General features: G+C 55.4%; 49 protein-coding genes (1 of these 49 running past the window's edge). 23 read left to right on the top strand and 26 right to left on the bottom strand.

The window, feature by feature from the left end:
- Window positions 1-1362, bottom strand: the 5' portion of a protein-coding gene (gene acs, locus SYN8016DRAFT_RS03160; RefSeq protein ID WP_006852806.1) for an acetate--CoA ligase. The gene continues 609 nt to the left of window position 1, outside the view; the window shows 1362 of its 1971 coding nt (coding positions 1-1362); the start codon lies at window positions 1360-1362; the stop codon falls past the left edge of the window.
- 100 nt (window positions 1363-1462) lie between these two features.
- On the opposite strand from acs, the gene SYN8016DRAFT_RS03155 reads away from it, so the two are divergent.
- Complete coding sequence (locus SYN8016DRAFT_RS03155; protein WP_006852805.1) at window positions 1463-2167, top strand: HAD family phosphatase; 705 nt, start codon at window positions 1463-1465, stop codon at window positions 2165-2167.
- Here SYN8016DRAFT_RS03155 and sds read toward each other — a convergent pair.
- Genes sds through SYN8016DRAFT_RS03130 form a run of 5 tightly spaced genes read right to left on the bottom strand, consistent with a single transcriptional unit; the run spans window position 2151 to window position 6657 of the window.
- Window positions 2151-3122, bottom strand: a complete 972-nt coding sequence (gene sds, locus SYN8016DRAFT_RS03150) for a solanesyl diphosphate synthase (protein WP_006852804.1) — start codon at window positions 3120-3122, stop codon at window positions 2151-2153. The two genes, SYN8016DRAFT_RS03155 and sds, sit on opposite strands and share 17 nt — an antisense overlap.
- Window positions 3123-3159: 37 nt before the next feature.
- Window positions 3160-3951 (bottom strand): glutamate racemase, encoded by a 792-nt coding sequence (gene murI, locus SYN8016DRAFT_RS03145; RefSeq protein ID WP_006852803.1) that lies wholly within the window; start codon window positions 3949-3951, stop codon window positions 3160-3162.
- Window positions 3948-5042 (bottom strand): N-acetylmuramoyl-L-alanine amidase, encoded by a 1095-nt coding sequence (locus SYN8016DRAFT_RS03140; RefSeq protein ID WP_006852802.1) that lies wholly within the window; start codon window positions 5040-5042, stop codon window positions 3948-3950. The genes murI and SYN8016DRAFT_RS03140 overlap by 4 nt, the downstream gene beginning before the upstream one ends.
- Before the next feature lie 5 nt (window positions 5043-5047).
- On the bottom strand, window positions 5048-5869 hold the full coding sequence (locus tag SYN8016DRAFT_RS03135; protein WP_006852801.1) for a carbon-nitrogen hydrolase family protein: 822 nt from the start codon (window positions 5867-5869) through the stop codon (window positions 5048-5050).
- Between the two features lie 47 nt (window positions 5870-5916).
- A complete protein-coding gene (locus tag SYN8016DRAFT_RS03130) occupies window positions 5917-6657 on the bottom strand; it encodes a 2-phosphosulfolactate phosphatase family protein (protein WP_006852800.1) in 741 nt (246 codons plus the stop codon).
- 65 nt (window positions 6658-6722) lie between these two features.
- Between SYN8016DRAFT_RS03130 and SYN8016DRAFT_RS03125 the strand changes: the two genes are divergently transcribed.
- Window positions 6723-8282 (top strand): UbiD family decarboxylase, encoded by a 1560-nt coding sequence (locus SYN8016DRAFT_RS03125; RefSeq protein WP_006852799.1) that lies wholly within the window; start codon window positions 6723-6725, stop codon window positions 8280-8282.
- Here the strand turns inward: SYN8016DRAFT_RS03125 and SYN8016DRAFT_RS03120 are convergent.
- On the bottom strand, window positions 8257-9261 hold the full coding sequence (locus SYN8016DRAFT_RS03120; protein WP_006852798.1) for an extracellular solute-binding protein: 1005 nt from the start codon (window positions 9259-9261) through the stop codon (window positions 8257-8259). The genes SYN8016DRAFT_RS03125 and SYN8016DRAFT_RS03120 overlap by 26 nt on opposite strands.
- A 106-nt stretch (window positions 9262-9367) precedes the next feature.
- On the opposite strand from SYN8016DRAFT_RS03120, the gene SYN8016DRAFT_RS03115 reads away from it, so the two are divergent.
- Both SYN8016DRAFT_RS03115 and SYN8016DRAFT_RS03110 read left to right on the top strand, forming a co-directional pair.
- Complete coding sequence (locus SYN8016DRAFT_RS03115) at window positions 9368-10030, top strand: Fe2+-dependent dioxygenase (protein ID WP_006852797.1); 663 nt, start codon at window positions 9368-9370, stop codon at window positions 10028-10030.
- Between the two features lie 65 nt (window positions 10031-10095).
- On the top strand, window positions 10096-10335 hold the full coding sequence (locus tag SYN8016DRAFT_RS03110; RefSeq protein WP_006852796.1) for a hypothetical protein: 240 nt from the start codon (window positions 10096-10098) through the stop codon (window positions 10333-10335).
- Between the two features lie 118 nt (window positions 10336-10453).
- Here SYN8016DRAFT_RS03110 and SYN8016DRAFT_RS03105 read toward each other — a convergent pair whose 3' ends face one another.
- Window positions 10454-12094 carry an iron uptake porin gene (locus SYN8016DRAFT_RS03105; RefSeq protein WP_038013720.1) on the bottom strand — a complete coding sequence of 547 codons (1641 nt, stop codon included), beginning with the start codon at window positions 12092-12094 and terminating at the stop codon, window positions 10454-10456.
- A gap of 428 nt (window positions 12095-12522) precedes the next feature.
- Here SYN8016DRAFT_RS03105 and SYN8016DRAFT_RS03100 point away from each other — a divergent pair, with 428 nt between their 5' ends.
- A complete protein-coding gene (locus SYN8016DRAFT_RS03100) occupies window positions 12523-13116 on the top strand; it encodes a Crp/Fnr family transcriptional regulator (protein WP_006852794.1) in 594 nt (197 codons plus the stop codon).
- Between the two features lie 266 nt (window positions 13117-13382).
- Here SYN8016DRAFT_RS03100 and SYN8016DRAFT_RS03090 read toward each other — a convergent pair whose 3' ends face one another.
- Together SYN8016DRAFT_RS03090 and SYN8016DRAFT_RS03085 are read right to left on the bottom strand one after the other, a co-directional pair.
- Window positions 13383-13916 carry a ferritin gene (locus SYN8016DRAFT_RS03090; RefSeq protein ID WP_006852792.1) on the bottom strand — a complete coding sequence of 178 codons (534 nt, stop codon included), beginning with the start codon at window positions 13914-13916 and terminating at the stop codon, window positions 13383-13385.
- Between the two features lie 324 nt (window positions 13917-14240).
- Window positions 14241-14795: a helix-turn-helix domain-containing protein gene (locus SYN8016DRAFT_RS03085; RefSeq protein WP_141561326.1), complete on the bottom strand. Its 555-nt coding sequence runs from the start codon at window positions 14793-14795 to the stop codon at window positions 14241-14243.
- A gap of 455 nt (window positions 14796-15250) precedes the next feature.
- Here SYN8016DRAFT_RS03085 and aroA point away from each other — a divergent pair, with 455 nt between their 5' ends.
- The 3 genes from aroA (at window position 15251) to SYN8016DRAFT_RS03070 (ending at window position 17888) form a co-directional block, all read left to right on the top strand.
- Window positions 15251-16570, top strand: a complete 1320-nt coding sequence (aroA, locus tag SYN8016DRAFT_RS03080; RefSeq protein WP_006852790.1) for a 3-phosphoshikimate 1-carboxyvinyltransferase — start codon at window positions 15251-15253, stop codon at window positions 16568-16570.
- Window positions 16571-16577: 7 nt separating this feature from the next.
- A complete protein-coding gene (locus SYN8016DRAFT_RS03075; protein ID WP_006852789.1) occupies window positions 16578-17486 on the top strand; it encodes a tRNA (5-methylaminomethyl-2-thiouridine)(34)-methyltransferase MnmD in 909 nt (302 codons plus the stop codon).
- A gap of 90 nt (window positions 17487-17576) precedes the next feature.
- Window positions 17577-17888 carry a hypothetical protein gene (locus SYN8016DRAFT_RS03070; RefSeq protein WP_253909772.1) on the top strand — a complete coding sequence of 104 codons (312 nt, stop codon included), beginning with the start codon at window positions 17577-17579 and terminating at the stop codon, window positions 17886-17888.
- A gap of 60 nt (window positions 17889-17948) precedes the next feature.
- Here SYN8016DRAFT_RS03070 and SYN8016DRAFT_RS03065 read toward each other — a convergent pair whose 3' ends face one another.
- The gene (locus tag SYN8016DRAFT_RS03065; protein WP_006852787.1) at window positions 17949-18989 is read right to left on the bottom strand and encodes a hypothetical protein; all 1041 of its coding nucleotides are present in this window, start codon (window positions 18987-18989) and stop codon (window positions 17949-17951) included.
- 355 nt (window positions 18990-19344) lie between these two features.
- On the opposite strand from SYN8016DRAFT_RS03065, the gene glmU reads away from it, so the two are divergent.
- Both glmU and SYN8016DRAFT_RS03055 read left to right on the top strand, forming a co-directional pair.
- Window positions 19345-20688 carry a bifunctional UDP-N-acetylglucosamine diphosphorylase/glucosamine-1-phosphate N-acetyltransferase GlmU gene (gene glmU / locus SYN8016DRAFT_RS03060; protein WP_006852786.1) on the top strand — a complete coding sequence of 448 codons (1344 nt, stop codon included), beginning with the start codon at window positions 19345-19347 and terminating at the stop codon, window positions 20686-20688.
- 127 nt (window positions 20689-20815) lie between these two features.
- Complete coding sequence (locus SYN8016DRAFT_RS03055) at window positions 20816-21010, top strand: hypothetical protein (RefSeq protein ID WP_038013221.1); 195 nt, start codon at window positions 20816-20818, stop codon at window positions 21008-21010.
- A gap of 1 nt (window position 21011) precedes the next feature.
- Here the strand turns inward: SYN8016DRAFT_RS03055 and murF are convergent, their stop codons facing one another.
- The 6 genes from murF to menD are packed head-to-tail and all read right to left on the bottom strand — an operon-like array spanning window position 21012 to window position 28278.
- The gene (murF, locus tag SYN8016DRAFT_RS03050) at window positions 21012-22382 is read right to left on the bottom strand and encodes a UDP-N-acetylmuramoyl-tripeptide--D-alanyl-D-alanine ligase (RefSeq protein ID WP_006852784.1); all 1371 of its coding nucleotides are present in this window, start codon (window positions 22380-22382) and stop codon (window positions 21012-21014) included.
- Between the two features lie 2 nt (window positions 22383-22384).
- Window positions 22385-23260, bottom strand: coding sequence for a hypothetical protein (locus SYN8016DRAFT_RS03045; protein WP_006852783.1), 876 nt, complete (start codon window positions 23258-23260; stop codon window positions 22385-22387).
- 18 nt (window positions 23261-23278) lie between these two features.
- Window positions 23279-24835, bottom strand: coding sequence for a glycogen synthase GlgA (gene glgA, locus SYN8016DRAFT_RS03040; protein ID WP_006852782.1), 1557 nt, complete (start codon window positions 24833-24835; stop codon window positions 23279-23281).
- A 58-nt stretch (window positions 24836-24893) separates the two neighbouring features.
- On the bottom strand, window positions 24894-25610 hold the full coding sequence (locus SYN8016DRAFT_RS03035) for a L,D-transpeptidase (RefSeq protein WP_038013717.1): 717 nt from the start codon (window positions 25608-25610) through the stop codon (window positions 24894-24896).
- A gap of 44 nt (window positions 25611-25654) precedes the next feature.
- Window positions 25655-26530 (bottom strand): 1,4-dihydroxy-2-naphthoyl-CoA synthase, encoded by an 876-nt coding sequence (menB, locus tag SYN8016DRAFT_RS03030; RefSeq protein ID WP_006852780.1) that lies wholly within the window; start codon window positions 26528-26530, stop codon window positions 25655-25657.
- A 5-nt stretch (window positions 26531-26535) separates the two neighbouring features.
- Complete coding sequence (menD, locus tag SYN8016DRAFT_RS03025; RefSeq protein WP_006852779.1) at window positions 26536-28278, bottom strand: 2-succinyl-5-enolpyruvyl-6-hydroxy-3-cyclohexene-1-carboxylic-acid synthase; 1743 nt, start codon at window positions 28276-28278, stop codon at window positions 26536-26538.
- Between the two features lie 86 nt (window positions 28279-28364).
- On the opposite strand from menD, the gene lepB reads away from it, so the two are divergent.
- Complete coding sequence (gene lepB, locus SYN8016DRAFT_RS03020) at window positions 28365-28979, top strand: signal peptidase I (protein WP_006852778.1); 615 nt, start codon at window positions 28365-28367, stop codon at window positions 28977-28979.
- Window positions 28980-28994: 15 nt separating this feature from the next.
- Window positions 28995-29348, top strand: coding sequence for a DUF760 domain-containing protein (locus SYN8016DRAFT_RS03015; RefSeq protein ID WP_006852777.1), 354 nt, complete (start codon window positions 28995-28997; stop codon window positions 29346-29348).
- An 83-nt stretch (window positions 29349-29431) separates the two neighbouring features.
- On the opposite strand, the gene SYN8016DRAFT_RS03010 is transcribed toward SYN8016DRAFT_RS03015, so the two are convergent.
- Entirely contained in the window at window positions 29432-30628 is a 1197-nt protein-coding gene (locus SYN8016DRAFT_RS03010; protein ID WP_006852776.1) for a DUF4336 domain-containing protein, read from the bottom strand.
- 114 nt (window positions 30629-30742) lie between these two features.
- Here SYN8016DRAFT_RS03010 and SYN8016DRAFT_RS03005 point away from each other — a divergent pair, with 114 nt between their 5' ends.
- The 6 genes from SYN8016DRAFT_RS03005 to SYN8016DRAFT_RS02980 all read left to right on the top strand — a co-directional run bounded on the left by SYN8016DRAFT_RS03005 (window position 30743) and on the right by SYN8016DRAFT_RS02980 (window position 41407).
- Window positions 30743-31966, top strand: coding sequence for a hypothetical protein (locus tag SYN8016DRAFT_RS03005; RefSeq protein WP_006852775.1), 1224 nt, complete (start codon window positions 30743-30745; stop codon window positions 31964-31966).
- A 134-nt stretch (window positions 31967-32100) separates the two neighbouring features.
- Window positions 32101-35574 (top strand): TM0106 family RecB-like putative nuclease, encoded by a 3474-nt coding sequence (locus SYN8016DRAFT_RS03000; RefSeq protein ID WP_006852774.1) that lies wholly within the window; start codon window positions 32101-32103, stop codon window positions 35572-35574.
- A 96-nt stretch (window positions 35575-35670) separates the two neighbouring features.
- Window positions 35671-37620, top strand: coding sequence for a hypothetical protein (locus tag SYN8016DRAFT_RS02995; protein WP_006852773.1), 1950 nt, complete (start codon window positions 35671-35673; stop codon window positions 37618-37620).
- 3 nt (window positions 37621-37623) lie between these two features.
- Complete coding sequence (locus tag SYN8016DRAFT_RS02990; protein ID WP_006852772.1) at window positions 37624-38652, top strand: hypothetical protein; 1029 nt, start codon at window positions 37624-37626, stop codon at window positions 38650-38652.
- Between the two features lie 29 nt (window positions 38653-38681).
- Window positions 38682-39365: a DUF6339 family protein gene (locus tag SYN8016DRAFT_RS02985; RefSeq protein WP_253909771.1), complete on the top strand. Its 684-nt coding sequence runs from the start codon at window positions 38682-38684 to the stop codon at window positions 39363-39365.
- Window positions 39365-41407 (top strand): DNA cytosine methyltransferase, encoded by a 2043-nt coding sequence (locus SYN8016DRAFT_RS02980; protein ID WP_006852770.1) that lies wholly within the window; start codon window positions 39365-39367, stop codon window positions 41405-41407. Before SYN8016DRAFT_RS02985 ends, SYN8016DRAFT_RS02980 begins: the two co-directional genes overlap by 1 nt.
- Here SYN8016DRAFT_RS02980 and SYN8016DRAFT_RS02975 read toward each other — a convergent pair.
- The 7 genes from SYN8016DRAFT_RS02975 to SYN8016DRAFT_RS15245 form a co-directional block, all read right to left on the bottom strand.
- Window positions 41404-41862 (bottom strand): very short patch repair endonuclease, encoded by a 459-nt coding sequence (locus tag SYN8016DRAFT_RS02975; protein ID WP_006852769.1) that lies wholly within the window; start codon window positions 41860-41862, stop codon window positions 41404-41406. The genes SYN8016DRAFT_RS02980 and SYN8016DRAFT_RS02975 overlap by 4 nt on opposite strands.
- Window positions 41855-42766: a hypothetical protein gene (locus SYN8016DRAFT_RS02970; protein ID WP_006852768.1), complete on the bottom strand. Its 912-nt coding sequence runs from the start codon at window positions 42764-42766 to the stop codon at window positions 41855-41857. Before SYN8016DRAFT_RS02970 ends, SYN8016DRAFT_RS02975 begins: the two co-directional genes overlap by 8 nt.
- Window positions 42763-43683: a hypothetical protein gene (locus tag SYN8016DRAFT_RS02965; protein WP_006852767.1), complete on the bottom strand. Its 921-nt coding sequence runs from the start codon at window positions 43681-43683 to the stop codon at window positions 42763-42765. The genes SYN8016DRAFT_RS02970 and SYN8016DRAFT_RS02965 overlap by 4 nt, the downstream gene beginning before the upstream one ends.
- Window positions 43680-45590, bottom strand: a complete 1911-nt coding sequence (locus SYN8016DRAFT_RS02960) for a hypothetical protein (RefSeq protein ID WP_006852766.1) — start codon at window positions 45588-45590, stop codon at window positions 43680-43682. The genes SYN8016DRAFT_RS02965 and SYN8016DRAFT_RS02960 overlap by 4 nt, the downstream gene beginning before the upstream one ends.
- Window positions 45587-46600 carry a PD-(D/E)XK motif protein gene (locus SYN8016DRAFT_RS02955; RefSeq protein WP_006852765.1) on the bottom strand — a complete coding sequence of 338 codons (1014 nt, stop codon included), beginning with the start codon at window positions 46598-46600 and terminating at the stop codon, window positions 45587-45589. The genes SYN8016DRAFT_RS02960 and SYN8016DRAFT_RS02955 overlap by 4 nt, the downstream gene beginning before the upstream one ends.
- Window positions 46600-49350, bottom strand: a complete 2751-nt coding sequence (locus SYN8016DRAFT_RS02950; RefSeq protein ID WP_006852764.1) for a Z1 domain-containing protein — start codon at window positions 49348-49350, stop codon at window positions 46600-46602. Before SYN8016DRAFT_RS02950 ends, SYN8016DRAFT_RS02955 begins: the two co-directional genes overlap by 1 nt.
- 281 nt (window positions 49351-49631) lie before the next feature.
- Complete coding sequence (locus SYN8016DRAFT_RS15245) at window positions 49632-49844, bottom strand: hypothetical protein (protein ID WP_006852763.1); 213 nt, start codon at window positions 49842-49844, stop codon at window positions 49632-49634.
- A gap of 265 nt (window positions 49845-50109) precedes the next feature.
- On the opposite strand from SYN8016DRAFT_RS15245, the gene SYN8016DRAFT_RS02940 reads away from it, so the two are divergent.
- The 3 genes from SYN8016DRAFT_RS02940 to SYN8016DRAFT_RS02930 are packed head-to-tail and all read left to right on the top strand — an operon-like array spanning window position 50110 to window position 51687.
- Window positions 50110-50418 carry an Arc family DNA-binding protein gene (locus tag SYN8016DRAFT_RS02940; protein ID WP_006852762.1) on the top strand — a complete coding sequence of 103 codons (309 nt, stop codon included), beginning with the start codon at window positions 50110-50112 and terminating at the stop codon, window positions 50416-50418.
- Window positions 50415-50849: a type II toxin-antitoxin system VapC family toxin gene (locus tag SYN8016DRAFT_RS02935; protein ID WP_006852761.1), complete on the top strand. Its 435-nt coding sequence runs from the start codon at window positions 50415-50417 to the stop codon at window positions 50847-50849. The genes SYN8016DRAFT_RS02940 and SYN8016DRAFT_RS02935 overlap by 4 nt, the downstream gene beginning before the upstream one ends.
- Entirely contained in the window at window positions 50833-51687 is an 855-nt protein-coding gene (locus SYN8016DRAFT_RS02930) for a DUF429 domain-containing protein (protein ID WP_006852760.1), read from the top strand. The genes SYN8016DRAFT_RS02935 and SYN8016DRAFT_RS02930 overlap by 17 nt, the downstream gene beginning before the upstream one ends.
- 314 nt (window positions 51688-52001) lie before the next feature.
- Here SYN8016DRAFT_RS02930 and SYN8016DRAFT_RS02920 read toward each other — a convergent pair whose 3' ends face one another.
- Complete coding sequence (locus tag SYN8016DRAFT_RS02920) at window positions 52002-52511, bottom strand: hypothetical protein (protein WP_006852758.1); 510 nt, start codon at window positions 52509-52511, stop codon at window positions 52002-52004.
- A 479-nt stretch (window positions 52512-52990) separates the two neighbouring features.
- Here SYN8016DRAFT_RS02920 and SYN8016DRAFT_RS02910 point away from each other — a divergent pair, with 479 nt between their 5' ends.
- Together SYN8016DRAFT_RS02910 and SYN8016DRAFT_RS02905 are read left to right on the top strand one after the other, a co-directional pair.
- Window positions 52991-55381: a DUF3854 domain-containing protein gene (locus SYN8016DRAFT_RS02910; RefSeq protein ID WP_038013213.1), complete on the top strand. Its 2391-nt coding sequence runs from the start codon at window positions 52991-52993 to the stop codon at window positions 55379-55381.
- Window positions 55382-57361: 1980 nt separating this feature from the next.
- On the top strand, window positions 57362-57568 hold the full coding sequence (locus SYN8016DRAFT_RS02905) for a Nif11-like leader peptide family RiPP precursor (RefSeq protein ID WP_006852755.1): 207 nt from the start codon (window positions 57362-57364) through the stop codon (window positions 57566-57568).
- The last annotated feature ends 103 nt before the right edge of the window (window positions 57569-57671 follow it).

Below are 57671 nucleotides of genomic sequence, written 5' to 3'. Positions count from 1 at the left end.
TTGAATCCCAGGCAAGGGCAAGGTGGCAGAGCCTGGCTTGGTGGGGGTTGCTCCCGGAAGGGGGCTGATCATCACGCCACCGGTTTCGGTTTGCCACCAGGTGTCGACGATGGGGCAGCGCTCACCGCCCACCACATCGCGATACCACATCCAGGCTTCAGGATTGATCGGCTCCCCGACGGTGCCAAGCAGGCGCAGGCTGCTCATGTCGTATTGATCTGGCACCGCACGGCCACTCCTCATAAAGGCACGAATGGCCGTTGGAGCGGTGTAGAAAATGCTGACGCGATGTTTCTGGATCAGCTCCCAGAATGCCCCTGGCTTGGAGGGTCGAGGAGCACCCTCGTACATCACGGTGGTGGCGCCGTTCGACAGAGGCCCGTAGACGATATAGCTGTGTCCGGTGATCCAGCCCACATCGGCTGTGCACCAAAACACATCGTCGTCACGGATGTCGAAGATCCATTGAAACGTCAAATGGGCCCAGAGGTTGTAACCCGCGGTGGTATGGACCACCCCTTTGGGTTTTCCTGTTGAGCCAGAGGTGTAGAGCACAAACAACCTGTCTTCGCTCGCCATCGGCTCAGCGATGCAGGCTTCGGATTGATTGGCGACGATTTCGTGCCACCACTGATCTCGCCCAGGCACCATCTCCACCGGTTGGTCGGTGCGTTTCACGACGAGCACTGACTTCACCGTTGGGCAAGCACCATCGGCAAGCGCTGCATTCACCGCAGGCTTCAGCGACACGGGCTTGTCCTTACGGAAACCGCCATCAGCGGTGATCACCGCTTTCACTTCACCATCGATCAGGCGATCACGCAGGGCTTCCGCTGAGAAGCCACCAAACACCACGGAGTGAGGAGCACCAATGCGCGCACAGGCCAGCATCGCGATGGCGGCCTCCGGCACCATGGGCATGTACAGAGCGACAAGGTCGCCTTTGCCAATTCCCATGGCCTTGAGGGCGTTGGCCGCACGGCACACCTCAGCATGCAGCTCCTGGTAGGTGAAGGTGCGCACATCTCCTGGCTCGCCTTCCCAGATCAGGGCTGTCTTATTGGCCTTGGGTCCATTGAGATGTCGGTCAAGACAGTTGTAGGAAAGATTGGTCGTTCCCCCCTCAAACCAGCGCGCAAAGGGAGGGTTGTCCCAGTCGAGAACGGTGTGAAACGGTTCAAACCAGTGCAGTTCACGCCGTGCCGCGTCTCCCCAGAACGTGTCTGGATCAGATTTGGCCGCTTCAGCTAGAGCGCGATAGGACTCCATCCCAGAAATTCGCGCATCCCTGGCGAGATCCGCTGGTGGCTCAAAGACCCGTTGTTCTTGAAGCACGCTCTCAATGGTGGAACCCTCACTCATCGCCTGCTGCTCAAATGCACTGACAGCACAACACTATCGACGCTTTCTGCATCCGCACCAGTCGCGTTGTCAGAATCCACAGAACAGTGATCAGGCAACGATGCCAAAGGCTGGATCTTTGTCAGCGCCAAAAGCATGCCTGTTTGATCTTGATGGTCTCCTGCTGGATACCGAACCGTTGCAGGCAGAGGCTTGGAAAGCAGCGGCAGCGTGCTTCAACGGATCCCTCTCGACGCAGCAACTTCAACAGCTCAAGGGACGTCGCCGAGATGATAATGCCAACTTGGTTTGCTCATGGTTGCAGCAGTCGGTTTCAGCGGAGCAACTCCTGAAAGCGCGGGAGCCCATTGCCAAGCGTTTAGTCGCTGAGGCTCCAGCGGTTCCGGGCGCTGAGCAACTGATCCGGTTTTGCAGTTCCCAGCATTTGCCCATGGTGCTGGTCACCAGCAGCAAGGAGGCATCCCTTCTCTACAAAATCTCTGGCCACCCTTGGTTGGATTTAATTCAAAGCCGTGTGTTGGGCGATGACATGGACCTGCGTGCAGGAAAACCAGCTCCTGATCCCTATCTGCTGGCAACCCAAAGGCTGGGGTTGTCTCCCCGTGAATGCTGGGTCTTTGAGGATTCACCCGCGGGCTGTCAGTCTGCCTTAGCGGCGGGCTGTTGGGTCTGGCAGTTGGTCGAAACGCTCAGTGAAACCGCTGTCATCCAACCCCCTGCGATGCAACATCCTCGTTTAACGCTCATCACCAGCTTGGGGCAGGGAGAGGAGCAACTCCGGCACAGCCTCAGTACAGACGGCTAAGAACGAAATCTGGTAACTCCAGCAAGGCCGCCCGTGATGGGGATTCGGGCATCCAATCCAGGGCTTCGCGTGCTTCGCGTGCAAACGTTTTGGCGAGTTCACGGGTGCGAGGAATGGCTTCCGACTCACGAACCAACGCCAAAGCGGTTTCAAGATCACCCTCTCCGCTGAATTCGCGTTCAATCAAACCCGATAAAGCAGGACGTTCCTCAAGGGCGTAAAGAGCGGGAGCTGTGAGATAACCGCTGGATAAATCACTGGCTGCTGGTTTGCCGAGCTGTTGATCACTGCCGGTGAAATCAAGGATGTCATCCACAACCTGGAAGGCCAGACCCAGCTGCCGGCCGTAGTGGTACAGAGACTCGAGCTGAGGCTCCGACAAGTCGCTTAAAACACCAGCCGCTTTGGCGCTATTGGCAATGAGTGAAGCGGTTTTGCAGTAGCTCTTCTCGAAATAGGTTTCGAATGACTGGCCGGTATCGAAGCGAAACAAGCCCTGTTTCACCTCTCCATCGGCGAGATCCATAATCACGCGACTGAGCAACTTCACGACATCGAGATTGTCGAGATTGGCCAGGTGCCAACTCGCCTGGGCAAACAGGAAGTCACCGGCGAGAACGGCCACTCTGTAATTAAATCGGCTGTGGACGGTCTCAACGCCCCGCCGTGTTGAGGCTTCATCCACAACATCGTCGTGAACGAGCGAGGCGGTGTGGATCATCTCCGTGATCTCTGCCAGACGTCGATGGCGTGAGCTCAACTCTCCGTCTGCGGACAGTGCCCTCGAAATCAGCAACACGATTCCAGGTCTGAGGCGCTTCCCTCCAGCGCTGAAAAGATGTTCAGCAGCTGCCTGGAGAATCGGATGACCGGCTCCTATCAAGCTGCGGAGGTCGCTTAGCAGGATCTCAAGATCCGCCTCGACCGGCTGCAGCAACTCGGTGACGGTGGCCATGAATCCCCTCGGTGCAGAGATCCTAGGAAATGCAGACCTATGGCTGCAGATTCACCAGATCAACGCAAGGCCTTTGCCCCAGCCAAGCCGTGGCTCTCTCGGCAAACCCTGCGGCGTCTTTTGTGACGCACATATGCGTTGCGGCCAGTGATACCGGCTGATTTTGACTTCCAGGCAAGGGTTGGCCAAGAAAGGCATCGAGTTGGGTGGCGACGGCGACAGCTGGGTCGATCAGACGCATGTGAGGGGGCAATAAGTTCGCGAGCAGCGGCACTAGCAGGGGGTAATGGGTGCAACCAAGCACCACCGAATCAACCGAGGCTTCAAGCAAGGGCTGGAGGTATCGAATCGCCGCTTCGCGCAGTTCATCGGAACCGAGATCTCCGGCCTCGATCAGCGGAACAAAATCTGGACAGGCCTGTTGAACCACCAAGGTTCCTGGATGGAGCGCCTCGATGCTCTCCCGATAGGCGCCTGAGGCCACCGTTGCTGGGGTCGCGAGAACGCCCACTCTCGACTCTTTCACGAGGGCAGCGGCAGCGCCAATCAGCCCTACAACGGGAACGCCGGCTTGCCCCTCGGTGACATCTCTGGCGAGAGCATTGGTGGTGTTGCAGGCCATCACAACGGTGGAGACCTCTTGGACTCGCAACCAGGCCACCACTTCAGCGGCAATCGAACGGATTTCTGAAGGAGACCGACTTCCGTAGGGAACACGGGCGGTGTCGCCTAAGTAGGTCACCGGCACGGCACCGTGACGCTCCAGGATTCTGCGCAAAACGGTGAGCCCGCCAATGCCACTGTCAAACAGTCCGAGACGAATGGTCAACGCACTCCTTTCAGATAATCGAGGATGCCGGTGGCAAGGGCTAAAGCCAGCCTCTGACGGTGGGACGAGGTGGCCAGGCGCGGAGAATCAATGTTGCCAGTGACGAATCCCATCTCCACGAGAGCTGCTGGCATTGTGGTGCGCCTAATCACAAAAAATCGACCTCGCTTAACACCTCGATTCGGGCTGCCGGGGGACACATTTAGCATTTGCTGCTGAAGGTGAGCGGCCAAGCGGGCGGAACGACGGTCGGAGTAAAAAAACGTCTCGATCCCGTTTACATCAGGCCTGGCCATGCTGATCGCATTGGCATGAATGCTGACGAAAGCATCCGCACCAGCCCGATTGGCAATTGAAACCCGAGGCGGAAGATCGACATCCACTTCAGCTGTTCGCGTCATGATCACCTGGACCCCCTTGGCTTCCAGCAATCGAGCGACTTGCAGGGAGATATCGAGAACGATTTCACTTTCCCTGATCCCTCGGATTCCCACAGCGCCGGGATCGGGACCACCATGGCCTGGGTCGATAACGACGCGATATTTGCCTCGGGTCACGGTGGGTAAGCCCGCCGCATTCACAGGAGTTTTGCTGGGTTGGATGCGCAGGCCACCCGCCCAGGACCCAGAGGATGCACGGTTGAGATCTCCTTCCCCGATCGCACTTAACCCTGTGGTGGAAAGCCCTTGAAAGCTGAGCTTCCAGCGATTGGAAGCGGTACCGATCAATTTCAATTGACTGGGATCGAGATCGACCCCTGGCTGAAACTCGATCACCAATCGGGTTTCACCTGCGCTCGGTTTTCCAAGCCGAATTTCGCGAACGGGGCCGGACCCGGGCAGGCTTCTCGATCGACTGAGCTCACCTGGAAAATCGATCCATACCCTTGGACCGCGGGTGCGATCCCCGGCTTCGAAGAAGGCTTGAAGTCGCGCACCCGCTGCGGTGCGCAGCAGGAGCTCCCCTGAAGAACTGAGTTTCCAGGCCGCCAGGGCACTGGCGGCTTGGGCCGGCAGGCTGAGAAGCAGGGATGACGCTTGGACAGCCGCCGAAAGAATGAGCGCACTGAAGCGGAAGGTCAGCGGAGCCATGCCCTTCAGAACAGCGAGGGTTGGCGGTGCTGCAGGCTCGGCATCTGCCCGCGAATGCGCTGGAGATGGCTGGGGTCAATGGGAGCGATGGCGGCCCCTGGAGCCACCCCGGCATCGGACAACACCGTGCCCCAAGGATCAACCACCAGGGAATGCCCGTGGCTCTGTCGTCGCTTGTAGTGCACGCCTGTCTGGGCTGGAGCCAGCACGTAGGCCGTGTTTTCGATCGCCCGTGATTGGAGCAAAACTTGCCAATGGTCCTTCCCTGTGAAGGCTGTGAAGGCAGCGGGAATCATTAACAACTCAGCTCCGGCTCCAACGAGGTGGCGATAGAGCTCAGTGAAGCGCACGTCGTAGCAAATGGACAGCCCCACCCGACATAGTCCAGGCACATCCACGACGGGTGGGGGGGATGTCCCCGGGCTGAAGCTCGCTGATTCCCGATAGGAGCTCCCGTCTGGGAGGTCCACATCAAAGAGGTGGATCTTGTCGTAACTAGCCAGCACTTGACCGTCACGGCCTACCAGCTGTGACCTTTGAAAGTGGCGTTGGCCATCACCGACAGGAACGGGGAATCCACCACCCAGGATCACGACCTGATAGCGACGGGCCATGGTGACCAGAAAGCGCGCCGCCTGGTCAGCCAATGCCGGTGCCAGCTCGAGTCGCTGCGCGTCGTCACCCATGAAGGCAAAGTTTTCGGGCAAAGCGATCAGCTCTGCGCCACGACGCGCCGCCAAATCGATCTGCTCTTCAGCGGCCGCAAAATTGCTTTCAGGGTCAGTTGTGCTGGTGAGTTGCAGGGCCGCAGCCAAAAAGTCACTCACGTGCGTCCTTTCCGATTGGCAGATGGTATTGGCTTATTGCCGTCCGGCTACCCAGAAACGGCACGAAGCACGCCTGGCTCAGCCTGTGTTGGCACCACCGAGAGCTGATCAAGACCAGCACAGCGTTGGAAATCAGCGTCGTGATCCCCCAGGCGAATCAAGCGCTGTCCATGGGATGCGATCCGTAAACAGGCCTCGGGATTGTCTTTCCATTGAGCCCACAGAGCGAGTGCTGCTTGCATTTCGTCGTTAGCCACGCTGGCCCCTGCAGCCAGGAGCGATTCGGCGAGGGCACCAGCTGCTAAGGAATCCTCTAAGGAGTAGGTGCCTTCCCAGCCGCTTCCCACCATCCAGACCTGCTCGGGCTGATCCTGGATCAATTGTTTTGCCACCGCTTCCCGGTTCGGCAAGGCCACCGTGAGCACACAGGCCACCTCTCGGACCCGGTGCAAGGAGCGGGTGCCATTGGTGGTGCTCATGAACAGGCGCTTGCCCTGCACGGTCTCGGGGACCACGGAAACGGGGGAATTGCCGAGATCAAATCCATCGAGCTTTGCCCCTCCCCGTTCGCCTACCAACAGGCGCTTTTGCTCGGGCCAGGCGTTGGCTTCTGAGCGCAGTTCATCGAGATCAGCAAAGGTTTGAATCGCCTCTGCTCCGTTGTGCAACGCCCAGGCAATGGTGGTGGTGGCGCGCAGGACATCGATCACAACAGCGGCGTCAGGACCCTCTGGACCGTTGATGGTGTCTGGCACTTCACCAGCAACGTGGAAATAGGACACCTTCATGGCCACGATCTCGATCAGCGTGCGTCACAGTAACGAGATTGCTTCCTGATCACCCTTTCATCTCCATGGCTTTGATTGGACCCGGCCCTGGAACGAGAGATCTGCGGGACTTTCTCAAGCTGCTGGAGGAGCGTGGTCAGCTACGGCGGATTACGGCACCCGTGGATCCAGACCTTGAGCTGGCAGCCATTGCTGATCGGGTGCTTGCTGCCGGTGGTCCAGCCCTGCTGTTTGAAAATGTGATTGGCTCCAGCATGCCGGTGGCCGTCAACACGCTCGGCACTGTGGAGCGTGTGGTTTGGAGCATGGGCCTGGAGCGGGCTGAACAGCTTGAGGAGCTTGGATCCAGACTTGCCATCCTTCAGCAACCGAGGCCTCCAAAAGACCTCAAGGAGACCAAGCAATTTGCCAGGGTGTTTTGGGACCTGGTGAAGGCACGACCAGACCGCGATCTCGCCCCTCCCTGCCGGCAGCAGATCTTTTTGGGAGATGAGGTCAATCTCGATCAAATCCCCCTGATCAGACCGTGGCCGGGGGATGCCGGTGGTGTGATCACCTTGGGCCTTGTGATTACGAAAGATCCGGAAACCGGTGTCCCAAACGTGGGGGTGTATCGCCTGCAGCGTCAATCGGTGAACACCATGACGGTGCATTGGTTGAGCGTTCGTGGTGGGGCCCGTCACCTGCGGAAGGCAGCGGCGATGGGCAAAAAGCTGGAGGTGGCCATCGCCATTGGTGTTCACCCTCTGCTTGTGATGGCGGCAGCAACACCGATCCCTGTGCAACTCAGTGAATGGTTGTTCGCAGGCATTTATGCAGGGGAGGGAGTGCGGCTCACCCCCTGCAAAACAATTGATCTGCAGGTGCCAAGTTGCAGTGAGGTGGTGTTAGAGGGAACGATTACTCCAGGAGAGGTCAGCCCAGATGGCCCCTTTGGTGATCACATGGGTTTTTACGGGGGTGTGGAGGATTCACCTTTGGTGCGTTTCCACTGCATGACCCAGCGGCGGTCGCCGATTTTTCTCACCACATTCAGTGGCCGGCCACCGAAAGAAGAGGCGATGCTGGCCATTGCTTTAAACAGAATTTATACGCCAATTTTGCGTCAACAAATCCCTGAAATCAGAGATTTCTTCCTGCCAATGGAGGCGCTAAGTTATAAATTGGCAGTTATTTCTATTGATAAAGCCTATCCAGGTCAGGCCAAACGAGCTGCGATGGCTTTCTGGAGTGCTCTCCCGCAATTTACTTACACGAAGTTTGTTGTCGTGGTTGATAAGCACATCAATGTGCGGGATCCCCGTCAGGTTGTTTGGGCTATTGCTGCCCAAGTGGATCCTCAGAGAGACCTATTTGTCTTAGAAAATACTCCTTTTGATACGCTCGATTTTGCTAGCGAACAACTCGGACTTGGTGGAAGAATGGCCGTTGATGCCACCACCAAGATCGGACCTGAGAAGAATCATGAATGGGGTGAACCCTTAAGCCGACCAGCGGAGTTGGAGCAACAAGTATCGGACCGGCTCGAGGAGCTTGGCTTGGCAGATCTGGATCATGCTGAACCAGATCCTGCCTTGTTTGGTTATGTATTGGACAAGCTTATTTCCATCCAGCCTCGGTCATGAGCTGGATAGCTTGTTTGTTGTAGTTACTTAGCTGCGAAATCGTGACCCGATCAGGAGTGAATTTTGTCATTCCCTTCAAGTACGTTGATCCTCCAGCCCCTTTAAGTGGGAACTCATAGGTGGGTCCAGCTAGCCCAGAACTTCCTTGAGGAGATGCTAGAAATTCAATCAATTTAATCGCATTTTTTTTGTTGTTCGAATAGCGTGAAATCGCTGCAGCGCTGATATTAACGTGAGCAGGTTTTGGCATTACGATTTTAACTTTGTTGGCAAATTGTTGATCTTTTTTTCCGTTAACTCCTGCTCGCATGCGTGCCAGGTAGTAGTGATTCACAATTCCAACGCCACACTGGCCTTGGGCAACAGCACGGATCAATCCGATATCGCCGCCAAAATAGGGCTGGCTCACATTGCGGGTAAGACCCTTTAGCCAAGATTTAACCTTGCCAGTCCCTTTCAGTGCTAATTGATCAGCAACCAGTGATTGGTTGTACACATTCTTACGCTTTCTTAGGCATACTTTGCCTTTTAAAGATGGGCTTGCAAGTTTTGCATATGATGTCACTGAGGATGGGGCAACGATGGCTGGATTCACGATGATCGAGCGTACGCGTCGCGTTAGACCAAACCATCTTTTCTTGGGATCTCGATAACGAGAAGGAACAGATTTATTTAAAGACGACGATTGAATGGTTCCAAAGAGTCCAGCATTGGCTGCATTGTTGATGCGTGCAGCATCAACTAAAATGATAACGTCTGCCTTTGTGTTTTTTCCCTCACTTTTTAGCCTTTGAACCAATGAAATCCCTGAGGCTTCCACTAAGCGAACCTTAATGCCGGTTTGATCTGAAAATTTTTTATAAACTTGACGGTCAGTATTGTAATGACGACCTGAATACACTCTCACTTCTCCTGCCGCAAGTGCTGGTGTATGAAGAACGAGTGGCAAAAGAGATGTGAGAAACAAAAAACGTTTCATCTCAATAAAGCAGCATCTTTTATTATAGGAGCCTGTTGGGATGCAACCGAATCATTTGTCACATGACCATGCTCGTCAACCATGCCAGAGATGAAAGGGCTGAACAATGAATCATTTGCGCTTGCCATTACTTGACCAAGAAACCTGTGAAAACTTGCTTGAGAAACTTGCTCAGGAAGCAGAATGGCAGGATGGTTCACTCACAGCTGGTGCTCACGCGAAGGGAGGAAAAAGAAATTTACAAATTATCTACGATTCTCCATTGCGAAAAGACATCCATGAGCGTGTCGAACATGCCATGTGGAACCATCCAGTCGTGAAAGGATTTTGCCTTCCTCGCAAGCTTCACCGATTCTTAATTACAAAAACAGAAAAGGAAGGTGGGTATGACACCCATGTTGATAATGCCTATATGAGCAGTGGAAGAAGTGATTTATCTTTTACGCTCTCCTTAACGGATGACACGAGGTATGAGGGTGGTGAGCTGGAGATCGATAGTATTTCTGAGTCATTTCCGATCAGGCTTAAGCAGGGTGAAATTGTGATCTATCCAAGTACATCGTTGCATCGCGTTTGTACTGTCACGAGAGGTGTTCGCACGGTTTGTGTGGGTTGGATTGAGAGTTATGTGCAGGCTGAAAATGATCGCCTTTGTTTGTTTCAGCTGGAAAGTGGTGCGCGAGCGGTTTTGGCAAAGCACGGTCGTAGTGACGAACTTGATTTGATCTTCTTGGCCTACACCAATCTGTTACGGAGATTAGGTGGCTAGGCATGTATAAAAAGATTCGGGCCATTGCATTCTGTTCAGTAAGCTGAAGTGGATGCACCAATCTCATGAAAAAGACGACGGCTCTTTCCATCTTTCTTGCTAGTGCAGCTGCATTGTCAGGTCAGCTAGCAAGCGTGGAACCCGTTCAGGCGGATCAAGCGCCCGGCGGAGGCCTTCAGGAATGGTCCACGGACCAAGATCTTGATGCAGCCTCTAAAAAAGATGCTGATGCCAAGGCCGCAGCTAAAAAAGCCGCAGAGCAAGATATTTGTATTCCCATTGGTGAGGGTGAGAATTGCTGGTAAGGCGAAGCCTGCTAGAGGGCTTTGTAGGAGGGTTTATTCAACCCTCCTTTTTCATGGAAATAAATCATCAAAAAAGGAGGGTTAACCCCTCCTTGAGACTAAACAAGCGATTGATGGTTCAGAACTTGAATGTTGTCAAGACCAGACCACCCAGGGTACTGAAGGTGTCGGCACCAGTGCCACCCGTGGAGGCACTCGATCCTGTTTGTTGGCCGAACGGACGACTCAAGTAGAACAAAGCAGGCGTCACGGTGATGTTATCGGTGACCTGGAAGTCGTAATACAGTTCGAAAGCATAGTTGCCATCGTCTGCATATCCATTGCCATCTTTACCCTGATTTTTCAGAGCTGTCGCGAACTGAGGTTGACCCACAGCAAACCCTAAGCGGTTGCCACGCATGAAGGCATCTTGCCAGTTAAGACCAACAAGCCAACCTTGAGATTGCGTGACATCACCAGCATCAAAACCCTCTTTGTTGTTGAAGCTGGTGATGCTCCAACCAACACTGATGCTAGGAATCCAACCACTGTCTAAGGGCTGGTAGTAAGCATTTAAATTGAACTGATTGGCATCAGAATAACCACCTTTATTTAGTCCAGCTTTGGTACCACCGCCACCAACAGTCATGCCTGCCTGGGAATAGGCATAGGCAGCAGAGACTTGCCATGAGGGTGTTCCGTAGGCAATTTGGCTAAGGAACTTCCCTTTGGAACGATCGCCTGCGATACCACCATCATTGGGATCACTCTTGGTGCCATTTTTAGCGACATAGTTGGCGCTAACTTTGAACTTAGGATCGAGGTAATTAGCATTTCTGTTGCTGATCCAGTTGATCCCTGCACCAGGTGATGTACTCGCGCCGTAGGCACCGTAGTAGCCACCGAGCTTGAACTGCTTAAGCACATGCTTGTAAACGCTAGGAGTGGCGGCCAGCATGTAATAGTTTTCGATCAGGGGGCCAGCAAACACTTGGAAATCGTTTCCTAGGGGAAACTGATACCAAAGCTTGTCCACCTTCAGGCTGTTTGCGCTGCTCTTGGATGCTTCGATTTGTGTTTGCTTACCGGTGTAACCGCTGCCAGAGAATGCGTTGTTGTTGAAGTTACCCGTTCTCAGGCGGGTGTAGAGCAGATCTTTTCCGGTGAAGCTTGTATTGAGGTTGAGGGTGGTGCGATACGAGAACGTTGTTCCCGTGTCGCCTAAATAATTTCCATCTTCATCTTGAAGGGAATTGGTTTCATCCCCTCCATAGGTTGTGGCACCAATGGTCATCTCGGCCTTACCGGTGAGTTTGGTGGTGGTGGAGAACTGAGTTGCTTCCAGTTCGCCAACGCGAGCTTCCAAACCGTCAACACGGCCCTTGAGGATGGCGAGTTCCTTTTCGAACTCTTTCATCAGGCGCTTCAGCTCGTCGGTCACTTCGGTGACGCGGTCGAGACAAGCGTTCAACAGAGCAGCCGCTTCATAGCGGGTCATCGCCCTGTTACCGCGATAGGTGCCGTTGGGGTAACCAGCCACACAGCCGTAGCGCTCGATCAGGTTACTAAGAGCCTGATAAGCCCAGTCGGTTGGGTAAACGTCGGAAAACTGAGTGATGCTGGTGACTTGCTCGCGGCTGTTCGATGCAGAGCTGGCGGCGTAGTCAGAAACAGCGTTGATGTTCAGCTCAGTCGCTTTGAAGTCAGTGGCATTAGCAGCCACAGGAGCCAAAAGGCCCAGGGCCGCTGGGGCCACCAGCAGTTGATGGAAACGTTTCAAAATGATCCTCACATAAGTGGACGCAAAATGCGTCGACAGAAATTTAATTGTTCTTTCCTGATGTTGCGATAAAAAAATGACACTTTCTCCCCCTGTACAGCACTATTCTTTTTGTCAAAAGGCACATTTTTACGTGCCATTTGTTACGTGCCTTGGCAAGTCTGTTTCAGTGGCTAGACAATGACGTGGCTATTTATTTGAGAATTGGACAATACAAAATTCATTCTTAGAGCGTCTTTGATGGCTCTGGCTGCGCTTGTGGCAGTTGCCTTCGTGATGGCAAGAGGAAAATGCAGTCGTTTTGGGGCAGGAAGGGTCGAATTCGCACACAATCCTCTTCAACAAGGTAACGCTATTGAGAATCGATTGCAGAAGGGCTCAAATTCGGGTATATTGCTATCAATTCTCATTAGCGTTTAATCCACTCCGTGAGCTTCCGCTTTCTGCCAGACGACCCCACGTCTTCGATCCAAATCCCCACGGGGCAAACCGTGCTTGTTGACACGCACGGACGCAGCGAGTGCATGAAATTGAATGTGCTCGAGGGTATTGCCAGGGTGTATTGCCCCTGTGAAGAAACAGAGGGAATGACCCTTGCCTTCTTGCAGACGGGCGATCAGCTCAGAACGGATTGCTTATGCAGTGACGGTATTTGCGTGGAGGCGATGACGCCTTTGAGGATCGAGACCAAATCGATGGAGCCGTCTCCGAATGGTTATGACTCCGTGAATGAGTGGACGTTGCAACTCCTGAGAATCCGTCATTTAGGGCAGGCAGAACAGAGGCTTCATGCCTTGTTGAGTCTGTTGGTGAATCGGCTAGGGAAGCGCTATGGAGAATGGTGCAATCTTCCTTTTCGTCTCACTCACGATCGAATTGGTGAATTGATTGGATCCACCAGAGTGACGTCTACGCGTTTAATCTCCAAGCTGCGCAATGGTGAAATGTTGGTGACTCATTCCGGAGAAGCCACCATGAAGCTGTCTCCCCAATTCATTGAATCCAGTCCTCTGGGCTTTTAATGAATCCGATGCATTGCAATACAAGTGAAAGCCTCATGCTTACGTTGAGTCATGAGGTTGAACATTTAGCGAATTATCAGTGCATTGCCATTGAACGCATCATTAAATCCATCAGTCCATCATTGAAACAGCGTTTAAAGGATGATATGGAGATGATTCATCAGAGACTCGAAGAAATATATAAGACTTTTGATGCTCTTGATCTTGAGCACCTTCCCCTCGGTGCTCGTTTGCTCTATGAGCAAAACAAACGAGCACTCCGGAGGTCAACCTCGTTGCGTTTGACCTGCTCTTAATTCGTTGTCGATCACGAGCAAAGCTGTGGGGTCACCATTCGCGAACTTTACTCGTCCAAGTAAATAAGCGAATTGATCTTCGGATTGGATTTGGGCTTCCATCAATGGGTCTAGGAACACGGTTGTTCTGGTATCGCTATTGCGTTCAGCCATTGCGTACACGCTTTGGATCGACGACGTTGTGTCGGCTTCCATCTGAAAGGCTGTTTCCATCAACGAGACTAAATTCTCCCAGGTTTGCCGTGGTGCCTCCAGTGATTGCAGATTGTTGGACTGACCTCGAGCAATCAAATATTGAGTGAAATGCACGGCGTGCGACTGTTCGTCTTTCGCTTCGGCATCAAAAAACTGATAACACCCTGCCAGTTCTCGTTCCGCGCACCAAATCGACATCGCTAAGTAGGTAATGGAGGCATGCCTCTCCATCGAAATATGTTGCTGAATGGCGCTGAGCAAATCTGGATTCATGGATTCGGCCAATGCACGTCCGTTAGGGCCTGCCATCACTTCGGTTGAACTCTGTATCGGTGAATTTGTTGTTGACATATTGAACATTCCTACGAATCAAAAAGCACCTTCGAATTATTGACTTTTTTGACTATTTCGTCAAGCAGTTCTGATTCATTTGTGCGCTTTCGACCATGTATAATGAGAGTCAGTCTCAACACGGTACGAATGGCAAGACCTCAGGGTTCTCAGGAAGGACTTGGCATTGAAAAAATTACAAAAAGGGTTTCAAGCGTTACCCTTTTTAGCAAGAAAAAGGGCTGTAAAAAATCCAAATGTTCTAAATGGAAGGGTGGCCATTGCAAATGTGGTCGAGGTTGATTACATCCACTGTAGATGCTCAATAAAGATAGATTCTTGCTTCATTAATCGTTCGCTGACGAGGATTTCTTTGTTTCTTTTGTCAGAGCTGACGAGTCCCTTTTCTTTCATTAACCCTATTTGTCGTGTAACAGTGGAGCGGGTGCAGCCGACTAATAAGGCGATTTGTGAATGGCTTAACTCGAATGGAAGGGTGTAATTTTCTTTGCCCCTTTTTCCGAAATAATAGATTAGGATTGTGATTAAACGACTGATGCGAAATTCGATTTGCATTGATGACTTGATCATGCATAATATCAAAAGCCAACGATTATTAAAGACAGAATCTGTTTCTTTGCTGCAACCGTCGTTGGGTGAAATTTGAAATTTTACTCTGTTTAAGGCTTCTAGCCGCAGTGAATACTCCCCTAGCCTGACTTTTTCTATCTTCATAGACTCTGCCCCAATAAATCCAATCGGGAAAAGCTCGTGATTGATTGTTGAGACGAGGCAGACTTGTACGACCCCTTCTTTTATGTGTATGTAACTAGCGGCTTTGGTCTCATCAAGATCCAACAACGTGATATCTAAACTCTGACCTCTTTTGAGGCAATGCAATGGATGTCTGTTTCTCTGTTCTGCTGACTCTATCTATTTTATTTGCGCCAATGGCTATCAAATGAATCACGAGATTGTATAAAATGATTTCTGTGTGTAATGGCTTTTGCTTGGGCTTAACTGTTGTTCTCCATTCTTTTGATCCTCGTTGATCTTCTTGCTGAATGTTGGTTAAATCTTTAGCACGTTTGATCCCATTTGATTGCTTCTGATTTTGTTCTGGCTCTTCAATGGGGCTCGCTGTTGTTGATATTTTATCTCTTTCTCGGATTATTTTAAATAGGGGTTTGTGTGTGCTTAGGCGTGTCTTTTGCTGTTTGCACCAAGCCTTGGTGACAACTTCAACTCGAGTCCAGAGCGTTTGAAGAATGAGCTAATAGGATTGATTTCAATCAACCACAGGCTGTTCAACGGTGTCTGGATCAAATGGCTCCCCAAGGGATCTGAAGGCAGGTGGCAGCCTCCGTGGCCGGGTCCGCGTTCCAGGAGATAAATCCATTTCTCATCGTGCGCTCCTCTTTGGCGCCATCGCAGAGGGCACAACCACCATTGAAGGTCTCTTGCCCGCTGAGGATCCGATTAGCACGGCTGCCTGTTTGCGCTCGATGGGGACAACGATTTCCCCTATTCAGAGTGGTGAAATTGTGACCATCGAGGGCGTTGGTCTCGATGGTTTGCAAGAGCCTTTAGAGATTCTCGATTGCGGCAATTCCGGAACCACGATGCGGCTGATGCTTGGTCTGCTCGCCGGCAGGCAGGGTCGCCATTTTGTGTTGACCGGTGATGCCTCACTCCGTCGTCGTCCGATGAACAGGGTTGGACAACCCTTGTCTTTATTAGGGGCCGATGTGCGCGGGCGCGACCACGGGAATTTGGCCCCGCTTTCTGTTCAAGGTCAAAGGCTGAGAGGTGCTGTGGTGGGAACACCTGTGGCCAGCGCCCAGGTGAAATCTGCCATCTTGCTTGCTGCCCTCACCGCTGAGGGAGCAACGAGCGTGATCGAACCAGCGCCCTCTCGAGATCACAGCGAGCGCATGCTCAAAGCTTTTGGTGCTGACCTTGAAGTGGGTGGTGAGATGGGTCGTCACATTGTGGTGCGACCAGGCGCCACCTTGAAGGGACAACATGTTGTGGTGCCAGGCGATATCAGTTCGGCTGCCTTCTGGCTCGTGGCTGGTGCCCTCGTTCCTGGAGCCAATATCACGGTGGAAAATGTGGGCTTAAATCCCACGCGCACTGGCATTCTCGAAGTTTTGGACTTGATGGGTGCTTCTGTTCAGGTTTTGAATCGGCGTGATGTTGCCGGTGAACCTGTGGGTGATCTTCAGGTGAGCCACGGTCCCCTGAAGGCTTTTCAGTTTGGAGAAGAGATCATGCCCCGTTTGGTGGATGAAGTTCCAATCCTGAGTGTGGCGGCTTGTTTTTGTGATGGTGAAAGTCGTATCAGCGGTGCTGCTGAGTTGCGTGTGAAAGAAACGGATCGACTGGCTGTGATGGCGAGGCAACTCAAAGCGATGGGCGCCGATATCGATGAGGATCCGGATGGTTTGACGATTCGAGGCGGTCAGTCCCTGAAGGGTGCTGAATTGGATAGTGAGACCGATCATCGTGTGGCGATGAGCCTGGCGGTTGCTGGTTTGATGGCCGAGGGGCATTCAAGGTTGAGCCGCAGCGAAGCAGCGGCTGTGAGTTATCCCAATTTTTGGGACGATCTCGAGAGATTGCGTTGCTGACCCCTCTGTGCTGAGTGCTCGCTTTACCGCAGACGGAAGCTTCAGTTTGCATAGCGACAGCTTTGCCGAAAGCTTCCATAGTTCTGACGGTGCCCTCGAAGAAGCGAACAGCAAGTTTGTTCTGCCAGCCCAGCTGGATCGCTTTCCTGATGGCAGGGATTTGCGCGTTTTAGACGTTTGCTTTGGGCTGGGATACAACACGGCTGCTCTGATGTCGGCGCTTCCCCACCGAGGTGGTCCAAGCTTGCAATGTTGGGGGTTAGAACTCGATCGATCTCCTTTGCGGTTGGCCCTGGCTGAGCCGACCTTCCAAGCCCTTTGGCCTCCTCACGTTGTGGCTTGCTTAGGGGCACTTTCTGCTGAGGGCTGCTGGCAGGATTCGGATCGTCAGCAGTCTGTTCAGATGCTCTGGGGCGATGCGCGTCAGCAGCTTCGGCAATTGCCAGCGGATGGTCGGTTCGATTTGATTTTTTTAGACGCTTTTTCGCCGAGCAAATGTCCCCAGCTCTGGAGTGAGGAATTTCTGCAGAGCCTTGCAGATTTGCTTGCCCCTAGTGGACGGTTGCTGACCTATTGCAGAGCAGCAGCCGTTAGAAATAGCCTGCGCCATGCCGGTCTTGGCTTGCGCTCGCTTTTACCGAAATCAAGGGAAGGTTCAGGCTGGAGTGCGGGAACCTTGGCGTTACGCCCTAGCGATGATCATCAGCCTTGTCCCGCAATCGGACCTGGTTGGCGTGGTTTGAGCGTGATGGAAGAAGAGCATCTACAGACCTGTGCCGGGGTGCCCTACCGAGATCCCACCGGTACGGATGCAGCTGCGTTGATTTTGAATCGCCGCCAACAAGAACAGGCTTTCGCTGATCGTCCAAGCACCAGTGCATGGCAGCGAAAGTGGAGAGATCCTGCAGCGCAGTGACGATGCTGAGGTTGGCTTTCGTCTTCCGGCCTTGGAGGAAAAGGCTCGTTGAATGGACGCGTTCATACTGAGTCTTTAGCAGGTTTTCCATTGCGCAAGCTTGTGATGGTGGTTGTCGCAACGTGTCTGCTCTCTGCCACGCCTTCGGTCGCGATTCCTGCTCTCGACGATTTGGAGATTAAGTTGCGCGGTGAGGCCCAAGGTTGGCTGAATGCCACGTGCACGTATTACGGCCTCGGTTGGCTTCAACCTGATCAGGGTCGGCAGGCCTTAAATCGCTTGCTGCTATTGATTGAAGGCCATCAAATCGGCCATCTGAATCTGGAGCAGGTGAAGGCCACCGCCTTAACCCGAGATCCAGGATGTAAGAAGATCTGGCCTGACCCGATCGATGAACGTTAATTGGCTTGTTGTTAAGGACTAAGAGCTTCCGCCCTCTTTTGAGCTGATGGTTCGTTTGGGTCACCAACGAATACTTGCATCCGCAAGACCCATGATTGGAGGAACAACATTATATTTTTCGCGTATTTCTTTTAGGGGGATCGTAGCCATTTCAATATGATCCATCGTGCTGAAATCCATCGGGCATTGTGATCCTCTTTCCAAGGCATCAGCCAACATTTCAGGAGCTCCTTTTAGGGTCATGACACCGCGCTGACCCTTCAGGCCGTCAAATGGATCTCCATCGGCGCCGACGGGTTCATATTGAGCGCTATGTCCAGGTTTAAAAACACCGGCTTCATGGATTAAAAAGTTGGTCATGGATGCCATCCAATTGGCATCAGAATCATTCATGCTCAATTTAAAAGCACCTAGGCAAATTTCTCCAATCCCTGTTGGTTCATAGCCGGCGATGACATGGTTCATATCATGACAAACATAGTAACCAGGGTTGATCGATGTTCTGCTCGGCAAGCGCATTCCATTGCGCTCGTAAAAGTTGAAAAATTCCCGGCCTAAGCTGCCTGGGCTCATGCTGGAAAAGGAATCGAGTGTTTGAAAAAATAAGTCATCATATTGGCGGCTACCTTCGTGATTAAACGTTTCAGGTCCATGCTGTTCCTGTAGGGCTAAGAAATATTGTTCATAGCGTCTGATGTAATCCGTGGTTGCTTCAAGGGCCGAGGAGTCAATCATGTTTCTGCAAACGGTTAATGCATCTCCCTTGAGGCCAAGTAATTCGGCTGCTGATTCAAGCTTGCTGAGTTGTTGTTGGGATTTTGGGTGCCTGCAGAGTTCAAGCATGATGGCGAGTTGGATGTAGCGCCTTCGTAGGAATGGCTCATCCACCGTCTTTGCTAGTTGATGTTGGCTGACGGATTGCAGGTTGTTATAGGTTTCAAGAGGTATTTTGAAAATCCCTAAGGCGATCGCTTTGAGCACACTGATTTGCTCTTGAGTGCCTTGATCACCGCAATCGATCAGGTCTTTAAGACCAGCAACGAGGGAGTGGCGATGAGGATTATTGAGCACTTTCTTTGTCTCTTTTCTTGAGTTTAACATGGTTGTTTTTCTTTTCTAAATCTGTGTTTCAAGCTTGTCTGATTTGCTCATTGTCTCGCGCCATGGTCTGTGTTTTGGGATGTTGAGCTTTCCGATCAGAAGGGCTGTTTGCTGATGGGTCTTGATTGTGCATGCTGCTGATTCCTAGCGGTTTTCGATAAGGAACAGTGTTGAGTTTTTTGTCTCTCTCAGCTTCGTGTCTTGAGCGTTGCTTGTTCGGCTGAAATGGTTTGGCGGCATTGCTTTTCCCCTCACCCTCAAGGGTTGTCTGCGGATCTGATTGCAGCAGCTGACTGATGGTGTGTTCCCAGCGTGAGGTATCACCGGTAGATTTCGCCGGTCTTGCCCCCGTCTCATGCTTGCTGTTGCCGTTCTTGCTGCTGGGAAAGGCACCCGCATGAAAAGTGCGCTTCCGAAAGTGCTGCAACCTCTAGCGGGCGCCACCTTGGTGGAACGCGTGCTCTCCAGCGCCCGCAATCTCGCGCCAGAGCGCCGGCTCTTAATCGTTGGCCATCAAGCTGAACGGGTGGAAGCGCAGCTCAGCTCCATTGGCGGGCTCGAATTTGTGCTCCAACAGCCGCAGAACGGAACAGGCCATGCCGTTCAGCAATTGATGGCTCCCCTCAAGGGCTTTCAGGGTGAGTTGTTGGTGCTCAACGGGGATGTTCCTCTTTTGCGTGCGGAGACGATTGATGCCTTGGTCCGCTCCCACCGCGATAGCAAGGCGGATGTGACCTTGTTAACGGCAAGGCTTGAGGATCCCACTGGTTATGGCCGGGTGTTTGCTGATGCGAATGGTCGTGTCAGCGGAATCATTGAACACCGTGATTGCAGCAATGAGCAACGGTCCAACAACCTCACCAATGCCGGGATCTATTGCTTCAACTGGGCAAAATTGGCCGAGGTCTTGCCGAAATTGAGCACCGATAACGATCAGGGCGAGCTCTACCTCACCGACACAGTGCAGCTCTTAGATGTTGCGATGCAGATGGAGGTGAGTGATCCCGATGAAGTGAATGGAATCAACAACCGCAGGCAATTGGCTCAGTGTGAGGGCGTTCTGCAACAGCGCCTTCGTGATCACTGGATGGACGAGGGTGTGACCTTCGTGGATCCTGCCAGTTGCACCCTCAGTGAGGACTGCAGCTTTGGCAGTGATGTTGTGATCGAACCACAAACGCATCTGCGTGGAGCCTGCCGCATTGGCAATCACTGTCGCCTAGGCCCAGGCAGCTTGCTTGACAATGCCGAACTCGGTAACGATGTCACGGTTGTGCAATCCGTGGTGCGCGATGCATGGGTTGGCAACGATGTAGCGATCGGGCCTTTCGCCCATATCCGACCAGCCTCGGAGATTGGTGATTCCTGCAAGATTGGAAATTTTGTTGAGATTAAAAAGAGTGTGATCACATCTGGCAGCAAGGTGAATCACCTCAGTTACATCGGTGATGCTCAATTAGGCGCCAATGTGAATGTGGGAGCTGGCACGATTACCGCCAATTTTGATGGCAAGAAGAAGCATCTCACCGTGATTGGTGAGGGAAGTAAAACGGGGGCCAATTCTGTGCTAGTTGCTCCTGTTGTGATCGGCAAAAATGTCACGATTGGGGCAGGATCCACGATCACCAAAGCTGTTCCAGATGGTTCGCTTGCGATCGGTCGTGCCAAGCAATTCACCAAGGAAGGATGGAACGCCTAGGGCCATTCATTTCGATCTTGATCGCTGGTCTGTTGAAGGCGGATTTGAATCAACAGACTTTTTTCACAGCGTTCCCTTGGCCAGCGTTCGTTGATGCGTAAGCGTGGGGCGACAGGTTATGAGTTCCATGTCTGATCAAAAGCTTTTTACCGTTCGTTATCGCGATGCCAGTAGCGATCGCCACGAACAGTCCTTTTATGCCGGCGATGCCTTTGAAGCGCGGGTTTTAGCGATGGAGGAAATTCGCTACATCCATGACCATCCCCATGCGATTGATTTGATCCGCTGCGAAGAGCACGCGGATGTGACCAAAGCCGCCTGACCTAGAGCTCTGGCAGTAACGGCAGCAACCGTTCCAAGGCAATCCCTCGACTGGCTTTCAAAAGCACGGTGTCTCCAGGTTTCAGCCATTCCATCAGAGGTTCAGCAGCCTGCTCGGGCGTTTCTACCAAGCGAAACCGTGACAAGGTCGAACTTGCATCTGTGATCGCCTGGGCTTCTCGTCCGCTAGCGACAGCCACCAATCCATCCAGGTTCAAGCTTGCAGCGTGATCGATGATCGCCTGATGCAGGCGAACACTGTCGTCCCCGAGCTCCAGCATGGTGCCGAGCACGGCAAAGCGTCGACCTGGTTGAGATGCCAATAAATCCAACGCCGCCAACACCGCTTCCGGTGAAGCGTTGTATGTCTCATCGAGAATCGTTAATGCACCGATCTGTCGCCGGCGATTGCGACCTCCTGGTACGTCTACATCCAGCTGTTCAAGATCTGCAGGAGACACGCCGAGACTGTCGGCGACGGCGAGCGCCAGCATCAGGTTGCGCGCATTATGTCTTCCTTCCAGGGGGCAGTGATAGAGGTGATTCCGGAGAGTGATCTGCCCAGTGGAAGGGTTGTAATCACCGAGATCATCAGCCCCTTGATCAGAGTGGTTGGCATCGTCGACCAGGGCCACACGCCGGACGCGGCCACTCCAACAGCGAGCAAGGGCTGCATCCAACAGCGGGTCTCCAGCGGGAATGATGACAAGGCCATCGGTTGCAAGGGCTGCTGTGATCTCGCATTTGGCCGAGGCAATCGCCTCGCGACTGCCTAAGCGACCAATATGTGCCGTGCCGATATTGGTGATCACGGCAATCTCTGGTTCTGCACAACGCGACAAGCGTTCAATTTCCCCGGGCCCGCGCATCCCCATCTCCACCACGACAGCGGCGTGGTGCTCTTCTATCCCGAGCAATGTGAGTGGAACACCAACGTCGTTGTTGTTGTTGCCGATACTGGCCTGAACGGCTCCCAGTGGTGCCAGTGCGGCGCGAATCAGCTCTCTTGTGGTGGTCTTTCCGGCGGAGCCTGTGACGGCCACAACAGCGCAGCTCAGGTTGCGCCGCACGAGACAGGCGATCTGTTGGTAGGCCTCCAGCGTGTCGTCCACGCTCCAGTGGAGCAAGCTTTGCGGCACTGGGATCTCACTATCTCGGGCGACCACAGCGGCCTGGATTCCTTGCTCCGTGGCAGATGCGAGGAAGCGATGGCCATCAAAGCGTTCACCGCGTAACGGCACAAAAAAGTCGCCTGGAGTGAGCAGTCGGCTATCCGTGCAGATCGGTCCCAAACGTTGTTGGAGGTTGGGCGCTGCGCCATCACCCCGTTGTGGAGGCCCCCAGAGCGAAACGAGATCAGCGAGATCCAGCACCTTCAAACCCTCTTTGGATCGAACACGATCATGCCTCCACCGATCCTTGCCGGTCGAGCCAAGAGATCTTGTTGGTCATTCACAAGACGAAGATCGGCGTATCCCTGGTCTTCCAGTCGGTTCCACCAGGCTTCGGCCAATTGTTGGCGTTGCTTTGGAGACCGTTGCCTCCAAGCCTCCGCATCGATGACCAGGGTCACGGCGTTGCGCTCCGGTTGGGGTTGGGCCGAAACAATCAAGGCTGATCCCTGGTTGCTAGCTGAGCTGCCAGCTGTGCTGCTATCGGAGCTGCTCTCTTCTGCCAGAAGCTCGAGGAGAGGATCAAAGCGCAACAGATCTGAGGTTGGCTCTGCCGAAGGCGGTTCGAGCTCCAGGTTGCTCAGGTCAGGATCTTGTTCCGTGGTGCTGAGCGCTTCTGGTCCACTGGAGCTGGTGCTCGAGCTGCTGCTGGAGCTGCTGGGATTCGTGTCCGTTGGGGCGCCCACCATGCCCTCGTTGTCGAGATCGGTCTGCAGGTTCGTGGGGATGGGCAGGGGACGCGCTTCAGGGAAAGGGGTGGTGCGGACGCGCTCTACCTCTGGAGGTGAAGGCGGCGACTGATCGCGAAGGATCTCACGCAGTTGAATCCCGCCCAGGACAAGCAACGTGAGGAGGAACCCCAGCAGCGCAGGCCAAAACAGGGACGCCAGTGGCTCTGGCCAGAAGGCTGGCACCGAAAGATCGCCCTCACGGTTTCGGCGCCAGAGCTCTTGGCTCCGTAAGCGCAGATCGGCGCTTACGGCCTGCAGATCTTGGCCAAGGGCCTTCCAGGGACTGTTGTAAGGAGCCGGAAGAGCGCTTTCGTTGTCAGAGGATTGCGGTTCGAAGGAATCCTGCATTCGTGGTTGCCTGCACCATCAGCGTCGCTGACCACCAAACAGTCTGGCTATGGGGTTGCGTGAACCCGGACCCTTGGACAGGTCGTCCGAGGGTTGTTCAGAGCTGCTGGTTGGGGCTTCGCGTTGGCCTTGAGCTAAGGATGGGTCCGCATCCTGGCCTTGGGAAAACTGTTCAACGACAGCGGCATCGGGACCTGGCTCCTTGAGGCCACAGACCTCCTGGTACATCTGGTCGTATTCCAGGGCTGAACGCGCCCAGCTGTAGTCCTGCTCCATGCCACGTCTCTGCAGTTCGCGCCAGCTGTCTTGATGGCGGAACGCTTCCCAGGAGCGCACGAGAGCGGTGAAGAAGTCCACGGGATCGAACCGATCGAAGCAGAAGCCCGTGCCGCTTTGTTGGGCTGGATCGTGCGGCGGAACCGTATCGACCAAACCACCCACCTTTCTCACCACAGGCACGCATCCGTAGCGCATGGCGAGCAATTGACTGATGCCGCAGGGCTCAAACCGACTGGGCATCAGGAAGGCATCACTGCCGGCATAAATCAAACGTGAGAGGTCGTCGTCGTAGGTGAGGAACACCGACACGCGTCCTGGATGGCGGGAAGCCATCTGCCACAGACCGGACTCCAAGCCGCGATCACCGGTGCCCAGCACCACGATTTGGGTGTCGGTGTAGGCGAGCAATCGATCGGCTACTTGCAGCAGCAGATCGACGCCTTTTTGATCAACCAGACGGCTCACCATGCCCAGCAGATAGGCATCGGGTCTGACTTCAAGCCCCATGCGCTCCTGGAGCACCTGCTTGTTGCGGGCGCGACCGGACAAATCATCGGAACTGAAGGTGGCGGGCAAGGCCCGATCGGTGGCTGGATTCCAGGCCTCAAGATCAATGCCGTTGAGGATGCCGCGCAGCTTGCCGGAGATGTAATTGAGCAACCCATCCAGTTTTTCGCCGTATTCCGAGGTGCGGATCTCTCTGGAGTAGGTGGGTGACACCGCGTTCACGCCATCGGCGTAGAGCAGGGCGGCAGCCATGGTGTGGTCGCCTTGCATGTACCAAGGGCACCAGGTCATCCGGTCCAACTTCCAGCGCCAGGGGCCCTGGTATTTCAGGTTGTGGATGGTGAAGACGGTGCTGATCTCAGGGTCTTGGTGCATCCAGACCGGAATCATCCCGGTATGCCAGTCATGGCAATGGAGAACATTCGGCTTCCAGACGTTCCAGGAAAATTCAGCCGCAGCACTGGCAAAAAAGGTGAAGCGCCAATCCTCATCCTCTCCGCCATAGATCCGTTCAGGATCAAAGACCGGATGGCCGACGAGGTAGATGGTGAGGCCGTTGGTGGGATGACGGGTCTCAAAGACCGCGAAATCGGTTCCCATGGTCTGGCCACGCCAGATCGGTTCCGTAGGGATCTCCAGGCGAGACCAGAGCTTGCCGTATCCCGGCATGATCAAGCGCACGTCGTGCCCAAGAGCTTTCAAAGCCGGGGGAAGGGATCCGACCACATCGCCCATCCCACCGACTTTCACCATGGGGGCGCATTCAGCGGCGGCAAACAGCACGCGCATGGTCGATCAAACCTGTAAGCCGCGAGACTGTAGACGCTTTACCGCGTTGTGATCGCTTTCAGGGGAGCACGGTCACCTGAGTTCCAACGCGGACGAGATCGAACACCTCTTGAACGTTCTCCTCATAAAGACGCACGCAGCCATGGGAAACGGCCCGTCCAACCGTCCAGCGAAAGGGTGTGCCGTGGAATCCGGCCACGGTGCAGCCATTGATATCGAGGTATTGCTCCCCGTCCCAGCCAGTGCGCCCCTTGCAATCGCGGTGGAAGCCAATCCAACGTGACCCCAGAGGATTCTTCTCGCTTTCTGCATCCACAAGTTCACCGCTCACCGGATGGGTCCACAACGGTTCCTTCACCTTTTCAAACACCCTGAAGCGTCCGGCAGGGGTCTCCCAGCCTGTGGTGCCCACCGCCGCTGGAAAGCGGCGCGTCATCAGGCCATCCTTCAGCACCAGGAGTTGGTGGTGCTTGCGGTCGAGCACGAGCTGCAACCCCTTGCGCTCCATCACATCATCGGGAATGCGGGCCAGCGAGGCCGCATCGCTTAAGGGGATCGCCAGGGGAGGAATCGGATCGGATTTGCGTTTTGGGACCTCTTCCTTAACCTTCACCAACAACTCGCCCTCACTCCCTGCTGGGGTCTCTCCCCGTAACTCTTGCGCTGAGCCAACGCCTGCCGATCCAACGCCTGCTCCTCCAACGAGCAGATAGAGGGTGGAAGCCAGCAGGGCAGCACGCAGTCCCAGGGCGGAAGCTTGCTGTTGACAACGCATCGGAGCAGGCGAAACGGGCTTCCAATTTTTAGCGAGTTTTGCGACTAAGGCAGCCATGGGGTGTCGGAAAAATCAGGATTGCGTTTCTCGAGGAAGGCATTGCGCCCCTCCTGGCCCTCTTCCGTCCGATAAAACAGGTGGGTGGCCTGTCCGGCCAACTCTTGGATGCCAGCTAAGCCATCGGTTTCGGCATTGAACGCTGCTTTGAGGCAGCGGATGGCTGTGGGACTGTGCTGAAGCACCTCTCTGGCCCAGCGCACCCCTTCGCTTTCCAGGGCGTCGAGCGGAACCACCGCATTCACCAGTCCCATCCCTAGGGCCTGGTCAGCGCCGTACTGACGGCAGAGGAACCAGATCTCCTTGGCTTTGCGTTGTCCCACCACGCGAGCCAAATAACCGGCCCCAAAGCCGCCGTCAAAACTGCCAACCCGCGGCCCGGTTTGACCAAACACAGCGTTGTCCGCCGCCAGGCTGAGATCGCAGAGCAGGTGAAGTACCTGACCGCCACCGATCGCGTACCCCGCCACTAGGGCGATCACCACCTTGGGCAAGCTGCGAATGATGCGCTGAAGGTCGAGCACGTTGAGGCGTGGCAGGCCTGTTTCGTCGAGATAACCCCCATCGCCGCGCACGCTTTGATCGCCGCCTGCGCAAAAGGCGTAGCCCCCATCGGCTGCCGGTCCGACACCGGTGAGCAGCACCACGCCAATGCGGCTGTCATCGCGGATCCGGGCAAAGGCATCACAGAGCTCCGAGACCGTGCGGGGCCGGAAGGCATTGCGCTTGGTGGGCCGATTGATCGCTAGCCGGGCGATGCCCTCATCACACCGATCCAGCAGCACATCTTCGTAGGTTCCCCAGGGCTGCCAGTTCACCCCGCTGGATCCTGGGAGCACCTGTCGGATGACGGGCTCTGGCATGGCGATCAGGAAAGGCTGATGCTCTGTTGTAACGCCTCACGGAGATCGAGGCGACGTTGGGCGTCGCTGCTGCGATCGGTGCAAACCCGCAGAAGGGCTGGGCCAGTCCGATCCAACCCCCATTCCAGAGCGGTGGGGAGATCATCCAGGCAGGCGAGCTGACGTCCAGGGATGGAATGGGCTGCGGCGAGAGCGAGGGGGTCCACCTGTTGGGGCATGGCGAACAGCTGGTTCAACCCATCGCTGGAGGGGGTTTCAATCGGCAGCTGTTCAAAAATGCCGCCGCCGGCGTTGTCGATCAACAGCACAAATAAGGGCAGCTGAGCGGCGCTGGCCAGGAGCCAGCCATTGCTGTCATGCAAGAGCGCTAAATCTCCTGTGATCAGCAGCGTTGGACCGAGCTCAGCCGCTAGGCCCAGGGCCAGAGAGAGGGTGCCATCAATGCCGGAGGCGCCCCGAAAGCTGTAACAGCGCCTGCGGCCGGTATCGCCTGCGGCAAAGGCTTGCCAATCGCGCACCGGGCTGCTGGCAGCGAGCATCACGGGCAGCTGAGCTGGCAAGAGCTGAGCCAAGGCGAGCATCAAGGCGGGTTCGTTGGCCGCTCCATGGGCTGGCAGCAGCTGGGAGAGGCGCTGTTGGAGATCACGATCTGCCTTGCTCCAGGCCTGAATGAGTGTTGGTTCAACAGCGTTGGGTTTGGGGCTGAGCTGGGGGGTGAGCTGGGGGGTGAGTTGAGGGCTGAGCTCTTGCCACCAACGCGCCATGCCGCCGCTCCACTGCTGCGCGACCTCGAGGGGGTCAAGGGGCCGTGGGTCCCCCTCTGTGATCAACAGCTGTGGGCCCTTTTGGCTGGCAAGCCAGGCCTCGAGGCGACGACTGGCCGGCATCGACCCCAACCGCAACACCTGGGCATGGCTTGGCAGCTGGCTTAAACCGTTGGGGAGCAACAGATCCCAATGGCGGATCACGCCTCCTAAGCCGCTCGGGATCGCCGCGAGGGGATCGGTGAGCACGGGCCAGCCACTGCGTTGTTGCCAGGCGATCAAGGCGGCCTGGTAGGCCTCAAGGTGGAGGCTTAGTCCCCGCCAGGGCCCGGCAACGATCACACCGGGTTGATCAGGATCCAGGCTTGGTGCGGCGGTTTGGGGGGTGGAAGTCCAGAGCTCAGGGTTAGCGGCATCAGCAGCGAGGGCCTCGGAGCTGTTCCATTGCGTCCAAAACGCCTTCTGTTGAGGCAGATCGGGGAGCAGGGGCTCCTCAAAGGGGCAATTGAGATGCACAGGACCTGGCTGCTGATGCAGATGCCGCCAGGCGGTCTCAGCGAGGGCTCGTAGCTCGTGATCCAGCCCGTTGCTGACGCCATCCAAGGGCCCGGATCCACACCAATGGCAAACCGGGGTGAGAAAGGCTTCTTGATTCACGGTTTGATTGGCCCCTTTGTTTTTGAGCCTTAGGGGGCGATCCGCGCTGATCAGCAACAGGGGCTGGTTGGAGCGATCCGCTTCTACGGCGGCCGGCAACAGGTTGGCCACCGCGGTTCCGGAGGTGGTGATCACGGCCGTGGCAACACCCGATGCACTGGATCGGCCGAGGGCATGAAATCCAGCTGATCGTTCATCGATCGCCGTGCTGAGCGTGATCAGCCCGGCGTGCTGCAATCCTGCGGCGGCAAGGGCTAAGGGGCCGGAGCGACTGCCAGGGCAGAGCACCACGTGGCGCAGGCCCTGTTGATGAAGGGTCTGGAGCAACAGGACAGAAGCCTGCAGATTGGCGAGGGCCTGGGTCAGGAATGCGGCGGTGGCTAATGCGATCCTCGGCTAACGCAGAACCGGCCATGGCACCTACTCCCAACTCAGAACCCAAGCGCAACGGTTGGAAAGGCCTGGTGGTGTGGGTGGTGTTGGCCCTGCTTCTGCGCTGGCAGGTGATTGAACCCCGTTGGATCCCCTCCGGTTCGATGTTGCCCACGCTGCATCTGCAGGACAGGATTTTGGTGGAAAAAATCACGCCGAGATTGAATCGCCAACGCCACAAGCCGATCGGCTTGGGCCAAATCGTGGTGTTCGCCGTGCCACCTCAGCTTGTGGAGGCTGGTTACGACGCCAACGCGGCCTTGATTAAACGCGTCGTGGGACGTCCTGGAGACACGATTGAAGTGCGAGATGGGCAGTTGTTGCGCAACGACATCCCTGTGCCAGAAGACTGGATGCCTGCGGCCATGGATTACAACCAAGGACCGCTCAACGTGCCGCCAGGGCAGTACTGGGTGTTGGGCGACAACCGCAATGCCAGCCTGGATTCTCACGTGTGGGGTGCTCTGCCTGACGAGAGGGTGATTGGTACCGCGGTTTGGCGTTACTGGCCCTTGAACAGGTTCGGTCCGATTCGGTTCTCACACCAAGATTCCGAGCTTCCGCCCATCGCAGCTGCGATAAGGTCTTACGACTGACGAAAGGTGGGCAGGATGTTCAATCCAGAATTCCTAACCACGGACAGCCAGGACGGCCAGCCCGTTAACAGCTTGATCCAATACCTCCAGGACCAATCTCCGGATGTTCTGCAGAGGGTGGCTCGATCCGCCAGCAACGATATTCAGGACATCATTCGCCATAACGTGCAGGGTTTGTTGGGGATGCTCCCCGGCGAGCAATTCGAAGTGAAAGTAACGGCTAATCGCGACAACTTGGCCAACATGCTGGCCTCCGCGATGATGACGGGCTACTTCTTGCGTCAGATGGAGCAGCGCAAGGAGTTGGAAGAAACGCTGTTCGCGGATGATGAAATGGCTGTTAATCCAGACGACGATCTGAATCTGTAGGGCTTTCTTGAAACGTTTGGAAGGAAAATTTGCCTTTCAAACGATCACGGATCGTTTCAAATCATCCCCTATTTTTGATCCAATTAATCCTGTTGAAGGGGGTTTTCGGGGACAACGCCAAGCTTTAAAAGGCGCTGATCGATGCTACCGAGGAAGCTCCAATTTCCTTCATTGGGTGCCCAGTTTTTTTGTTGCAGTTCCGTTCGTAAAGCCTCTGCCTGTTGAGCAGTGAAGGACAGGGGTGCGCTGTAGTGGGCGGGGATCAACCAGCGGAGATCTGATCGGGATTCCAGTTGTTGAAGCCAGACGTTGATCGCTTGTTGAGCTCGCGGTAACACCAGCCGTTCAAGCACGGGAGCCACCTGCACTTTGGCGGCCTCGTCTCCCATTAAGGCCGCAGCGTCGTCACGCCAACCGTCTTGCCAATCGAAGGGATACAGCCCGAAGTGGGCTTTCCATGAGCGCAATCCTGGCCGGAAGGCATGGCCAAGCATCTCGGCAATGGGTGGCACGCGCAGGCAATGGGGACGGAGGAAAGAGGCAAACAGCACCAAGCGCGCCCAGCCACGCCGGCGAGCCTCGGGGGAATCACTCAGCGGTTGATCTCCACGGTTGCGGGCATGGAACAGCAAGGGTGTGGGATCACGATCAAAAATCGCGGGTGGTGTGGCCTCAATGCCCACGAGGGCGTCGGTAATCAAGAGGGCGCCACTGGGTTGATGCAAGCAGCTGATCTCCTGAAAACGGCCCACACCGAGATCGAGGGGGCCAAGCGAGATCCATTGGCACACCTCCGGATGGGGCACTCCATCGCTGAGCAAAAATTTGGTGCGTTCAGCCGGCACCCCGAGCCAACTCAGGGGCAGCTGCACCGGAAAACTCCACTGGCCTGGACACACCCACACCTCAGCCTTGGGAAACTTGCGAGCGAGCGGCCCAAGTGGAAGTTTGTGCTCCAAACCGGATGCGCTGGGCAGCACGATCGTGCACACGGGTCCGTGGTCCGCTTCCAGGGCCCTAAGGCCAGCGACCAATTCAGCCGTTGGTGGCAAGGGGTTCACCAGCATCAAGCCGCCGGGCACCTTCACCACGGTGAGCCGAATTGGCACCGCCACGTAATAGATGCCCTGGAGCTGCTCGAAGCTCCACAGCTGGCCAGGGATCAGCTCTTGAAAATGGGTGGGGCGTTTGCCATAGGGATACAACGGCAGCAGCGGCCACCAAGGCCAGTGTTGGTCGGCTGGCGAGATGCCCTCAGTTGCACTCAGATCTCCTGCCATGACTGGATTTAGCTGTCTCGTGGTCTCAAGTTGTGCAACTGGGCACAACCTTGTGCGAGTGGCTTTAGGGACAAAACAGGGATAGGCTAGGCGTGTAAGCCACTCTGTCCCTGTATGACAGCAGCCACTGGGCTTCGCCGCAACAGCGCAAGGCTGAAGGGCCTAGCCAAGTATCTCCGCACCAAGCACTCTGACCGCTTCGGTCTGTCACTGCGACGCAAGACGAGGCCCAGTGGAGAGGAGTTGATCTACCTGACCTTCAACTCCAGGCCTGACGGAAGTGGTGACCAGAAGTGGCTGAAGTTGAACGCGTCATACCAAGACGGGGACGTCGTGATCTCAACCGCAGTTGATACAGCACTCGCCGAGTTCGACAACAACCTCAAAAGGAACGCAGGCGGCCCCGTTGGCAGCTCATTAGGGATCTACCAGCGGGAAGCTTTGGGCCGAATTGAGAGCGCAGGGAATTCGGAGAAACACGCTGCAAGGCGGGTGAAATGGGTCCAATCATGTGTTCGGTGGCTCGCAGAACACAACAGCAAGGCCAACAGCAGAGATGCCCTTCTGGAGTGGATCAAGAGCTGGCCAGCTGAAGCTCGAAGCCGGCGTGATGCAATCTCAGCAGCTTGCCTTTTATTCGACATCGCTACGGATGGGAAAAGGCTCAATCCCGGGAGAGAAAACGGATATCAAGAACCCGCTGCAGGGCAGGGAAAACCAGTCGATCCTGCCGAAATAGAGCGCATCATCCTGGGCCTTTGGGACCGCTCTAAAACTTCAGAGCTCGCTCATGCTTGCGCCTGGATCACGACTTGGGTTGCCGTAACGGGTGCCAGAGGGGCCATGGTGATGGCCTCGGAACTCCTTTGGAAAAAACCTGGTCAGGTTGAAGTTGCTGTAGGTAGCTACGTGCGCTGTCGGGACAGCAAGCGAGGCAGAAACCGACCAGCAAATCTTTGCCCGTCCTGGCGGGGGTTACTAGAGAGCGTCGGCGTAGAACGACTGCAACAGCCACCTCAACGGCTACGCAACGCCGCAAGTCCTTGGGACGACAAACCCACTCAGGATCAGCAACGGAAAACAGAACAAGAGCTTGGTGCCGTTCACGGCTGGCTCTGGAGAGAGCTCTCTGATGAGAAAGGCCTCAAGGCAGACCGAGAACTTATTGGACTGCGCACACTGCGACATAACGCTGCACGACGCCTCCTCGAGGTGAAGCAGTTAGACCTACTGCAGATTGCCGGCCTGCTCTCCACATCCGAAGAGATGTTGAGGCGCACCTACGCCGACCATCACCGATTCCGGTCACACGAAATCATTCGCGAAGTTTTTGGGTAGCTCAAAAGGATATCTACTTCTTCCAGTGCCAAGTGCTGCAGGTATTCCAATGGGATCAGTTACAAAAAAGTCCCTCAACTGAGGGATGCCACCTAGGCCATCGAATGCCAATCTGAAGAGTCTGAATGTGGAGCATGTCCACCCGCCTGATCACTCCCAGCCAGCTGTCGCTGTTCAGCATCAGCCCAGTGATCGGAGCCTGGTGGGAGGAGCTGCAGGCGCACAAGCTTTTTGAGGCAAGCAAACCAGAGCCGAGCGAACTGGAGAAACAACTCCGATCAGACGGAGCACGCCATGAAGAAGTGCTGCTGGAAAGACTTAAGGCCAATGGCCACAGCATCGCGCGACTGTTTGGAAAACAATCAGACGCCGATTACGACGCCACGCAAGACGCCATGCACCGAGGGGTGGAGTACATCCACCAGGCATCACTGCGCAATAACTCCATGCGCGGCAGTGCCGACCTGCTCAAGCGCATAGAACAACCCTCATCGCTTGGCAGCTGGAGCTACATCCCAATCGAATGCAAGCTAGCCAGCAAGCCCAAAACCACTTTTCTGGTTCAAGCGTTGGCCTACTGCGAGTTGCTCACTCCGCATCTCGGCAACAGGCCAGAAGAATTCGAGCTGTATCTAGGTGGCGCCACGTTCAAGAAATTCCGAACGAAGGACTTCTGGGCCTGGTATCAGCAACTGAGAGATCGCTACGAAGAGTTTCTCGAGTCCTTCGATCCGCATGCCATTCCTGAAGACGAGCGGGGAGACCACGGCAGCTGGTCGGCATTCATCGAAGAACGGCTCATGGGCCAGCGCGATCTGATCCTTGTGGCAGACATGCGAGAGAGCCAACGGCAGAAACTGCGCGCGGCAGGAATCACCAGCATTGATCAACTCGCCAATAGCCCAGAGAACGCAGAGATCCCCCAACTGGATCCAAGAATTTTCAAACGGCTGCAGGAGCAAGCCGAAGTGCAGTGCTCCCCCAAAGACGCAAAAGGGCGACCGGCCTATCGCCTCAGATCATTGATTGAAGGGAAAGGGTTGTACGCACTGCCGGCAGCCAATGCAGGTGACATCTGGTTCGACATGGAAGGATTCCATGACCCGGTGCTCGGCACCAAGCTCGAATACCTGTTTGGTGCCTGTTATCGCGACAGGGAAGACAAAACACCCCAGTTCAAAGCCTGGTGGGCTCATTCACCGGTCGAGGAAAAAACAGCGTTCCAGGCATGGGTGGATTGGGTCGAAGAACGCAGGCGTCAACACCCCGGCCTGCGGATTTATCACTACGCCGACTACGAAAAATCAGCGATGCGGCGCCTGTCGCAACAGCACGCCACACGCGAACGCGAAATCAGCGAATGGCTGAGCAAGAACGTGCTAGTGGATCTTCGCCCGATCGTTAAGCACGCAATTGTGCTGGGGGAACCGAACTATTCGATCAAATCGGTGGAGCACCTCTACATGGGTGCACGCCAGGCAGGTGTCACCAACGCAGGCGATTCAGTGGTCGCCTACCAACGATGGATCGACTCAGGCGAGCCAGCGTGTCCAGGCCATGAACCGGATGGCAGCCCACAACTTCTTTCTATCGAGAACTACAACGAAGAAGACTGTGAATCGACGACCTATCTCCACGACTGGTTGTGCGATCTCCGCCAACAGCAAGGCTTGCCCGATCACTTCGTTGATTCGAAAGCAACGGAGAACGCCGAGCCACGGGAGCTGAAGCCACTCGAGCAGCTCAGCGAACAACTCCTGGCCCAAATCCCTGCTGAACCGTCCGAGCGTGTGGGGCTGAGCCCGCTTCAACTCAGCTGGAACGCCCATGAACTCGTGGCGCAGCTGCTGCCCTTCCACATCCGCGAAAACAATGTGGCTTGGTGGGCGTTCTTCGATCGGCGGGAACAAGCCCTCACCAACCCCAGCGACCTGAGCGATGAAGGAGAAGCCGTCGCCGATGCGCAATGGGTGAGCACCGCGGCTCAAGAAAGTGCGCGGGCCGGTGCTGACTACCACCACTTCCGCTTTGACCCAAACCAGCTGCTGAAGTTCAAGTGGAAACCAGGGGGGTTCCCGCAAAAAGTGGAGTTTGCCGAAACAGGCCTGCAGCTGGTGATCGACGACCTGAACGAATCTGCAGGATCGATCACTTTGAAAGATCCATGGAGCAGCCGCGACAAACGACGGGCCAATGGCTTTGATCCGCCGATCCCCAAAGGCCCAACACCGTTGATCAAAACACCATCGCTGCCATCGGAAGCAGTGTTGGACAGTCTGGAAGAACAATCCCTGGCATGGCTGGAAGGCTCGCAGTCGCTTTCACCAGCAATGGTGCAGATCCTCGAGCGAAGCGCTCTCCCCGAGCTGGAAGACGTGAACAGCGCAATCAATGGCAACCCCAATCAGGTTGCAAGCGAACTTGCTCGGTTTTTTGGCCAGCACAACGGCATTACCGTGACGCTGCAAGGGCCACCCGGCACAGGCAAATCAACGGTGACCAGCCAACTAATTGCTCAGCTTGTTGAACAAGGCCAGCGCATTGCAGTGAGCTCCAACGGCAATGCCGCCATCAACAGCTTGCTGCTGAAGACCAAAGAAGCACTGGAGGGTTCAGGTTCCGATGCTCAGATCGTCAAGACCGGCAGCAGGGAAAAAGAACTCAACGACCAGGGCATTGCCTGCATTGCACCCAAAAAGCTGAACGGAATTGAACGGGTCGTGGGAGGAACAGCCTGGAAGCTCTGCCTGCCAGAGCTTGCCTCGGAGTTCGATTTGCTGGTGGTAGATGAAGCAGGCCAGCTGTCACTCGCCAATCTGCTGGCCATGGCACGGTGTGCGCAGTCGATCCTGCTGGTGGGCGACCAACAGCAGTTGGCGCAACCCTCAAAAGCGGATCACCCGGGGGATGCCGGCCAAAGCTGCCTGGATTACCTGATGGGCGAAGGACAAGCCGTGGTGCCCAACGATCGTGGAGTGTTCTTGCCTACTTGTTGGCGGATGGAACCGAGGCTCACATCAATGGTGAGCGAACTCTTTTACGAAGACCGTCTCCGAGCCCACCCTGATAATTATGCGAACCGAATTGTCTCGCCCATTGCCTGCCAGGGCAGCGATGGTGAGCCATACCCGGCGCAAGGCCTGGTGTTTGAGGCGGTAGGGCATAGCGGCAGAAGCGTGCATGCTCCAGAAGAGATCGATCGGATCGAGCAGCTGGTCTGTGCGCTGCTGGGCAGCCGTTACGCCATCGCCCGCGGTAACCGCACAGAAGAAGGCGTGCTCGATGCCAACACAATCCTGGTGACAGCCCCTTACAACGTGCAGGTGAACCGGCTGCAACAACGGTTGCACGGCCGAGCTCGGGTGGGCACGGTGGACAAATTCCAGGGCCAGGAGGCCCCAGTAGCCATTCACTCGCTCACGGCTAGCACTGGTGATGACGCCCCGCGCGGGGTTGGCTTCCTGCTCGAGCCCAACCGCCTGAATGTGGCGATCAGCCGAGCTCAGTGCCTCTCGGTCGTAGTGGGATCACCTGGCCTGGCCAGTGGTGTTGCCAACACGGTGGCGGAGGCCGAGCAGATCAATCGGCTCTGCACATTGATGAACTGAGCTGATACAGCAGGGGCAATAACCGGTGACAGGAGTACATCTGATCTTTAAAATTTGCAGACACCAGATACAGTGCCACCACGCCTGAAAAGCTTCATGCCGGCACCATTTAAGTGGGTATCGACTCCGGCACTGGGTCAGGGCCGTGCCAGCGGCGGGAGCACTGCGGCCGAACTGTTCGAGACGGGAAGCACTCAGAGGCGCAGGCCCCTTCTTGAAACGCTTGTCCGGGAGATCTGCCAAAACAGCTGCGATCAGCGCACCGGCTCTCAAAAAGCATCCGTCTATTTCGACCTGCTGCTGCTGAAGGGCGAAGAGCGCGAAGCATTCCTTAGAGCCGCGAACTGGGATGGCCTGAGTCCACATATGGAAGCGGTGAGCGGGCTCAGTGGCGCTGCGCTCACTCTCAGGGCAGGGGTCCAGGCCATGGCAGCCGACACGCTCGTCTGCCTGCGCATCAGCGACAGCGGCACTGAAGGGCTGTCGGGTGATGACTGGGATGAGGCCGGCAACTTCCGCCGCCTCTGCATTCAAAATTTCTCCACGGGCAACGACACCGGGCGAGGTGGGAGCTTCGGGCTCGGCAAGGCGGTGAGCTGGATGCATTCCCGCCTGCTCACGGTTCTGTTCTCCTCGCGCGTGCATGGCAGGGAACAGGAAGGCCTGAGGGTGTTCGGGCGAAGCGAGATCCCGGCCCATGAGCTCGACGGAGCTTCATTTCTGGATGGGGCCTATCTCGGCTCACCCGGTCTCCGCGACGGAATCGATGTGGCTCTGTCTGACTGGAGATCGGAGGAAGCATGTATCGATCTGAAACTGGACCGGGCCGGGCTCAGCGGAAGCGGAACGACCCTGCTGATTCCCGCCTTCCATGAACCGGATCGGGAGGACACCGGAGAACTCGGCATCCGTGATCCTGAGGAGCTCTGCGCAGACCTGACCGATGCTGCAGCGAAATGGTTCTGGCCAGCGATCAGCTGGGGGCGCCTCGAGGTTCAGGCCCGTGTCTTCCGCAGCGGAGAAACACATCCGAGCCATGTGTGCCGTGCCGAAGTGAACGGCGTCTGGGCCCCCTTCCTCGCCGCCAGCCGGACCGAACCTGGCACCGTTGCCGCCCTGGAACCCGGAGACTCCGCCGCTCTGGATCTGACCGGGTTTCCCCTCCCCAGGAGAATCCACCCTGAGGATCGGCCTGACCTGCTGCATAAGCCCGCGGAAACCACCATCCGCCTCGGTGTGACCAGAGTCAGCCCGACCGAAGGCTGCCTGCCCTGCCGATCCACCATCGCTCTGATCCGCGGCGCGGGCATGGTCGTCGACTATGTCGACGGAAACCGTCTGAACGATGGAGGTGCCTACTGCGCAGCTGCACTGGTGGGCAATGCCATTCAGCACATCCCGGCTTCCGCAGCCATGGATGCTCAGAGCGCAGTGCCGGCGGATGTGGAGGAGTACTTCCGGGCTGCGGAGCCCGTCACCCATGACGACTGGCTGCCGACGACCCGGCGTCTTAGGGAGAGCTACGACTGGCGTGGATCGGCCGGGCGACTGAGGGGCCTTCGCTCGGAGCTGCGGCAGCTGGTGATCCAGAAACTGCTGATTGCAGATGAACCGTCACCGGATGAAGGCCCCGAACTGCTGGCACGGATGCTCAATCTCGGCCGGGCTGTCAGCTCGCCTTCGGAGCAGAAACGCGGCGAACGACCGCGACTGGAAATCGTTCTGGACAGAGATGGATGCTGCTTTGATCCATCACGGGAAGGGTGGTCGCTCCAGGGTGAGCTGATCCGCCATGGCAAGGGAGAGGCAAGCGCCACCGCAGGCCTCAGCTTCAGCAGCCTGGCCGATTCCGGCAAGGGAGAGGCCTGGAGAATCAGCGACCTCGAACTGATGGGCTCCGTCAGCGAAGTGAGCCTTGATGATTCCGATGCAAGGCGCTTCGTCTTCTCGGTGAGCTCAGGCTTCGGCACACTCCCGTTCCGCTGTCTGGTCCGGCCACCGGCGGGCGTTGACCCGACACTGGCCGGTTTCCGGCAGGGGGGTTGAGCCATGGAATTCCTTCCCTGGAAGACAGTCGACCTGGATGGCGCCTTCCGCGTCACCGCTCCGGAAAGCATTTCCGAAGAGGTGATTCAGGAGGTGAGCAACGCGGTCACCTTCCGTTTCAGCAGTGCGACAGAAGCCGTCCGTCTGGAGATCCTGCTGACACCGCCATGGGGCTGGGAAGACTGTTTCCCTGCTGAGGAACAGAAGCAGCCCCCCGCTCGCTTCATCTGCCGCCTGATCAGCAGATCAACCGGTCGCAGAATCGTGGTGCCGCTTGAGGATGACGGCCTCGGACTGTGGTTCGCCGAGCATGATTTCTCAGCTCTTCTTGATGGAGAGGAGATCCGAGCCGAAGCTCTTCTGGTCCGTACGGCAGCAGCGGAAGAGCCAAGCGAAGGGTTCGCCGACAAGAAGGGACAGATCGTCGGCCGCAGCCGCATTCATACGGTGCGCTTCACAAGCAGAAGTGCGAAGAGCGAAGCCCTGTTCCAGCTGCGCTGGACCGACTTCCCCAGTGGAGCGAGCCAGCAGCTCTGGCGGCTTCAGCCCGGCGAGCCGCCGGTGCTTGAACTCAACGCCAACGTCTCGGCTCCCCTGCGGAGGCTGCTGATGAGCCGCGGCAGACGCCGCAACGGTCCGGCGCTGCAGCGTGATGCTGTGTTCATGGCGATCTGCTCAGGCGTCTGGCCTCTGTTTGTCTCCGGAGCACTCGCCGATCTGCAGCGCATCGTGGATCAGGACCGGAGCATCGATCCCGAAGAGGCGATCGCATCAATGAACAGCTGGCAGAGCCGGTTGCTCGGGCTGTTCGCTCCGGGGCTAACCGGCGCTGATCTGCCTGCCCACAGCGCCCTTCCCCTGCTCGTGCGTGAACTCCACAGCCCGGGAGGATTCATGCGCCTGATGCTGAGGATGCCGGCACTGATTCAGGAAGAGACACGTCTGGTGACACTTGCCGAGGCAATGGCCGATGCCCAGCAGGTTCACCCAGCGGCGGAGGCTGAGGCGGCCATCGAAGCGGAGGCGGCATGAGCAACGATCTGTTCCGGCTCGTGCATCCGGTGAGTGAACAGGGGCTTGTGGAAGCGCTTCGCGATCCCCATCTGCTGGAGGTGAAACGGGTGGATGCCGAGGTGGACCTCTCGGGTTTCGATGCCGCACTGGAGCAACTGCTCAGCAGTGATGTCCGCGAGTCCGCGATGGATGGCGCTCTAGTGGAGCCACTGCACAGAGCCCTGCGACACTTGCCTGAATCGGTGACCACCGACATGCGCGTCTGGCACTGGTTCTGCCTTGTTCGCCATCACGATCTGGTGTGGAGGCGATGGAGGGGAAGCGCACCCGCCGATCCCGAGGACGGATTCCTCAGCGGGAAAGGGCATCGTCCGGTGCCGGCGGTTCGTTTTCTGGGCACCGCCTCGATCAACGGCCACGGCCGCAACACCTTCGCCCGTCTCTTCTTCGCCGCTCAGAGGCTTATCGGCCCCGAAGGCGAGGACTACGATCTCGTCAGGCGGCTGTTCACCAGCCAGGAGCTGCATCTCGGCATCAGTGACCGGGAATACGGCCTGCTGCCGGCGGTGAACAGGGTGCTCACAGGTGAACTGGCGGATCTTCCTGATCTGAGGGTTCGTGCGGGAGTCCGCCGCCTAAACGGCCTCGGCGGATCGATCTGTCTCGACCTGCTGGAGGAAGGCGAGATCGCGGACCTGATCCGAAGCAACGACGAGGGGAACAACGCCTGATGGTGAAAAGCCTGATCCCGGACGATCCGCATCGGTTGAAGGCCTTGAAAGGGCCCGAACAGGTTCTCGAGCCGAATCAAGCCAGCTGCAGCCTTGATGAATTGCCCGGCTACATGCGCTCGATCGCTGCGGATACCCCGCTTGCGGTGGATTTGTTCAGCGGTGCCGGAGGTCTAAGCCTTGGCCTGCACCGGGCCGGCTTCGAAGTGGTTCTGGCCTGCGACATCCGGCCGGACTCGATCGCGACTCACCGGCATCATTTCGGCGGCTGCTCGGAACAGTGCGATCTGAGTGACCCCGAGGTGCTGGCGCAGCTCTGCCGCCAGCTCAACGCCGGTGGGGAAGTTGCACTCGTAGCCGGTGGGCCACCTTGTCAGCCCTTCTCCCGAAACATCCGCTGGCGGAAGCACGACGATGACGTCATCGAACAACACAAGGAGCTAAACGAGGGCCGCCGCGAACTGTGGGAATCGTTCCTCACAGTTGTGGAGGGCGTCATGCCGCGTGCCTTCCTGATGGAGAACGTTCCTGACATCGCCCAGACGGGTGACCAGGAGGTGTTCCGTGGAATTGTCAGCCGTGCTGAAGCCGCCGGCTACCGGGTGCATGCACGCCTCGTGCATGCCTGGGAACACGGCGTTCCCCAGCTTCGGCCGCGGCTATTCATTGCTGGCACCCGACTGCCTAATGCGAAAGGCAACAGCTACTGCTCACCGCTGGTCTGGCCGGAACCCAGCTGCAGTTCCCTGGAAGAAGCGGTGAGCCTGGAGGAGGCCATCGGCGATCTGCCGGAACTGAAAGGTGACTGGTGGGAGAAGTGGAACGAGACCTGCGATTACCGCGGCCCGGGCAACGCTTACCAGAAGCTGATGCGTAGCTGGCTTCCCGTTGATCGGGATGTCCTGCACGACCACATCACCCGCAAGGTGCGAGGCGATGATCTGGAAACCTTCCAGCTGATGCGTGATACAGGTCTCCGCTATCACGAGCTGAGTGAGGAACAGCGCCGTTATGCCGTCACCAGCCGCGCCAAGAGGGAAGGAAAGCTGCTGAACAGAAAGGACCGGGAGAGCAGCTTCAGCAACAAATACAACATCCTCAAGGGGAAGGAGCCGTGTCTGACGGTGACGGCTCACATGGCGAAGGACGGCTACTGGTACATCCACCCCCAGCAGAACAGGACCCTGTCGATCCGGGAAGCGGCAAGGGTGCAGTCGTTCCCTGATGGCTTCCGCTTCCACGGCACACCTTCAAACCGTTTCCACCAGGTGGGGGAGGCGGTGGCCCCACTGGTGGGGGAAGTGCTGGGCAGAGCGATGCTGGATGCGATCAAGCAACGCACCGAAGAAGTCCTCTGGCGATCACCTGAGACGATCCGTCAGGAACTCCTCGACTGGTATCGCGATGAAGGTGTCGTGGCACTACAGCCATGGGCACGGCAAAAGGAGAACGGAGTGGAGATTCCCGAGGAGCTGAAAGCTTGGAGGGTGTTCCTCGGGGAACTGCTGGTGACCCAGCTGCCTGTACAGAGGCAGATGCAGTTCTGGCAACGGGTGCTTCAGCGCTGGCCCGATCATGAGTCGTTCCTCGCCGATGCCGAACCCAGCCGGCGCAGAACCTTCCGCAGCCTTCACCTCGAGAAGAACGAGAACCTTCTTCAGCAGGTGGCAATCCAGTTGAAGGAAGGCCTTGAATGGAGGGAATGGGTTCGCACCGATCTCAAGGGCCTCGGCCGGGACAGGATCCGGCAATGCCTGGCAATGGTCGGCATCACGACGGACCGGAGCTGCAGCATCGGGCTGGGGCGGATGGTGGGTCGGATCAACGGCAGCGATGAATCGGAGCAGCTGCTCTCTCGTCAGCACCGTGAGCTGAACCTCGGTCTAGTGCTCGGCGGGGATGAGGATGGCCGGATCTACCGCTCAGCTGTTGTCGTGGCTGATCGTTGGTGCGGACCGAAACCTTTCTGTGAGGGGGCGCGTGAGACGGATGAAAGGCCCTGTCCCCTGTATTGCGCAGGTCTCTGCGCGCAGGTGGGTTAGCTATCTACCTGATCAGAAAATATCTGCCCGCTTGTCCGTCTGATCTTCTCCAGTCGTTGCGTGAGTGTTTTCAGGTCTCGCAGTTCGCACTCCCAGATGACCATTACGGACCAGCCCATCTCACGAAGCTGGTGCTGTTGGCGTTCATCCCGTTCCATGTTCTGCTCAAACTTATTGGCCCAGAAATCCGCCCGGGTTTTCGGGGACGTGGTGTAGCGACAACCTGGGTGCCGATGCCAGAAACAGCCATGGACGAACACAACGGTTCTGTGTCTCGGCAGAACGATGTCCGGTGATCCGGGGAGATCACGCCGGTGCAACCTGAACCGGTAGCCGAGGCCGTGCAAAAGGCTGCGGACCCTGAGCTCCGGAGATGTGTTCCGTCCCCGGATCGCGGCCATGTTGCGGCTGCGGGCCGCAGTGATGGTGGTTTCGCGGACATGAATTTCAACCACCTTCCAGAATCCGTTTGAGAAAACTTTTCCGCACTTGTTTCCTCGTCAATTCCTGCTTGGCCTGAGTGCCTGTTTCGGAGCCAATGGGCAGTTCAGCGGCAGCAGCCAAATCGCCTTCGTAACGCAGGAACGCCGAACGAATGAGGGTTTCTCTCTGTTCGGTCGAGAGCAGATCTAGAGGTTGCACAACGCCATAGGCACGGATGGCCTTCGTGGCCTGACGGTAGATATCCACTCGATTTCCTTTGCTGAACTGGCTGAGACGCTGATTCATCGCAAGGAATTCCTCCCCAAGGCAGACAGCAACATCTCGGTTGCTGCTCAGGCCAGGTCGTTCGAGGATCGCACTGAAATCATCCTCCTGCAGCTCGCGAATCAGTCCCCAGCGATCCGGGTGCTCCGCTCCACGATCAAGACACATCACCCGTCGGAAGATTCGCTGGAAGGTGTTGCGAGAACCTCCCAACATCCTCACTTTCCACGAGCGGCTTCCTGATCCGTCCTCTCCTCCTTTCGAAGGCCAGCGCCATAGCGCAACATCCGGAAGCACCACGATGGTGATGAATGTCCAGCAGTCGTTGCGCAGCGCTTCCCCTGTTGGAGCCCCTTCCTCTATCCACAGTGGTGACCATGCTGCAAGCGCCTCGGCAACCTCCAGTTCGAACCGCAGGAAGCTCGTCGGTCGGCTGTCGGGAAAGCCATGGTTACGGGCAGAACTGACGATCGAGACGCGAAGTTCCTTCAGAAGCGCATCGGTGATCGGCATGCCGCCCGTCGGCTGGGTGATGGCCTGCGGAATCCTGAGCTCATCGCCGGGATCAAGATCAGCGGACCGGGAGTGCGCAAGCTGAGAGAGAAGCGATTCAGCCACCCCGGCCGGAATCTGCGGGATGAGCTGAGTCATGGGTAGTCCGTCGCCGAGAGAACACTGGCCGCCTGGCAACGCTGTCGGAAACGGTGTGGCTCTCTCCTGATCTGCTCTGTGAGCTTTTGCAGAGCCGAACAACCCTGCACCCCCATGCTCATGAGCCATCCGGTTGCGATGGCACCGACGGAGCCGTCCGGCCACTCCTGATCCAAGTTGAACCCGAATTCGTCGTTGAGCAGCAGCCAACTCAGCACCGTTGCCATGACATCAGCGCGAACCGCCCAGCGCAGAAAGCCCGTCTGTTCTGCCTCGCTCTGCAGTTGTTCGATGAATACCTGTCGATCGCTGTTGAGAAGCAACGAAACCGAGGAGATAAGTGGATCTTCCGGGCTGTCGGCATGACAATCAACGAGCCACAGACCGTCTCCGAGGCTGTGGGGGCGGAAGGCGAGGGATCGCATCGGGAAGCTGCCGAGATCCCCCTCAAGCTGCAGTGTGGCGTCCTCTCTGTAGAGGATGCTTCCACCCAGAAGTCTGATCCCGGCGATTTCTCCGCCGGTGCTGTAAACAAAAAAAGAGCTTCTGATGCGGTTGCAGAGGCGAGCCGACTCAAGATTGATGCGGAGCATCGTTCCCTCCCCTTCGTCACACTCCGCACAGTCCCGCACAGCCAGATCGGTCGCCACAAAACGCCGGCCGGTGCCTTCAGATGATCCCGTGGAAATCACCAGAGCAAGCCTGGCGTTGTCGAGCAGTGGGGTCAGTTCCGCCTGCTCGAACAAGCTTTCAGCTGTCCAGGGAAATCGGCAGATGACATCCAGCCCCGAGTCGTAGTCCCAGCTCCCCGATCCATCTTTGAAAAGCCTCTGGTTACCGTCGATGAAGGCTTCCCAGGAGCCCTGCTGACGGACATGAGGAAACAGCGTGGGATAGGGGAAAGCGATCCGGCTCATTCCTCATCTCCTGCGACGATCTCCGGGCTTATGCCGACTGCCACATAATCCGGGATACTCACAAGAACCTGAATATCCGTGCCACCTTGAGCCACCTGACAGATGTATCCCTTTTCGCTCAGAGGCACCTCGTTTTCATCGATTTCAACGCTGATCACCTCGGGTGACTTTCCGTTCGGAGCGAAAGGATCTCCGGCCCCCTCATCCATCTGTACCCATGGTGTGAAGGTGATTGACGGCCTGGTATCACTCTGGCCAGTGAGACGGACCCTGAAGCGTGCCACAAGCTGACCGTCGCGGAGGCTTGTTCCTTCCGACACCGGTGATCCGAGACGGAGAGCGGCTTTTCGACCACCAGTACCGCTGCTGCTGCTGGGTCTGCTGCCATCCGCTCCGCCGGGGCCTGCACCGATCAGGGAGCGCCCGATGTCCCCGGCTAGGGCAGCAAGAGAACTGCGGGCTTCACCACCAGGCAAACCTCCCTGGCTGATGTTGCTCCCTGAAAGGGTGCTGATCCGTTCCCGTATCCGTCTGAGTGCAACATTCACGTAGGTCCGTTGGTGCGGCGTCAGAGCTTGAGCCGCCTTCGGTTGCCAGTCATCATGTGCCGGTGGCTCAGACATGGCGAAAGCCTTCTCCACCTCGGCGTTCTTACCGATATCGGTGATGAAGACACCGGCCCACTGACGCTGCTCAGTTTCGTTGATCGAGCCCTCCATGTAGCGGACGACCAGCTCTGCCGGCCGAAGAAGAGCGACATGATGGAGCCGCTCAGGGATCAGTGCCGTATCTCGAAGGTGACGACGGAAGCGGTCATCAGCAGCGAGCTCGAACGATGCGCTGCTCTGTCCGAAGAAACCGAGAAGTTTCTTCGGTCTTTGGCAGTGAATCAGCTCTTCCTTGTCACGTGCCATCGCCAGAGCTTTGGTCATCAGAAAGAGAGGCGAGACGGTCTCGGGGTCCGGTAGAGCGAAGTCATCCCCCAGGATCGACAGACGGCATTCCATCGGCAGGCTCCCATCAGAACGGCGGGTGAATTTCGGCCAGCAGTGCCAGAGGATCGTGTCCTGAAGCCTTGCTCCAAGGTGGTTCTGGATCTCTGTTGAGGGTGAGTTCGCGAAAACCCCGGAAGGGTCGAACTCCTCGAGATCCGGATCAAGGATCATCAGGGAGGTTCCTCTCTCTTCTTGCGTGGTTCGGCTCTGGAAACCGAGGGAAGAAGCGATTACTTCCGCCCTTTCATTAAGAACAGGATCCACCGAACCACTTTCGTCTTCACCGGCTGCCCCCCACCAGTGCCTTCCGGTGAAACGTCGACCGTCATGATCAAACGCAGCGCCGAGAGCCTTGCCAATCAAGCGGTGCTCAAGCCCATCCGCTGTAGCGATAACGGAATGGACAACAACTGTTTGACACCGGCTGATCTTGAACAGGGATGACTTACCGAATCCGTAAGTCCCACCACCATGAGCAACGTCTCTTGCACTGCCGATGTTCCTGATGAAATTAACGAAATTCGCTGACTCGCCATCTACAAGAGCTCTTGAGGCGGATGTGGGTCCATCCAGCCCCTGAGTCCGTGCATCGCAGACCTCCATCACAAGTCCAGGTGAGTCCAGGAATCGACGGAGAACTCCTGCGATAGGTTCATTGGCCTGATCAGGTGGAAGCTCTTGGAAAAAAGAGTGCATCGCCTCCATCTGAGAGGAGCTGAGATGGCGGATACGGATTGAATATTGGGGTGTGCCTTTTATTTCGAGTGATGCATCCCAACTGTTCTGAATGGTCTCGCGGATGACGAGCTCGAGAGGGGAGAGTGCCGGTTGACCGAGGAGGCGTGCTGCTCCATCCGCTGCAATGTTGCCATCGCGGCTGAAGGGTTCGCTATGAAGGTGTATCAGAGTCATGTCGCGTCCACTTGTCCTGTCAGAGCGGCAAGAAGTGATTCCTCTTCTGAAGTCGAAAGACGAAATTCGGAGCAGTTAGAAAGCAGGATTTCATATCGGAGTTTGGACACACCAGCAGGGAGATTGCCGTCCGGGAAGTCGCTCCTGCGGATCCTTGGAAAGCCATCACAGACCCTGTAGAAGGTGGATCCGTGAAGGGTGAAGCGATGTTCGAGCCAGAGCTCTTTCTGCGCACTGAGGTATCCGGCGCTGACCAGTCTCGTGTCGAATGCTTCAGGGTCAGCAATCTGATTCCTGATTTCATCAACCAGTCCAGGGACATCAATCGATCCAGCGGGGTTGTCTGTGAGAACGGAATGGTGAATGAGAAGCTCGCGTCCTTCCTCCGGTTGGAGCTGGTCAAGCCCGTTCACAGTGAGCTTTGAATCACCAGCCATTCTTGATGCTTTGGCTTCGATATCGACCGATCCCCAGGAGTAATCACGCGCCGATCCAAGAGGACCGTTCCAGCCCTCCCAGAGGTGCGGTCTGGTGTTGACCAACCTTCTGAGCAGTAGGAGTTCTCCGGTCAGACCAAGGATCTCTTCTTCAGAAGGAAGAAGGCCGCCACCTTTAGAAAGCAGGCTACGGAATTCGCGAACTGCTTCCATGCACGCCTTGGTGGCTGTCGCACCGGATGCAAGATGCCTGACAACCTGGCTGGCCAGCAATGCGAAAGGAGTCTCAAGGTCTGATTCCAGACATTCGATCCTGATGTAATCGTCCGGTATCGAACCCTCCCTCAGTAACTGCTCACGTCTCACTATCAGCCGGCCACAGCCAGTCTTTGGCATGGGCGAACTACCACCTTGGCTTCTGAGAAGGAGACCAGCATTACTGTCTTGCGTAATACAAAGCAGTACATCGTTCTGATCGAGACCACTGACAGGAAGGGGGCGTGCGCTGATCGCATCTGAAGCTGGACGGTTCTGCCTGATCTGACCCCATATCTCTTTAATCTCCTGGATCATTACTGTTCCTCCTCACGTTGTTCAATCAGTTCATAATCAACGTCATCAAAAGTCTCACCCTCCACCTCCCTGTTGAGCTTGACCTTGAGGAAATGCCTTGCGGTGCTTGTGGTCACTTCCGGAAACACAATTCCGACCCCAAGCAGTCCATCAGAAAGATCATCTTCTGAATGGAGACCGTGGAGCAGAGGCAGACGGACGGATTCACTGGCTTTTTGGTCGGATTTCCATCCTCCCGGTTTCGAATCTTTGTCAATTGGATAGAGAAGCAGAAGGGGCCTGCAACCGAGTGCGTAATCTCTGTATCTCATGATAGATCGCCAGGAATCCTTTTTGCGATCAAAGTCAGGATCAGGGACAGTCTTCATCCACTCACGATAAGAATCGCGATCAACGTCAATCAAAATGTCCCGCGCACCCATCAATGCTTTGATGTAGATCACTCTCTTCAGCTCTAAATCCAAAGACTCATCTAATCTACTTTTGTAACTCGGATTAACCTTTGTGCGGGAGATTAAGGAATGATCCTTGATGACTCCGAAGCTGCTTTGTTTGCCTTTGCTACTACCTATAACGCCTAAGTTCCAAATCTCCATTGCTTCCTCGCCAGCGTCGATTTCACGTTCCAGGAATTCAGTAATACTAGTCATCGATTCTTGGTCGAATCTGTAGGTACGCAGGAATCGGAGGATCGAGCGATATGGAACATCGCGGAACAGACATGAGGCACGTTCCTTGCTGAAGCTGATATTACGATTGGCCATGACTTCGTTCACCAATTCAACACCTGCATGCCAGTTGGAGTGGTGAAAGTTGCGGTCAACTGGAAAACTGGTGGTCTGCTCGTACGTTCCGTAATACCCGATATCGCATTCTTCCAGGTTCTCCATCACGAGCTTGTTGCGGGCAGTGATGCTCAATCCGGCGATCTGAGGCACCCTTACCGCCATCTCAGATGGTGTCCACCCCTTACGGCTGATGGTTGCTATCTCTTCTCTGATCATTTCTTCAACGTTGACCAGATCCCTGAATGCACTCTCAAGTTCCCTTGTCATCCAAATGCGAGGTAGATCCTCGAAGCCGCGTCTATAGCCGAACCATCGGCCCATCTGCATGAGCGTGTCGTATTGCGAGCTTGTGCGGATGAAATAGCTACATACAAGACCCTCAATGGTCAATCCTCTTGCCAGAACATTGCCGCCAATCACAATGGTGTGTACAGGACGACCTGAATTGAAATCGAGTCGTTCGGACAATTCGCTTTCCGAGTTTTCAACAGTCATTGAGATGCTTTCTGCTGCTGAAAAAAGGAACGGAATCAGTTCATCAAAATTTTCCAAGGTATCTGGACAATCCAGCTCTTTTCTTCTTTCTACGCTGAGAACTGAGCTTTCTCTGTTCCAAAGATTTCTAAGCTGACCGAGTCTTCCTTTATCGTTATTCAGTAGAGCATCACGCATAGGCATTAACCACGACCGACTAATCATCGTACGGATGCTTCGATGACATCCTGCGTAAATCGTTGTATGAATCAGCATGCAGCAATGTGAAAGCTCTTGTCCTCGAGCCATTCGAGCAGCTAGCGACAGAAGGAACCAGTCGCAGGCATCCTCGAGGCTGGCAGTCATTTGGGGGGTAAAGATCTCACGTTCCCTCCGAGAAGGTGGTTGAAGGTATTCTCGATCATTAGCAGGAACTCTCCTGATATATGGAAGCTCATTCGCATTTTCCGCATCGACGTCGACACCGAAAAGTCTTCTCGCTCCAAAGTAGCCTTCGGGTTCATCTAAGGAGATGATGAATTCACTCGGATAAAGGTCTCTGCTTCCATCAACTGAGGTTTCTGACATCAGCACATTCGCGTACGGTGTCGCTGTGTAGCCGACGTAAGTGACTCTAGGAAGCTTTTCACAGAGATCCCGGATCAGTCCGTTGATCCGCGTAACTGAACTTCGATGTGCTGCTGTATTAATGCTTGCTTGATCGCATTCATCATCGATCATTAGTGTCGGAATTCCCTTGCGTTCGATCTCAGAGAGTTTGTTGAGTGCTTTCTTCAGCCTTCTCAGAACAGCTGCATTCTTTTTGACTACAAGAAGAGAGCAGTTACCTTTGCTCGCGACTGGAAGTTTCGGACTGCTTCCAGGCTTGAAGTCACACTCAACGGTCGTTCCTTCAAGCCATAAAGACGGATTGTGGTTGACTACATCTGATAAAAGACGAAGCTGCGTCTGTTTCCTGAGAATCTTGGTCATGCCTGACAGAACAATAACCATGCGATAACCGCTGTCTGCGGCCTTCGCGATTGTTGCTGCAATGCTGGCTGTCTTGCCACTCTGTACATATCCGAGCACTAGACCCTGGAAGCGCCCCTCTCTTGGCCCGGTTGGACATAGCAACTCGTTGGTGATCTTTGTGGATGCTCTATCAATAGAGTTGATCACCCCTTCACTCCAACCCTTGGCTGAAAGATGCGATCTGTATGCCTGCCAGCTCGGTGATTGATTGTCTACTGGGCCGAAGTACCATCGACCCTGTTTGGCAGCTGTAACAAGTGGTACAGGGTAAAAAGAAATTATCTGCGTTTCTTGGCGAACCAGTTCTTCGGCTGCTCTGTCTACTCGCTCTGCAAATGTATCTGGAATCGGGGCAAGTTGTTCTTTGAACTTTTCAGCAGCCGTCTTGATGTCCAGCGGTTCCGCTCTCAACATGTTCTTGAGTTGGATGACGATCCCGCTGATGTCGTCCATTGCTTTTCGGTGTAATTGAGAAATTAATTTTTACATTTTTAAGGCATCAAGAACCGCTGCTTTTCGATTCTCTTGCAAGGTTATTTCATCGACTACATATTTTCATTGACACCAGTAACGTCTCTTATTGATTATGCGGGATCTTCATAACCCCCGCAACTCCTCACAGGCCTGTCCATCGCGATAGAGATAGCTGTGCCCCTGCCTGAGTCACACTTGGGTCTGTCGTAGGTGCCGATTATCTTGCAGGTGAGCCGGCTGCCTGAGAGGGTCCACTATGGCTAGAACCAGAGCTGCGTCGCCCGTGCAGGTAGTCCCAGGTGCAGCTCCACAGCCTGTGCCTGAATCTGGCCGATGTTTTTGGCGGCCTCCGTTTGCTGAATCGTCATCGCCAATCCCTTCAGGATCGCTAGCAAGCTGGTGGGGAAGGTGAGGATGAAGCCAGCGATTAAGCCGGCCATAACGCCGGTGATGAACAGAAGGGTGGGAGCCATCGCACAAAGGAACCATTCCCTTCAGGTTGCATCGATGGACTGGGATTGGAATCCCTCATCCGGGGGAGATCTCTCTGAGAGGCTCCGAAGAACGCCACAGGCCCTTCTTATCTCCCTCAGTTGAGGGATCCGTATGGATCGCTGTATCCCTCGTTTGAGGGAGAAAGACTTCGAGCGAGGGATATGCCTTTAACCACCTGCGGCGGAGCTTTCCCATGGGACACCCCGGGCATGGATCAAACAGAACCACAGGCAGACCCCGCCCATGACCATCGCTAGCGTTGACAGCAATGTCAGCACTGCTGGCAACTTCAGCCCCATGGCCACCCTCACGATCCGCAACCTCGACGACGCCGTGCGCGATCGCCTGCGGCAACGCGCCGCCGCGCATGGTCACTCGATGGAGGAAGAGGTGCGCCAGATCCTCCGCCAGGTGGTGAAACCGGCTGATATAGAAGCGCCCAGCGAGGGCCTGGGCTCCCGCATTCACAACCACTTTGCCCAGCTCGGGGGGGTCGCATTGGAGTTGCCATCACGGAGCGACACGCCAAAAGCACCGAGCCTTGAGTCGTGATTGTTCTCGACACGAATGTGCTGTCGGAACTGATGAGACAGCAACCAGCCGACGCTGTTCTGGCCTGGGCGAATCAGCTCAGCGCGCAGGACGTAGCGATCACAGCCATGAACGAAGCCGAGATCCTGCAGGGCATCGCGCGACTGCCTGACTCCCAACGCAGAGAGCAACTGCAGCAGGGCTGGGGAACGCTTCTTGGCACCGTTTTCCAGCAGCAGGTGTTGCCGTTCAACAGCGCGGCAGCGCAGTGGTTCGTGGCCCTGGTGAGCCATCGCGAAAGCATGGGAAGGCCGATCAGCACCGCCGACGCCGTGATCGCGGCGACGGCTCTGGCCCATGACGGACACCTGGCCACCCGCAACACCGCTGACTTCGAGGCCATCGGCCTGTCGTTGATCAATCCATGGGAGATGAATGGGCAAAACCCCTGATCAGGGCAAGAGCATCTGCGTCCTCGGCATTGACGCGGCATGGACGGCCCGTCAGCCCAGCGGCGTCGCCCTGGCGAAGAACACGGCTACAGGATGGAGCTGCCTGGCCATCGCCCCCAGCTACGCAGCTTTCATCGACCAGGCATCCGGCCAAAGCTGGGATCCAGAGCAGAAGGCCACGGGCAGCAGGCCAGACCCAACCGCACTGCTCCAGGCCTCCCAACAGCTCGCTGCAACAGAGGTGAGCTGCGTGTCGGTCGACATGCCCCTGGCGACCACACCAATAACCAGTCGACGGGCGGCAGACACCGCCATCTCGAGCCGGTTCGGACCCAAGGGTTGCGCCGTTCACAGCCCCTCAGCCAAACGCCCCGGCGCCATTGCCGATCAACTGCGCGCCGACTTCGCTGCCCTTGGCTACCCCCTTCACACCAACGGCAACGAACAGGCCGCCCCTGCCCTGATCGAGTGTTATCCCCACGTTGCCCTGCTGGCCTTGCTCAAGCGGGACTACCGCGTGCCCTACAAGGTGAGCCGCTCAGGCCAGTACTGGAAAGCGGAAAAACTGACACGCACCGAGCGAATTGAACGGTTACAGGGTCAATTCCAGGCCATCAGAACTGGACTTGAGGCCCATATCAGCGGCATACCGGACTTCATCCCCGCGCCATCCGAGGTGACAACACTGGCTTCACTCAAGCCCGTGGAAAACATGCTCAATGGCCTGATCTGCGCCTGGATCGGCATCGAACACCTCTCAGATCGAACCTTCGGCTTGGGGGATGACACCGCCACGATATGGATACCAAAAGAGGTCAAAACAAGAGAGGCTGTGTAAGCCAATAAGAGTCACTGGCATAACTAAGCTTCTGAACATCTGATCCCTATGTGAGTACTCGAGAAGTCAAAGACGGCCGAGAGTCATCAAAACGGCTTCTTGATTCCAGAGAAATTCACCCCGTGGAGCCAGTGGATTGATCTTTCGGCGATGTATACCTTCGCGCAATAGACCTTCCCGAAGCATGTTCCCCAGGGTGTTGCGATGAACTCCGAGATAAGAAGCTAATTCTCGAGTGCGCATCCAGGTAATAGGCGTTTCAGACATCTGAGTTAAGTCACTACGTCAATCTACCGGCGTTGAATTCAGTACCTCTAAAGCCTCTTTTTTGTGCTGATAGACAATGCTTCATTCTCGAGAAAAGCTGCCACACCAAGAGCAGCTGCCTCAATGTTCATGGCTCCTTCCAAGGCTTTGCAGGCAGCGGCCATTACTGAAGGAAGCTCTCGTCCCTGAAGGACGGTGCCGGCTTCGAGGTGGTGTTTCAGGCTGCGTTCGACGAGGGCAAGCAGCTCGTCCGCTCGTTCTGCTACCGAACGTGCCCGTGCTAACTGCTCCTGGCGGAAGGTTTCGAGCCGCAGCGCGTAGCGAGCGAGATCTTCAGTGGTTCGCGCTTCGGATACCTTCTTCAAAACGCTTGAGTCATATGCCTCTAGCCGCTCAGCCCATTGCCACTGTTCTGCTCGTCGGCGCAAGGTCGATTCGGAACAGCCCACAACATCCGCTGTCTGACTTAACTGTCGGCTCGGTCCGAAGGCACGATGGAGGACAAGCTGCTCAAAAGCTTCTGATGGTTCGCCAGGAAGCTGAGAAAAAGATGTCATTGTGCAATTGCCTTTTCCATCAGGCTTCCAAGGAATCGCAATTAGATGCAGGTGACTTCAACCCTGCGGCAGAACGAGAAGAAGTTAATAATAAACGCCGATAGTTTGTAGTTGTCGCTAGATCTCGCTTGAAGGAAAATCTCACCAATGCCCTTCCTCTTCCAACGGTTGGGGAGCTCCTAAGAAATCATGGCATTGATCCAATGATCTTTCATACAAACGCGATTGAGATAGGACCTGCAGACGTCTACACCACTGGGCTCGACCAATGGTTGGTAGGAAAGAATGCTGAAACATCCCATGGGCAATGTGTAACGCGCTCCAACAACTGTTCACTCTGGAGAAAAAGAACTGATCAGGCTGAGGGGGGTTGGTCACTGTTTTCTGTCGGAGTAAATCGCCAAGGCTGGCCAACGAACTTTCCAGCTTTTGTTGGCCACCGAATTCATCCATCACGGCGCACGCCGGGACCAAGAGGCTTGAAACTTGATGCCACGGGATGGGATGAAGTCAACCGAGGACTCATGCTCCCGCCCTTGAGCTTTGAGGGCGCCCAAGTTCTTCTTGGAGAGCACGGATTCTCATCAACACCGGAGACCTACACACCCGAACAAGCCTGGCTGTTCATCTTCAAGACACCAGAGGTGCCTGTCTGGATTGAGGAATCAGCACTGAAGGCGATGGCGGCTTGCTCGATCGGCCAGCTCGCAGTGGGAGTGAATGGCATCAATGGCTGGCATCAGAAAGGCCGTAGTGACCGACTCATGCCTGCTCTGAAGCTTCTTGCCAAGAAGGGCCGCAAGATCGTTGTTCGCTTCGACTGCCCAGGCTCCAGCAAAAGCCAATCCATCCATCAAGCCAGGAAGCTGGCACGGCGCATGGAGCGTGAAGGAGCCCGCAACGGCGGATGGTGGTGCTGGCTGCCGGACAAACCTGGCAAGACCGATGACTTCGTCGCAGCCCTAATCAAGGCGGACGCTGAAACGAAGCGCGAGCTGCGGGGTTGGCTGGATGCCTACGTCACCACATCCGCCACCAACAGCAACTACCGGCGCATCAAGGGCACTTGGACCACCCATCAGACCAAAGATGAGTTCAACGCTGATGACCTGTTGAAGGTCGCCGAGACGCATCGCGTGATCGTCTTGAAAGGTGCGACCGGAACAGGGAAGTCCAAGGCCATGTTGGCGGCCCTTGAATCTTTAGAAGACCACGCTCAGACCAAGTTCACCGTCCTTGGTGCCTACCACCGTTCTTCATTGGTGCATAAAGGAGCCCATGAGTTCGGGGTCAAGAACCTCAGCGCGCCCCCCAAATCGGCAGAAAGGGCTGGCCTCCATGAAGGGCTAACCATGCGGGATGGCTTGTTCTGCTGCGGTGAAAGCGCTTTCAAGGATTCGAGCGAACAAACCCTTTGGAAATGGCTCAGGGAACTCCGTGACAACCCACGACCGACGCTGCTGGTCCTTGATGAAATCAGCCAAGTTCTCGCGAACTGGACCATGGGAGGCACCGATGCGCTTCGCAGCATCCGCTCGAAGGCTCTGAACGCCTTGGAGGGATTACTCGCCCTGGACTGCATTCATGTCTGGGCGGCCGATGCCCTCGTTGGCGACATTGAGCTGAATTGGCTGAAAAGCATCACAGGCTGTGATCCGCTGCTGATCCACAGCACATTCACCCGTGAACGCGACCTGTTCATGGGGCTTCCGAACTCCACCAACGAACGGACCCTGAACTTGCGCTTAAACGATGTGATTCAAGCCCAACAACGGTTCTGGCTAGGGCATGGAACAGTCGCCGGCTTGCACCGATGCCTTGATGCACTTCCTGACTCGCAACCATCAGAGGAGCTAAGGATCACCGGAGAGAAGGAGAGTCGAGACGACCCTTGGGTACCTCGTCTGATGGCCAATGCAGAAGGCGAAGGCCCGCAATACAAACGCATTGGCTTCAGCCCCGCGGTGTCATGCGGGATCTCCATGGCAGCAACGCCAGTAGCACTGACAGCAATCGTTCAGGCCTATTGCTGGAAGGCAGAGGATGTGATCCAGGCTCTGAACCGAGCACGAAACAGCAGCCAACGCATCCTGCTTGCACCAAAGGTCGTGCCAGAGGCCGCCGGAATCACCAAAGAAACCACTGCGAAAGAGGCCTCCAAGGCCCTGGAAGAACGAATGAGGGCAGGGGCTCTTGATGACTACGCAGCGTTACTCGCAGATCGGCATCCAGCAACCAAAAGAGCCGTTGCCGAACTCGAAGCCCGCAACAACTTCGAGTGCTTCAACAACAGTTGGTGCCTTCATGGCCTGCTCCAGGAAGAGGGCTATCGCATTCGTGACCTCGAGGCACTTGAAAGACAGCAAGGGGAAGTGAATGAATCACCCCAGACAAAACAAAGTGACCGAAGAGAACGATCGCTGGAAGCAGCAGATGCTTTTCGCATGGAAGCTCTGCAGCGCCTAGCGCTGGGAACCTCGGATCTTGCCAGCGAGCGACGTGAGGCCAGACGATTGATTGCGGGAGGGTCGTTTCTTGATCTTGCGGAAGTCGATGTGAGCGAGACTTGGAAAGTGGCACAGGAGCTACAACTCGACGATCTGATCAAGGCGACAACAGTCTTTAGAAACAGCCCAGAACTCATCACGGTCTGGAGGCAACTTCAAGCTTTGGATCGCTCAGGAGTGAAGCGGGTTGCACGAGCACTTGGATGCAGACCAGACCGACTTCCAGGCCCGATGGACTTCATAGACGTTCGCAAGATCTGGCCCTTGATCAAGGTCCTGGGATTTCAAGTGAAAAAGACAGGAGAAACAAGAGCCAATGGCAAGATCTGGATGATTGAGCCAATAGACATCAACTCAAAGTGACCGTCGTCGATCTGGCATGGAGTTCTATACCCCCGTCATGTCAGATCGCAGACCATCAGCAAAAGATTCTCAAATGCAGAATCTCCAAGAGCTTTTATAAAGCGATCACACGTTCATCTCATACCTAATCAGACGAGCGACTTACAGAACTGTCCCCAAAGCCGTCCCCAAAAGTGTCCCCAAAAACAAAACCACAACTCACCCATGTCTTCAGTCATTGCAGTTGATCTGGGCCATCAGAGCACAAGGGTTGAAATTCACCAAGTACTACGACGCCTGATCGAAAAAGAATTACGTTGGACTTAAGCGCGATCGATAGGAGTCGTACACAACGACCTCCACTTCACACCATAAAGATCCCCACCTGGGGGTCTTTTTTATGAGGGACTACATCGTCCAGCGAACAGCAGTGCTACATTAACAGTCGCCACAATTACGAATCGACCAGTAAATAAGAACATTTTCAGCTTTCCTCAAAACAGAAAGCAAATGAAAATTGGCATGATATTTTTGCATAGCCAATAAATGGTCTTCAAAAATTCGACAAAGAAGAATATCTAACGATAGTCAAATTTGAGGTCAAATTAGAAAGACCATCCACACATACGACTCAAATCAGGTGCCAGGATAATGACTCCGTACTAGATACTCCAAGCGCTCTTGCACATAATGTTCCGACATAGAATCGATACGACAGATCAACTCATCTCGATAAGAGCTTAGGCCATTGCAACCTTTCAATGGATCTAAAAGCAGATCCAGAAGATAAGACCTAGCGTTAACGTGATTCATACTCTTAAATCTCCTTTAGTGATTGAGCAAATGAAGATGCGTAATCATGCCTACGTATAATCTTAGTCTTTAATCATCAACAAAGTCAATCATGATTTTTAAATACGAGGCTAATAATGACAACACCGTACTTAGGCTGACGGATGAGACTCATAACGTCTCAATCTCGATAAGTTCAGGTACAACGCATAACCCTGATTTCTTGATTTCAGGATCAGAGTTACAGAGACGAAGTAGAAGAGTTCTTTGATCAAGCTCGGACAAAGAGCCATCTGACGCCCACTTGAGGCAAGTGGAATCAAGGCAGTTTTCTCTTGGGATTCTGGTGGCTAAACGAGTCACTGAAATCACCAGTTGTATAGAAACAATTATCAAACAATATTTTGAACAGCAAACCCCCATTCGGAGAAAAGTCGTCTAAAAAAGAGATGATTTAAAGAAAAACTAGCAACTAGAAATCGCAGACGGAGCATCTTTGAAAAAAGAAATTCAAGGGCATTACTTGGAAATAGCGCGGTGGTGTGTATAGTGATATGTTGGCGTATCAGGAGAGGATGATTGCCGAAGCATATCTAGTTGAGCGCGACAAACTGAAAGGGACCTCAGAATTTGATCTTCCGCAATCTCGAGATCGCAAATTCTTGCAGCTGATGATGCTTGCAGTCTTTCCATGATCATGATGGCGAATTAAAAAAATAGACCTAAATAAACAACTGAAGATTCACCTTGCATCGGTATAAATAAGTATCGCATGAATAAAACAGCTGCTCACGGTTTCTCAGACAAAACTCAGACAACTTGCAACTTGCTTTCAGTCAAAGAGCTATGATATTTACCCTACACCACCTGCTCTGAGCACAGATTTTTAACTTAATGCGTTGTAGAAATCAGTTGACCAGGGTGTGGGCCTTGTACAAATGTCAGCCCTGATGGAATGCCTACTGATCTGCTGGGATGCAGTCACCAGAAGAGCCATAGCATTTGAGGTCGCATAGGCCGCTTACAACATGTTCAGGAAAGGGGTTAACGACAATATGACTTAGTTGCAGACCAGCTTGAACAGGGAAGAACAGTAGTTAAAGCAGTGGTAGTGATTTCCTACCCGTCAACAAGAACAACCTAGCCCATCTCATTGAGAGGCATTTTCAATGAAATCGGTGCTAGATAGTCAAGAACTGCCGTTAGCCGATGTCAGAAGAGCAACTCAAGGCCTTCCTGGAAAAAGTCCAAAGCGATGCCAGACTTCAAGAGATGCTTATAGCAGAAGCGAATGCCGATGCTATTGCTAATATTGCAAAAAAGGAAGGATTTAGCATCTCTATTGACTTAATCAAAAACGCACAATCAGTATCTGAACTTGGAAAAAATGGAGGACGTGGGTGGTGGCTAGAGTAATAGGCGCGAAATCAACTTTGCGGATAATATTATAAAACAATTATTATAACCTTGCCTAATCATTGCCATCGTCAATCCATGATCTTGGTCGCATCAATTGATA

It is taken from the genome of Synechococcus sp. WH 8016, from assembly GCF_000230675.1.
Classification (GTDB): domain Bacteria; phylum Cyanobacteriota; class Cyanobacteriia; order PCC-6307; family Cyanobiaceae; genus Synechococcus_C.
The sequence above is the reverse complement of the archived record's forward strand: the minus strand, read 5'-3'. Positions and strand labels throughout refer to the sequence as shown.

Bases quoted from the DNA above. Each gene is read 5' to 3' on its own strand.
- SYN8016DRAFT_RS02960 (WP_006852766.1), bottom strand. From the start codon at position 45,590: ATGACTCTGATACACCTTCATAGCGAACCCTTCAGCCGCGATGGCAAC.
- SYN8016DRAFT_RS15245 (WP_006852763.1), bottom strand. From the start codon at position 49,844: ATGGCTCCCACCCTTCTGTTCATCACCGGCGTTATGGCCGGCTTAATC.
- SYN8016DRAFT_RS03130 (WP_006852800.1), bottom strand. From the start codon at position 6,657: ATGAAGGTGTCCTATTTCCACGTTGCTGGTGAAGTGCCAGACACCATC.
- SYN8016DRAFT_RS02965 (WP_006852767.1), bottom strand. From the start codon at position 43,683: ATGAGCCGGATCGCTTTCCCCTATCCCACGCTGTTTCCTCATGTCCGT.
- SYN8016DRAFT_RS02940 (WP_006852762.1), top strand. From the start codon at position 50,110: ATGACCATCGCTAGCGTTGACAGCAATGTCAGCACTGCTGGCAACTTC.
- SYN8016DRAFT_RS02995 (WP_006852773.1), top strand. From the start codon at position 35,671: ATGCCGGCACCATTTAAGTGGGTATCGACTCCGGCACTGGGTCAGGGC.
- menB (WP_006852780.1), bottom strand. From the start codon at position 26,530: ATGCCAGAGCCCGTCATCCGACAGGTGCTCCCAGGATCCAGCGGGGTG.
- SYN8016DRAFT_RS03045 (WP_006852783.1), bottom strand. From the start codon at position 23,260: ATGCAGGATTCCTTCGAACCGCAATCCTCTGACAACGAAAGCGCTCTT.
- SYN8016DRAFT_RS03005 (WP_006852775.1), top strand. From the start codon at position 30,743: ATGACAGCAGCCACTGGGCTTCGCCGCAACAGCGCAAGGCTGAAGGGC.
- SYN8016DRAFT_RS02930 (WP_006852760.1), top strand. From the start codon at position 50,833: ATGGGCAAAACCCCTGATCAGGGCAAGAGCATCTGCGTCCTCGGCATT.
- glmU (WP_006852786.1), top strand. From the start codon at position 19,345: ATGCTTGCTGTTGCCGTTCTTGCTGCTGGGAAAGGCACCCGCATGAAA.
- SYN8016DRAFT_RS02955 (WP_006852765.1), bottom strand. From the start codon at position 46,600: ATGATCCAGGAGATTAAAGAGATATGGGGTCAGATCAGGCAGAACCGT.
- SYN8016DRAFT_RS02905 (WP_006852755.1), top strand. From the start codon at position 57,362: ATGTCAGAAGAGCAACTCAAGGCCTTCCTGGAAAAAGTCCAAAGCGAT.
- SYN8016DRAFT_RS03055 (WP_038013221.1), top strand. From the start codon at position 20,816: ATGTCTGATCAAAAGCTTTTTACCGTTCGTTATCGCGATGCCAGTAGC.
- SYN8016DRAFT_RS03035 (WP_038013717.1), bottom strand. From the start codon at position 25,610: ATGCGTTGTCAACAGCAAGCTTCCGCCCTGGGACTGCGTGCTGCCCTG.
- SYN8016DRAFT_RS03125 (WP_006852799.1), top strand. From the start codon at position 6,723: ATGGCTTTGATTGGACCCGGCCCTGGAACGAGAGATCTGCGGGACTTT.
- SYN8016DRAFT_RS03065 (WP_006852787.1), bottom strand. From the start codon at position 18,989: ATGTTAAACTCAAGAAAAGAGACAAAGAAAGTGCTCAATAATCCTCAT.
- SYN8016DRAFT_RS03115 (WP_006852797.1), top strand. From the start codon at position 9,368: ATGAATCATTTGCGCTTGCCATTACTTGACCAAGAAACCTGTGAAAAC.
- SYN8016DRAFT_RS02980 (WP_006852770.1), top strand. From the start codon at position 39,365: ATGGTGAAAAGCCTGATCCCGGACGATCCGCATCGGTTGAAGGCCTTG.
- SYN8016DRAFT_RS03090 (WP_006852792.1), bottom strand. From the start codon at position 13,916: ATGGCAGGCCCTAACGGACGTGCATTGGCCGAATCCATGAATCCAGAT.
- SYN8016DRAFT_RS03120 (WP_006852798.1), bottom strand. From the start codon at position 9,261: ATGAAACGTTTTTTGTTTCTCACATCTCTTTTGCCACTCGTTCTTCAT.
- SYN8016DRAFT_RS02950 (WP_006852764.1), bottom strand. From the start codon at position 49,350: ATGGACGACATCAGCGGGATCGTCATCCAACTCAAGAACATGTTGAGA.
- SYN8016DRAFT_RS03015 (WP_006852777.1), top strand. From the start codon at position 28,995: ATGTTCAATCCAGAATTCCTAACCACGGACAGCCAGGACGGCCAGCCC.
- SYN8016DRAFT_RS02920 (WP_006852758.1), bottom strand. From the start codon at position 52,511: ATGACATCTTTTTCTCAGCTTCCTGGCGAACCATCAGAAGCTTTTGAG.
- SYN8016DRAFT_RS03140 (WP_006852802.1), bottom strand. From the start codon at position 5,042: ATGGCTCCGCTGACCTTCCGCTTCAGTGCGCTCATTCTTTCGGCGGCT.
- SYN8016DRAFT_RS03000 (WP_006852774.1), top strand. From the start codon at position 32,101: ATGTCCACCCGCCTGATCACTCCCAGCCAGCTGTCGCTGTTCAGCATC.
- lepB (WP_006852778.1), top strand. From the start codon at position 28,365: ATGGCACCTACTCCCAACTCAGAACCCAAGCGCAACGGTTGGAAAGGC.
- glgA (WP_006852782.1), bottom strand. From the start codon at position 24,835: ATGCGCGTGCTGTTTGCCGCCGCTGAATGCGCCCCCATGGTGAAAGTC.
- SYN8016DRAFT_RS02970 (WP_006852768.1), bottom strand. From the start codon at position 42,766: ATGACTCAGCTCATCCCGCAGATTCCGGCCGGGGTGGCTGAATCGCTT.
- SYN8016DRAFT_RS03110 (WP_006852796.1), top strand. From the start codon at position 10,096: ATGAAAAAGACGACGGCTCTTTCCATCTTTCTTGCTAGTGCAGCTGCA.
- SYN8016DRAFT_RS03155 (WP_006852805.1), top strand. From the start codon at position 1,463: ATGCCAAAGGCTGGATCTTTGTCAGCGCCAAAAGCATGCCTGTTTGAT.
- SYN8016DRAFT_RS03010 (WP_006852776.1), bottom strand. From the start codon at position 30,628: ATGGCAGGAGATCTGAGTGCAACTGAGGGCATCTCGCCAGCCGACCAA.
- sds (WP_006852804.1), bottom strand. From the start codon at position 3,122: ATGGCCACCGTCACCGAGTTGCTGCAGCCGGTCGAGGCGGATCTTGAG.
- SYN8016DRAFT_RS02990 (WP_006852772.1), top strand. From the start codon at position 37,624: ATGGAATTCCTTCCCTGGAAGACAGTCGACCTGGATGGCGCCTTCCGC.